Origin of the sequence: Paraburkholderia sp. MM6662-R1, assembly GCF_050436245.1 — a bacterium.
In the GTDB taxonomy this organism is placed as follows: domain Bacteria; phylum Pseudomonadota; class Gammaproteobacteria; order Burkholderiales; family Burkholderiaceae; genus Paraburkholderia; species Paraburkholderia tuberum.
Map to the genome: position 1 here is coordinate 1,371,904 of NZ_JBNDLV010000001.1, position 57,671 is coordinate 1,429,574.

49 protein-coding genes and 1 pseudogene (2 of these 50 only partly in view) are annotated in these 57,671 nt (G+C 65.2%); 24 read left to right on the plus strand and 26 right to left on the minus strand.

The genetic code is table 11. The features are described from left to right. The 7 genes from kdpB to OKW39_RS06560 all read right to left on the minus strand — a co-directional run. A protein-coding gene (gene kdpB / locus OKW39_RS06530) for a potassium-transporting ATPase subunit KdpB (RefSeq protein ID WP_429562293.1) crosses the window boundary here: on the minus strand, window positions 1-264 show its 5' end (the start). Its footprint begins 1,848 nt before the window's first position; 264 of the gene's 2,112 nt are visible here — the first part of the coding sequence; the start codon lies at window positions 262-264; its stop codon lies off the left edge, out of view. Between the two features lie 91 nt (window positions 265-355). Then, the gene (kdpA, locus tag OKW39_RS06535; protein WP_429562294.1) at window positions 356-2,161 is read right to left on the minus strand and encodes a potassium-transporting ATPase subunit KdpA; all 1,806 of its coding nucleotides are present in this window, start codon (window positions 2,159-2,161) and stop codon (window positions 356-358) included. Next, window positions 2,158-2,250, minus strand: coding sequence for a K(+)-transporting ATPase subunit F (gene kdpF / locus OKW39_RS06540; RefSeq protein ID WP_013088901.1), 93 nt, complete (start codon window positions 2,248-2,250; stop codon window positions 2,158-2,160). Before kdpF ends, kdpA begins: the two co-directional genes overlap by 4 nt. Then, a complete protein-coding gene (locus tag OKW39_RS06545) occupies window positions 2,250-2,360 on the minus strand; it encodes a hypothetical protein (protein WP_018419977.1) in 111 nt (36 codons plus the stop codon). The genes kdpF and OKW39_RS06545 overlap by 1 nt, the downstream gene beginning before the upstream one ends. Before the next feature lie 181 nt (window positions 2,361-2,541). Then, on the minus strand, window positions 2,542-3,516 hold the full coding sequence (locus OKW39_RS06550) for a quinone oxidoreductase family protein (RefSeq protein WP_429336021.1): 975 nt from the start codon (window positions 3,514-3,516) through the stop codon (window positions 2,542-2,544). A gap of 53 nt (window positions 3,517-3,569) precedes the next feature. After that, window positions 3,570-3,959 (minus strand): methylglyoxal synthase, encoded by a 390-nt coding sequence (locus OKW39_RS06555; RefSeq protein ID WP_013088898.1) that lies wholly within the window; start codon window positions 3,957-3,959, stop codon window positions 3,570-3,572. A 101-nt stretch (window positions 3,960-4,060) separates the two neighbouring features. Then, entirely contained in the window at window positions 4,061-4,840 is a 780-nt protein-coding gene (locus tag OKW39_RS06560; RefSeq protein ID WP_090803723.1) for an SDR family oxidoreductase, read from the minus strand. A 216-nt stretch (window positions 4,841-5,056) separates the two neighbouring features. On the opposite strand from OKW39_RS06560, the gene upp reads away from it, so the two are divergent. The 9 genes from upp to rng all read left to right on the plus strand — a co-directional run bounded on the left by upp (window position 5,057) and on the right by rng (window position 13,726). Continuing rightward, on the plus strand, window positions 5,057-5,707 hold the full coding sequence (gene upp / locus OKW39_RS06565) for a uracil phosphoribosyltransferase (RefSeq protein WP_062126416.1): 651 nt from the start codon (window positions 5,057-5,059) through the stop codon (window positions 5,705-5,707). Between the two features lie 596 nt (window positions 5,708-6,303). Beyond that, the gene (locus tag OKW39_RS06570; RefSeq protein ID WP_018419973.1) at window positions 6,304-7,032 is read left to right on the plus strand and encodes a YebC/PmpR family DNA-binding transcriptional regulator; all 729 of its coding nucleotides are present in this window, start codon (window positions 6,304-6,306) and stop codon (window positions 7,030-7,032) included. 104 nt (window positions 7,033-7,136) lie between these two features. Beyond that, complete coding sequence (gene purD, locus OKW39_RS06575) at window positions 7,137-8,420, plus strand: phosphoribosylamine--glycine ligase (RefSeq protein WP_090803721.1); 1,284 nt, start codon at window positions 7,137-7,139, stop codon at window positions 8,418-8,420. Between the two features lie 292 nt (window positions 8,421-8,712). Continuing rightward, window positions 8,713-9,636, plus strand: a complete 924-nt coding sequence (hemF, locus tag OKW39_RS06580; protein WP_429562295.1) for an oxygen-dependent coproporphyrinogen oxidase — start codon at window positions 8,713-8,715, stop codon at window positions 9,634-9,636. A 43-nt stretch (window positions 9,637-9,679) separates the two neighbouring features. Beyond that, complete coding sequence (locus OKW39_RS06585; protein ID WP_221307877.1) at window positions 9,680-10,402, plus strand: nicotinate-nucleotide adenylyltransferase; 723 nt, start codon at window positions 9,680-9,682, stop codon at window positions 10,400-10,402. 4 nt (window positions 10,403-10,406) lie between these two features. Further along, complete coding sequence (gene rsfS, locus OKW39_RS06590; RefSeq protein ID WP_187610991.1) at window positions 10,407-10,856, plus strand: ribosome silencing factor; 450 nt, start codon at window positions 10,407-10,409, stop codon at window positions 10,854-10,856. A gap of 36 nt (window positions 10,857-10,892) precedes the next feature. Beyond that, window positions 10,893-11,363 carry a 23S rRNA (pseudouridine(1915)-N(3))-methyltransferase RlmH gene (gene rlmH / locus OKW39_RS06595; RefSeq protein WP_008919684.1) on the plus strand — a complete coding sequence of 157 codons (471 nt, stop codon included), beginning with the start codon at window positions 10,893-10,895 and terminating at the stop codon, window positions 11,361-11,363. Window positions 11,364-11,617: 254 nt separating this feature from the next. Continuing rightward, window positions 11,618-12,247, plus strand: coding sequence for a Maf family protein (locus OKW39_RS06600; RefSeq protein ID WP_429336019.1), 630 nt, complete (start codon window positions 11,618-11,620; stop codon window positions 12,245-12,247). A gap of 9 nt (window positions 12,248-12,256) precedes the next feature. Then, on the plus strand, window positions 12,257-13,726 hold the full coding sequence (gene rng, locus OKW39_RS06605) for a ribonuclease G (protein WP_090803712.1): 1,470 nt from the start codon (window positions 12,257-12,259) through the stop codon (window positions 13,724-13,726). Between the two features lie 865 nt (window positions 13,727-14,591). Here the strand turns inward: rng and OKW39_RS06610 are convergent. From OKW39_RS06610 to oxlT, 4 genes are all read right to left on the minus strand, one after another. Then, the gene (locus tag OKW39_RS06610; RefSeq protein WP_429361976.1) at window positions 14,592-15,023 is read right to left on the minus strand and encodes a PAS domain-containing protein; all 432 of its coding nucleotides are present in this window, start codon (window positions 15,021-15,023) and stop codon (window positions 14,592-14,594) included. Between the two features lie 102 nt (window positions 15,024-15,125). Beyond that, complete coding sequence (gene frc, locus OKW39_RS06615) at window positions 15,126-16,376, minus strand: formyl-CoA transferase (RefSeq protein WP_429361977.1); 1,251 nt, start codon at window positions 16,374-16,376, stop codon at window positions 15,126-15,128. A 25-nt stretch (window positions 16,377-16,401) separates the two neighbouring features. Then, window positions 16,402-18,144: an oxalyl-CoA decarboxylase gene (gene oxc, locus OKW39_RS06620; protein WP_429562296.1), complete on the minus strand. Its 1,743-nt coding sequence runs from the start codon at window positions 18,142-18,144 to the stop codon at window positions 16,402-16,404. Window positions 18,145-18,207: 63 nt separating this feature from the next. Continuing rightward, window positions 18,208-19,539: an oxalate/formate MFS antiporter gene (gene oxlT, locus OKW39_RS06625; RefSeq protein ID WP_429562297.1), complete on the minus strand. Its 1,332-nt coding sequence runs from the start codon at window positions 19,537-19,539 to the stop codon at window positions 18,208-18,210. A gap of 625 nt (window positions 19,540-20,164) precedes the next feature. On the opposite strand from oxlT, the gene OKW39_RS06630 reads away from it, so the two are divergent. Continuing rightward, window positions 20,165-20,554: a hypothetical protein gene (locus tag OKW39_RS06630; protein ID WP_429361979.1), complete on the plus strand. Its 390-nt coding sequence runs from the start codon at window positions 20,165-20,167 to the stop codon at window positions 20,552-20,554. Window positions 20,555-21,007: 453 nt separating this feature from the next. Here OKW39_RS06630 and OKW39_RS06635 read toward each other — a convergent pair whose 3' ends face one another. Then, on the minus strand, window positions 21,008-21,508 hold the full coding sequence (locus OKW39_RS06635; protein WP_018419924.1) for a GAF domain-containing protein: 501 nt from the start codon (window positions 21,506-21,508) through the stop codon (window positions 21,008-21,010). A 174-nt stretch (window positions 21,509-21,682) separates the two neighbouring features. On the opposite strand from OKW39_RS06635, the gene OKW39_RS06640 reads away from it, so the two are divergent. Next, window positions 21,683-22,123, plus strand: coding sequence for a hypothetical protein (locus OKW39_RS06640; protein WP_429562298.1), 441 nt, complete (start codon window positions 21,683-21,685; stop codon window positions 22,121-22,123). Between the two features lie 37 nt (window positions 22,124-22,160). Here the strand turns inward: OKW39_RS06640 and OKW39_RS06645 are convergent, their stop codons facing one another. Then, window positions 22,161-22,586, minus strand: coding sequence for a TOBE domain-containing protein (locus OKW39_RS06645; RefSeq protein ID WP_429336012.1), 426 nt, complete (start codon window positions 22,584-22,586; stop codon window positions 22,161-22,163). Window positions 22,587-22,744: 158 nt separating this feature from the next. Between OKW39_RS06645 and OKW39_RS06650 the strand changes: the two genes are divergently transcribed. From OKW39_RS06650 to OKW39_RS06670, 5 genes are all read left to right on the plus strand, one after another. Further along, window positions 22,745-24,307, plus strand: a complete 1,563-nt coding sequence (locus tag OKW39_RS06650; RefSeq protein ID WP_429562299.1) for an SH3 domain-containing protein — start codon at window positions 22,745-22,747, stop codon at window positions 24,305-24,307. 143 nt (window positions 24,308-24,450) lie between these two features. Next, complete coding sequence (locus OKW39_RS06655) at window positions 24,451-24,936, plus strand: VOC family protein (protein ID WP_187617948.1); 486 nt, start codon at window positions 24,451-24,453, stop codon at window positions 24,934-24,936. 67 nt (window positions 24,937-25,003) lie between these two features. Next, a complete protein-coding gene (locus OKW39_RS06660; RefSeq protein ID WP_187611002.1) occupies window positions 25,004-25,480 on the plus strand; it encodes a VOC family protein in 477 nt (158 codons plus the stop codon). Between the two features lie 83 nt (window positions 25,481-25,563). After that, window positions 25,564-26,784: an MFS transporter gene (locus OKW39_RS06665; RefSeq protein ID WP_429562300.1), complete on the plus strand. Its 1,221-nt coding sequence runs from the start codon at window positions 25,564-25,566 to the stop codon at window positions 26,782-26,784. A gap of 565 nt (window positions 26,785-27,349) precedes the next feature. Continuing rightward, entirely contained in the window at window positions 27,350-28,207 is an 858-nt protein-coding gene (locus OKW39_RS06670; RefSeq protein WP_262419840.1) for a FecR family protein, read from the plus strand. 3 nt (window positions 28,208-28,210) lie between these two features. On the opposite strand, the gene OKW39_RS06675 is transcribed toward OKW39_RS06670, so the two are convergent. Further along, window positions 28,211-29,143 carry a recombination-associated protein RdgC gene (locus OKW39_RS06675; protein WP_090803682.1) on the minus strand — a complete coding sequence of 311 codons (933 nt, stop codon included), beginning with the start codon at window positions 29,141-29,143 and terminating at the stop codon, window positions 28,211-28,213. Between the two features lie 297 nt (window positions 29,144-29,440). Between OKW39_RS06675 and OKW39_RS06680 the strand changes: the two genes are divergently transcribed. Then, complete coding sequence (locus OKW39_RS06680; RefSeq protein ID WP_090803681.1) at window positions 29,441-29,767, plus strand: hypothetical protein; 327 nt, start codon at window positions 29,441-29,443, stop codon at window positions 29,765-29,767. Window positions 29,768-29,809: 42 nt separating this feature from the next. Here OKW39_RS06680 and OKW39_RS06685 read toward each other — a convergent pair whose 3' ends face one another. Beyond that, the gene (locus OKW39_RS06685; RefSeq protein ID WP_429562301.1) at window positions 29,810-30,655 is read right to left on the minus strand and encodes a glycosyltransferase family 2 protein; all 846 of its coding nucleotides are present in this window, start codon (window positions 30,653-30,655) and stop codon (window positions 29,810-29,812) included. Between the two features lie 293 nt (window positions 30,656-30,948). Between OKW39_RS06685 and OKW39_RS06690 the strand changes: the two genes are divergently transcribed. Beyond that, on the plus strand, window positions 30,949-32,250 hold the full coding sequence (locus OKW39_RS06690) for an O-antigen ligase family protein (RefSeq protein WP_090803677.1): 1,302 nt from the start codon (window positions 30,949-30,951) through the stop codon (window positions 32,248-32,250). Between the two features lie 45 nt (window positions 32,251-32,295). Here the strand turns inward: OKW39_RS06690 and OKW39_RS06695 are convergent, their stop codons facing one another. Then, on the minus strand, window positions 32,296-33,402 hold the full coding sequence (locus OKW39_RS06695; protein WP_429562302.1) for a glycosyltransferase family 4 protein: 1,107 nt from the start codon (window positions 33,400-33,402) through the stop codon (window positions 32,296-32,298). Window positions 33,403-33,583: 181 nt separating this feature from the next. On the opposite strand from OKW39_RS06695, the gene OKW39_RS06700 reads away from it, so the two are divergent. Beyond that, window positions 33,584-34,600 carry a glycosyltransferase family 2 protein gene (locus OKW39_RS06700; RefSeq protein WP_429562303.1) on the plus strand — a complete coding sequence of 339 codons (1,017 nt, stop codon included), beginning with the start codon at window positions 33,584-33,586 and terminating at the stop codon, window positions 34,598-34,600. Between the two features lie 43 nt (window positions 34,601-34,643). Here the strand turns inward: OKW39_RS06700 and OKW39_RS06705 are convergent, their stop codons facing one another. Together OKW39_RS06705 and msbA are read right to left on the minus strand one after the other, a co-directional pair. Beyond that, window positions 34,644-35,696, minus strand: a complete 1,053-nt coding sequence (locus OKW39_RS06705; protein WP_429562304.1) for a glycosyltransferase family 2 protein — start codon at window positions 35,694-35,696, stop codon at window positions 34,644-34,646. 124 nt (window positions 35,697-35,820) lie between these two features. Beyond that, window positions 35,821-37,614 carry a lipid A export permease/ATP-binding protein MsbA gene (gene msbA / locus OKW39_RS06710; protein ID WP_429361995.1) on the minus strand — a complete coding sequence of 598 codons (1,794 nt, stop codon included), beginning with the start codon at window positions 37,612-37,614 and terminating at the stop codon, window positions 35,821-35,823. A 241-nt stretch (window positions 37,615-37,855) separates the two neighbouring features. Between msbA and OKW39_RS06715 the strand changes: the two genes are divergently transcribed. Further along, window positions 37,856-38,617, plus strand: a complete 762-nt coding sequence (locus OKW39_RS06715) for a glycosyltransferase family 2 protein (RefSeq protein WP_090803668.1) — start codon at window positions 37,856-37,858, stop codon at window positions 38,615-38,617. A gap of 48 nt (window positions 38,618-38,665) precedes the next feature. On the opposite strand, the gene dnaE is transcribed toward OKW39_RS06715, so the two are convergent. Then, on the minus strand, window positions 38,666-42,232 hold the full coding sequence (gene dnaE, locus OKW39_RS06720) for a DNA polymerase III subunit alpha (RefSeq protein ID WP_429562305.1): 3,567 nt from the start codon (window positions 42,230-42,232) through the stop codon (window positions 38,666-38,668). Window positions 42,233-42,546: 314 nt separating this feature from the next. Here dnaE and OKW39_RS06725 point away from each other — a divergent pair, with 314 nt between their 5' ends. Together OKW39_RS06725 and gluQRS are read left to right on the plus strand one after the other, a co-directional pair. Further along, window positions 42,547-43,410, plus strand: a complete 864-nt coding sequence (locus tag OKW39_RS06725) for a sulfurtransferase (RefSeq protein ID WP_429361996.1) — start codon at window positions 42,547-42,549, stop codon at window positions 43,408-43,410. A 52-nt stretch (window positions 43,411-43,462) separates the two neighbouring features. Then, window positions 43,463-44,353 (plus strand): tRNA glutamyl-Q(34) synthetase GluQRS, encoded by an 891-nt coding sequence (gene gluQRS / locus OKW39_RS06730; RefSeq protein WP_429361998.1) that lies wholly within the window; start codon window positions 43,463-43,465, stop codon window positions 44,351-44,353. A 107-nt stretch (window positions 44,354-44,460) separates the two neighbouring features. Here the strand turns inward: gluQRS and OKW39_RS06735 are convergent, their stop codons facing one another. The 6 genes and pseudogenes from OKW39_RS06735 to purT all read right to left on the minus strand — a co-directional run bounded on the left by OKW39_RS06735 (window position 44,461) and on the right by purT (window position 51,723). After that, on the minus strand, window positions 44,461-45,927 hold the full coding sequence (locus OKW39_RS06735; protein ID WP_429562306.1) for a DEAD/DEAH box helicase: 1,467 nt from the start codon (window positions 45,925-45,927) through the stop codon (window positions 44,461-44,463). Between the two features lie 374 nt (window positions 45,928-46,301). Continuing rightward, window positions 46,302-47,738 carry an aldehyde dehydrogenase family protein gene (locus OKW39_RS06740; protein ID WP_429562307.1) on the minus strand — a complete coding sequence of 479 codons (1,437 nt, stop codon included), beginning with the start codon at window positions 47,736-47,738 and terminating at the stop codon, window positions 46,302-46,304. Window positions 47,739-47,770: 32 nt separating this feature from the next. After that, window positions 47,771-49,424 (minus strand): annotated as a pseudogene (locus OKW39_RS06745) (acetolactate synthase large subunit). 257 nt (window positions 49,425-49,681) lie between these two features. After that, window positions 49,682-50,065, minus strand: coding sequence for an MliC family protein (locus OKW39_RS06750; RefSeq protein ID WP_429335996.1), 384 nt, complete (start codon window positions 50,063-50,065; stop codon window positions 49,682-49,684). Between the two features lie 125 nt (window positions 50,066-50,190). Then, the gene (locus tag OKW39_RS06755) at window positions 50,191-50,403 is read right to left on the minus strand and encodes a DUF6726 family protein (protein WP_429562308.1); all 213 of its coding nucleotides are present in this window, start codon (window positions 50,401-50,403) and stop codon (window positions 50,191-50,193) included. Window positions 50,404-50,508: 105 nt separating this feature from the next. Then, window positions 50,509-51,723 carry a formate-dependent phosphoribosylglycinamide formyltransferase gene (gene purT / locus OKW39_RS06760; protein ID WP_429562309.1) on the minus strand — a complete coding sequence of 405 codons (1,215 nt, stop codon included), beginning with the start codon at window positions 51,721-51,723 and terminating at the stop codon, window positions 50,509-50,511. A 532-nt stretch (window positions 51,724-52,255) separates the two neighbouring features. Between purT and OKW39_RS06765 the strand changes: the two genes are divergently transcribed. After that, a complete protein-coding gene (locus OKW39_RS06765) occupies window positions 52,256-52,792 on the plus strand; it encodes an META domain-containing protein (RefSeq protein WP_429562310.1) in 537 nt (178 codons plus the stop codon). Between the two features lie 113 nt (window positions 52,793-52,905). After that, window positions 52,906-56,985, plus strand: coding sequence for a DNA translocase FtsK (locus OKW39_RS06770; RefSeq protein ID WP_429562311.1), 4,080 nt, complete (start codon window positions 52,906-52,908; stop codon window positions 56,983-56,985). Window positions 56,986-57,089: 104 nt separating this feature from the next. Here OKW39_RS06770 and OKW39_RS06775 read toward each other — a convergent pair whose 3' ends face one another. Then, window positions 57,090-57,671, minus strand: the 3' portion of a protein-coding gene (locus tag OKW39_RS06775) for a lactonase family protein (RefSeq protein WP_262419841.1). It continues 810 nt past the right edge of the window; only the last 582 of its 1,392 coding nucleotides appear in the window; the start codon falls outside the window, past its right edge — the gene reads right to left on this strand; the stop codon is at window positions 57,090-57,092.

Sequence of the window (57,671 nt, forward strand, 5' to 3'; positions counted from 1 at the left end):
GGCGAGCGCCTCCGCGAAGTTCGCGAACAGCACCGTGAACCACAGCCATAGCGTGACCGCGAGGATGAAGCCCGCGGGCGCCTCGGCCTGACCGCCGAGCGCGGCGATCCACAGAATGGTCGTCAGAATGCTGCCGACGTACACGCAGAACATCACCGGGTTGCGAAACTGCGTGCGCGGCGTGAGCTTTTTAAAGGAGTCCACGATCGCCGGGCGCAGCAGCGCCGGGTCGAACATGGACCGGGTAGCGTTATGTTCAGTCATTGAATCCTCGAATGTCCGTGGGCGCTTGCAGGCTTGCGGCGTGCAAGCGCCTGTTCGGTCGTTGGCTCGCGGCCTGGGTCACTGCCGTGGGTCACTGCACGCCGATCATCATCAGATGCTCGACGCCGGGACCGAGCGCGAGCGCCGGGACGTAGGTCAGCGCGCCGACCAGCAGCACCGTGCCGAGCAGCAGCACGACGAACAGCGGTCCGTGCGTCGGCAGCGTGCCGCCGGTGACGGCGATGCGCTTCTTCGCGGCGAGCGAACCGGCGATCGCGAGCACCGGCACGATCGTGCCGAAGCGGCCGAACCACATCGCGATCGCGGTGAGCCAGTTGTAGAACGGCGTATTCACCGTGAGACCCGCGAACGCGCTACCGTTGTTGTTCGCCGCCGAGCTGAACGCATAGAGGATCTCGGAGAAGCCGTGTGCGCCGGGGTTTGCGATGCCGGCCTTGCCCGCCTCGCTGAGCACCGCGATCGAGGTGCCCACCAGCACGAGCAGCGGCGTGAGCAGCACGACGATCGACACCATCTTCATCTCGTAGGCCTCGATCTTCTTGCCGACATATTCAGGAGTACGCCCGATCATCAGTCCCGCGACGAACACCGCGAGCAGCGCGAACACAAGCATCCCGTACATGCCGGAGCCGACACCGCCGAAGATCACTTCGCCGAGTTGGATCAGCAGCATCGGATACAGGCCGCCGAGCGGCGTCAACGAATCGTGCATGTTGTCGACCGCGCCGCACGAAGCCGCCGTCGTCGCGACCGTGAAGATGCCCGACTGCGCGATGCCGAAGCGCGTTTCCTTGCCCTCCGCATTGCCGCCCGCCTGCAGCGCGTTCGCCGACTGGTCGACGTTGAGCGCCGTGAACGCGGGATTGCCGCTCTGCTCGGCGCTGATCTCGCCGAACACGCAAACGCCGAACGCGATCGTCATCGCCGCGAGCACCGCGACGCCCTGCCGCCGGTCGCCGATCACGCGGCCGAACACGAGCGCGAGCGCCGCCGGGATGATCAGGATCGAAATGATCTGCACGAAGTTCGAGAACGGCGTCGGGTTTTCGTACGGATGCGCGGAGTTGCCGTTGAAGAAGCCGCCGCCGTTGGTGCCGAGCATCTTGATCGCTTCCTGCGACGCGACCGGGCCCATCGCGATGGTCTGCGTCTTCACGGGCGTGTCGAGCATCACCGGATCGCCCTTCGCGTCCTTCACCGGATTGCCTTGCGCGTCGAGCTTCGGCGCGGCGTAGGTGGTGGTCTGCAGCGTCGGCACCTCCTGATATGCCTTGAAGTTCTGGATCACGCCCTGACTCATCAGCAGTGCGGCGATGATCGCCGCCATCGGCAGCAGGACGTACATCGTCACGCGCGTGATGTCGACCCAGAAGTTGCCGATCGTCTGCGCGGTATGACGCGCGAAGCCGCGCATCAACGCGAACACGACGACGATGCCGGTCGCCGCCGACAGGAAGTTCTGCACGGTCAGGCCGAGCATTTGCGTCAGATAGCCGACGGTCTGCTCGGGCGTGTAGTCCTGCCAGTTGGTGTTGGTCACGAAGCTGACCGCGGTGTTGAAGGCGCTGTCGACCGACATCGCGCCGAACTGCTGCGGATTGCCGGGCAGCCACCCTTGCACGCGCAGCAGCACGTACAGGAACGCCGCGCCGAGCACGTTGAACGCGAGCGTGGCGACCGCGTAGTGCCTCCAGCCCATTTCCGCCGCTGGATCGACGCCCGCGATACGGTAAAGCAGCCGTTCGAGCGGCGCGCCGAAGCGCACCACGCGCGAACTGCCGTCCATCACGGCGCCGAGATAGCTCGCCATCGGCACCGCCGCGGCCAGTAGCACGACAATAAAAAGACTCGCCTGCAGGACATCGTTCGTGTTCATTCAATGTCCTCCGCGCGCAGCAGCGCATACACGAGATAGACGAACAGCAGCGCGGTGGACGCGCCGGCCAGCCACAGCATCCAGGTCATCAGCGCGCTCCTTGTCCGCGGCGCAACTGCATCAGCTTCTCGCAGCCGCCAATCAGCCCAAAGGTCAGCAAGGCAAACAGCGCCAGGCCCCCGACATACAGCACATCCATTCTCGTTCTCCATTCACGGACTTTGGATGGATAGAACGGTATGCCGATCGGCCTAAAGGGCTGGTCAAAGATCGCGGGGTACGCGTAAAAATCGCGTAAACGGACAAGGCCGTTTCATCTCGCGATGAAACGGCCCTGATGGATGACGTGTAGCGCAGCCCGAGGCCGCGCTGCCACTTCTTTACGGCAGCAGGATCGTCGACCCCGTCGTGCGGCGCCCTTCGAGGTCCGCATGTGCCTGCCCGACGTCCGGCAGCGCATAGCGCTGATTGATGCTGGTCTTGACCTTGCCCGAGCTCAGCACGTCGAACAGCTCGGCCGACATCGCCTCGTAGTCGCTGCGTTTCGCCATATAGGTGAAGAGCGTCGGTCGTGTAAAGAACAGCGAGCCGCGTCCCGCGAATTCCGACGAATCGATCGGCGGCAGCGGCCCCGACGCGTTGCCGAAGCTCACGAACAGGCCGAGCGGCGCGAGACAGTCGAGCGATTTTTCGAAGGTGTCCTTGCCGATCGAATCGTAGACGACCGGCACGCCCGCGCCGTTGGTGATCTCGCGGACGCGCTTCGTGAAGTTCTCGCGCGTATAGACGATCGCGTGATCGCAGCCGTGCGCTTTCGCGATCTCGGCTTTCTCGTCGGAACCGACCGTGCCGATCACCGTCGCGCCGAGCGCCTTCGCCCACTGGCACACGAGCAGGCCGACGCCGCCCGCTGCGGCCTGAATGAGGATCGTGTCACCGGCCTTCACGCGATACGTGCGGCGCAGCAGATATTGCGCAGTCAAGCCTTGCAGCATCGCCGACGCGGCCTGCTCGTCGCTGATCGCATCGGGCAGCTTGACGACCTGCGCGGCCTGCAGCACGCGCTCCTGCGCATACGCGCCGGGCGGCCGCGCGACATACCCGACGCGATCGCCGACCTTCAGACCGGTCACGCCCGGGCCCACCGCGCTGACCTCGCCGGCCGCTTCCATGCCGAGCCCGCCCGGCAGCGGCAGCGGATACAGACCGGTGCGGAAATACACGTCGATGTAATTGAGGCCGACCGCCGTCTGGCGAATGCGGATCTCGCCCGCGCCGGGCTCGCCCACCTCGACGTCGACCCATTTCATGACTTCGGGGCCGCCGGTTTTGTCGAAACGGATTGCCTTGACCATCACGTCTCCTTCATCTGTCATCTGTATGGATGTGGGTGCGGCGACGCGCGCGCTCACGCCTCGCCGGACAGGCGCAGCGTCAGCACGTCGAGCACCATGCGGGCGGTCGAAATGTTCGTCGCGCACGGAATGTTGTGCACGTCGCACGCGCGCACTAGCGCGTTGATGTCCGGCTCGTGCGGCTGCGGCGTCATCGGGTCGCGCAGGAAAATCACCATGTCGACGCGCCCTTCGGCGAGCTGCGCGCCGATCTGCAGGTCGCCGCCGTGCGGGCCCGACAGCATGCGCTCGACCGTCAGGCCGTGCGCGTCGCTGATGCGTCCGCCGGTCGTGCCGGTTGCGACGATCTCGCAGCGCGCGAGCGTGTCGACGTATTCGCCGGCCAGTTTGACGATGTCGTCCTTCTTGTGATCGTGCGCGATCAGCGCAATGCGGGTGCTCATGACGTAAGACTCCTCAAACCCTTGTGACTATCGTTGTTGTGATGTGACGGGTGTCGTTCGCGCGCGGCGGCTCGGTACGTGCCTGCTCGGTACGTACCAGCTCAGTACGTACCGGGATAGGCGCCGCCGTCGATCAACCAGTTCTGCCCGGTGATGTAACCCGCGTGCGTGCTGCACAGGAACGCGCAGGCGCGGCCGAATTCTTCGCGATTACCGAAGCGGCCGGCGGGGATCGTCTTCATGCGCTGCTTGCGCGCTTCGTCGATCGAAATGTTGTGCGTCTTCGCCTGCGCCTCGAACGTGACCGCGATACGGTCGGTGTCGAACAGGCCCGGCAGCAAGTTGTTGATCGTCACGCCGGTCGGCGCGACCTTGCGCGCGAGTCCCGCGACGAAACCGGTCAGGCCGGAGCGCGCGCCGTTCGACAGGCCGAGCACGTCGATCGGCGCCTTCACCGCCGAGCTCGTGATGTTGACGATGCGCCCGAAGCCGCGCGCGCTCATCGTGTCGATGGTCTGACGGATCAGCTCGATCGGCGTCAGCATGTTGGCTTCGAGCGCGCGGATCCAGTCCTCGTGCGTGAAGTTGCGGAAATCGCCCGGCGGCGGACCGCCCGCGTTGTTGACGAGAATGTCCGGCTGCGGGCAGGCCGCGAGCGCGGCCGCACGCCCTTCAGGCGTGGTGATGTCGCATGCGACGGTCTTCACCTCGACGCCGCTCTGCTTGCGGATCGCCTCGGCGGTCGCTTCGAGCGTTTCGGCGGTGCGCGCGACGATCGTCAGGTCGACGCCCTCGGCGGCGAGCGCTTCCGCGCAGCCGCGTCCCAGACCTTTGCTCGCCGCGCAAACCAGCGCGCGGCGTCCTGCGATTCCCATGTCCATGTGTATGCCCTCCTGGCGAAGTTTCCCCAGATTCTAGAAGAATCGGTGCCGGACTGTGCCGCGTCGCTACAATCTCAGGTATCGCCGGGCGGTACTCTTTCGGTAAACTCGCGCGGTGGCGCGCTTTTCCACCGTTCGTCCGACCTTCGAGCGCGGACTGAGCCAACGGATGAGCGCGCCGAACCGATCCACCTTGCCGCCGCGCGCGAGCCCGCCATGACCCAGGACAGCCGTTTCCCCAATCTCTTCATCCTCGATCACCCGCTGATCCAGCACAAGCTGTCGCACATGCGCGACCGGGACACGTCGACGCGCACGTTCCGCGAACTGCTGCGCGAAATCACGCTGCTGATGGGCTACGAAATCACCCGCAACCTGCCAATGACCACGCGCCGCATCACCACGCCGCTCGTCGAGATCGACGCGCCGGTGATCGCCGGCAAGAAGCTCGCGATCGTGCCGGTGCTGCGCGCGGGCGTCGGCATGTCGGACGGCCTGCTCGAGCTGGTGCCGTCGGCGCGCGTCGGCCATATCGGCGTGTATCGCGCGGAGGATCATCGGCCGGTCGAATACCTGGTGCGGCTGCCGGACCTCGAAGACCGCGTGTTCATCCTCTGCGATCCGATGGTCGCGACCGGCTACTCGGCCGTGCACGCGGTCGATGTGCTCAAGCGCCGCAACGTGGCGGCCGAGAACATCATGTTCCTCGCGCTCGTCGCCGCGCCTGAGGGCGTGCAGGTGTTCCAGGACGCGCACCCGGACGTCAAGCTGTTCGTCGCGTCGCTCGATTCGCATCTGAACGAGCATGCGTACATCGTGCCGGGCCTGGGCGACGCGGGCGACCGGTTGTTCGGTACGAAGAACTGACGCGCCGGGGGCCAGCGGGGGTGGTTTGGCGATGCCGCCGCCCCGGAACCGGCCCCGCTTTCGCCCGCATCCGGCCCTCCCGGCGACACATCCGCACCGCCTCCATTCATTTTCGCGTCGATTTCATTGCATTTGCGGCCGGTTTCGCGGCGCGGCCCCCTCTGCCGCACCCTCGCGGCATGATAAAATTCGAATCCGCTCGACGGAGCGGCTCGACCCGCACGATCACTCGCACCACCGCCTGCAATTTCGACTGGCGCCCCGCGCTTTCGCATCAGGTCATGCGGCGCCTGGCCGCACAAGCTGCCCCGCTCCACCGCGCTGCGGCCCTGCGGCTCCGCCTGGCCGGCCGATCATGCACGAACCGGCACGAACGCCCACCGGCGGGCAAGCGCGGAACGACGCGCGGGAACGGCCAGGCTGAGATCGGCGGCACAGGTGGCCGCCTCGACGGGCCAACACGAGCGACAAGCACGAGCGGCCGGCAGCCTTTCACCTGACGGATTGACATCGAGGCGCAACACGCGAGGCGCCCGACATCGCAACGACAATTGCACTATGCGTGCGCCCCGCTGGCGCGCGCGACGGAGAAAAGTATGGCGGGTCATTCGAAATGGGCCAACATCAAGCATAAGAAAGCAGCGGCCGATGCCAAGCGCGGCAAGGTCTGGACGCGGCTCATCAAGGAAATCCAGGTTGCGGCCCGTCTGGGCGGCGGCGAAATCGACTCGAACCCGCGTCTGCGGCTCGCGGTCGACAAGGCGTACGACGCCAACATGCCGAAAGACAACATCAACCGCGCGATCCAGCGCGGTGTCGGCGGCGCGGACGGCGCGAACTACGAGGAAATCCGCTACGAAGGCTATGGCATCGGCGGCGCGGCGGTGATCGTCGACACGATGACCGACAACCGCACCCGCACGGTCGCGGAAGTGCGCCACGCGTTCTCGAAGAACGGCGGCAACATGGGCACCGACGGCTCGGTGTCGTTCATGTTCGATCACGTCGGCCAGTTCCTGTTCGCTCCCGGCACCGCCGAAGACGCGCTGATGGAAGCCGCGCTCGAAGCGGGCGCCGACGACGTCGTGACGAACGAGGACGGCAGTATCGAAGTGCTGTGCCCGCCGAACGATTTTTCGAAAGTGAAGGCTGCACTCGAAACGGCGGGCTTCAAGGCCGAACTGGCCGAAGTCACGATGAAGCCGCAGACCGAAGTCGAATTCACCGGCGACGATGCCGTGAAAATGCAGAAGCTGCTCGACGCGCTGGAAAATCTGGACGACGTGCAGGAAGTCTATACAAACGCGTCGATCGCCGGCGAGTGATGGCGCGCCGGGCTCTGGCATCGTTTGCCCTTGCTGTTGATGGTTTATTGCACGGCTGAGCACACCGCTCGGCCGTTTATGGTTTTCAAGTCTCGGGGATTCACATGAAGTTACTCGTCGTCGGTTCCGGCGGTCGCGAACATGCGCTGGCATGGAAGCTCGCGCAATCGCCGCGGGTCCAGCTCGTCTACGTCGCGCCGGGCAATGGCGGCACCGCTCAGGATGAGCGTCTGCTCAACCTCGACATCACCGAGCCGGCCGCGCTCGCTGATTTCGTCGAAAAAGAACAGATCGCGTTCACGCTGGTCGGGCCGGAAGCGCCGCTCGCGGCAGGCATCGTCAACCTGTTCCGCTCGCGCGGTCTGAAGATCTTCGGGCCGACCAAAGAGGCCGCCCAGCTCGAAAGCTCGAAAGATTTCGCCAAAGCGTTCATGAAGCGCCACGGCATCCCGACGGCCGAGTACGAAACCTTCGCCGACGTCGCCGCCGCGCACGCGTATCTGGACGCCAAGGGCGCGCCGATCGTGATCAAGGCCGACGGCCTCGCCGCCGGCAAGGGCGTGGTGGTCGCGCAAACGCTGCAAGAAGCGCACGCCGCGGTCGACATGATGCTGTCGGACAACAAGCTCGGCGACGCCGGCGCGCGCGTCGTGATCGAGGAGTTCCTCGCCGGCGAGGAAGCGAGCTTCATCGTGATGGTGGACGGCAAGCACGTGCTCGCGCTCGCGTCGAGCCAGGATCACAAGCGTCTGCTCGACGGCGACCAGGGCCCGAATACGGGCGGCATGGGCGCCTACTCGCCCGCGCCGATCGTCACGCCGCAGCTGCATGCGCGCGTGATGCGCGAAATCATCCTGCCGACCGTGCGCGGCATGGAGAAGGAAGGTATCCGCTACACCGGCTTCCTGTACGCGGGCCTGATGATCGACGCGCAAGGCAACCCGAAGACGCTCGAATTCAACTGCCGGATGGGCGACCCCGAAACGCAGCCGATCATGGCGCGTCTGAAAGGCGACTATTCGAAGGTGGTGGAACACGCGATCGCCGGCACGCTCGACACCGTCGAGCTCGAATGGGACCGCCGCACCGCGCTCGGTGTCGTGCTCGCCGCGCACAACTACCCGGACACGCCGAGGAAGGGCGACCGCATCAACGGCATTCCCGCCGAAGCCGCGGATTCAGTCACGTTCCACGCCGGCACCACGCTGACGGACGGCAAGCTGACCACCTCGGGCGGGCGCGTGCTGTGCGTCGTCGGTCTCGCGGATTCGGTGCGCACCGCGCAGGCGGCCGCGTACCACACGATCAACCAGATCGCGTTCGACGGCATGCAGTACCGCCGCGACATCGGCTATCGCGCGCTCAACCGCAAGCACGACGGCAAGTAAGCTTCGCTAGCGCTGGACGCCGTGCGGGCGGCGCACTGCCGGCGCCACAGGCGCCGCCGTGCGGGCACGTTACACGACGCGCGCTACACTGAATCTGTCCCGCTCGTCGCGGCAGACGGGCCCGGAGCCCGCGAATCGACTGAAGCGGCAAGCCGCCTCTGATGTTCGCCTCCGGCAACCAGGTAATCCGAACCAGCGGTCCAGGTTCGCAGACACCCGGCGCCAACGCGGCCATCGCTTTCTTTCGAAGAACCCGCGGCACGACGAGCGTGCCGCCCCAGCACCTGCATTCATGAGCAATTCGAGCTACGACGCACAAGCCGTGCGCAGCTGGCTGCAAGGCCTGCAATCGCATATCGCGGACACGCTCGGCGCCTTCGACGGCTCCGCGTTCGCTACCGACGCGTGGCAGCGCGCGCCCGGCGAGAAGCTGCGCGGCGGCGGCGTCACGCGGATTCTCGAAGGCGGCCAGTTCTTCGAGCGCGCCGGCATCGGCTTCTCGGACGTCGCGGGCGACGCGCTGCCGGGCTCGGCAAGCGCCGCGCGGCCGCAACTGGCCGGGCGCGGCTTCGAGGCGATGGGCGTGTCGCTCGTGCTGCATCCGCACAATCCGCACTGCCCGACCGTGCACATGAACGTGCGCCTGCTCATCGCGACGAGGGAAGGCGAAGAACCGGTGTTCTGGTTCGGCGGCGGCATGGACCTGACGCCCTACTACGGCTACGAAGAGGACGCCCGGCAGTTCCATCAGGTGTGTCGCGACGCGCTCGCGCCGTACGGCGCGGACCTGTACCCGCGCTTCAAGCGCTGGTGCGACGAGTACTTCTTCCTGAAGCACCGCAACGAGCCGCGCGGCATTGGCGGAATTTTCTTCGACGATTTCTCGGCGCCGGGCTTCGAGCAATCGTTCGCGATGCTCAAAAGCGTCGGCGAAGGCTTTCTCGAGGCGTACCTGCCGATCATCGAGCGGCGCCGCGACACGCCGTACGGCGAAGCCGAGCGCGCGTTCCAGGCTTACCGGCGCGGCCGCTACGTCGAGTTCAATCTGGTCTTCGACCGTGGCACACTGTTTGGGCTGCAGAGCGGCGGACGCACCGAATCGATCTTGATGTCGATGCCGCCTGTGGCGAACTGGCGCTACGACTGGCAGCCCGAGCGGGGCACGCCGGAAGCGCGTTTGTACAGCGATTTCCTCGTGCCGCGCGAGTGGGTGTGACGCGCCACCTGTCTCGCTTACGGTCACGACAAAGGACCCTCACCTGAAGCCAAACGCTCACCCTGTCGCCCTGCCTCGCCGGATCGGTCTGCTGGGCGGCACTTTCGACCCGATCCACGACGGCCACCTCGCGCTCGCGCGGCGGTTCGCCGACGTGCTGCGGCTGACCGAACTGGTGCTGCTGCCGGCCGGCCAGCCGTGGCAGAAAGCCGACGTGTCGCCCGCCGAACATCGGCTCGCGATGACGCGCGCGGCGGCCGCGTCGCTCGCGATCCCCGGCGTGACGGTACGCGTCGCGACCGACGAAATCGAGCACGATGGCGCGACCTACACGGTCGAGACGCTGCAATGCTGGCGCGAGCGCGAAGGCGACGACGCATCGATCACCCTGCTGATCGGCGCGGATCAACTGGTGCATCTCGACACATGGCGCGACTGGCGGCGCCTGTTCGAGCTCGCGCATATCGGCGCGGCCACGCGGCCCGGCTTCGACCTCGCGTCGGTCGCCCCCGCGGTCGCCAAGGAAATCGCCGCGCGCCGTGCGCGCGCCGACGTGCTGCAGGCCACACCCTGCGGCCATCTGCTGATCGACACGACGCTCGCGTTCAACGTATCGGCCACCGACATTCGCGCGCATCTGCGCGAGCAGGTCAACCAGCGGCTCGCCCACGCGGGTGCGGGCGGCACAAGCCAGGATCGGGCCGCGAGTCACGTCCCCGCCGCGGTGTGGGACTATATTCTTCAACATCATCTGTACCACCGGTAACTCCATGGATATTCGCAAACTGCAACGCGTAATCGTCGACTCTCTCGAAGACGTCAAGGCGCAAGACATCAAAGTGTTCAACACCAGCCACCTGACCTCGCTGTTCGATCGCGTGATCGTCGCGAGCGGCACGTCGAACCGGCAAACCAAGGCGCTCGCGTCGAGCGTGCGCGAAGGCGTGAAGGAAGCCGGCGGCGAGATCATCAGCACCGAGGGCGAGGATATCGGCGAATGGGTGCTGGTCGATTGCGGCGACGCGATCGTGCACATCCTGCAGCCGGCGCTGCGCCAGTACTACAACCTCGAGGAAATCTGGGGCGACAAGCCGGTGCGCATCAAGCTGTCGACGCCGAATCCGTTCGGCGGCGCGCGCGCAAGCGAGCCCGACGACGAGGAAGACGAGGAAGCGCCGGCCGCGAAGCCCGCGCGCAAGACCACGGCGCGCCGCAAGTAAGCGGGCCGTCTCGGCCAGAGCGCTACTGTCCTCGCGATGAAACTGCATATCCTCGCCGTCGGCCACAAGATGCCGGACTGGATCGCGACCGGCTTCGACGAATACGCGAAACGCATGCCGCCGGAGTTGCGCATCGAACTGCGCGAGATCAAACCGGAGCAGCGCTCGTCGGGCCGTTCGGCCGAAAGCGTGATGGCCGCCGAACGGCAGAAGATCGAAGCCGCGTTGCCGAAGAACGCACGCATCGTCGCGCTCGACGAACGCGGCAAGGACTGGACTACGATGCAGCTCGCGGGCGCGTTGCCGGGCTGGCAGCAAGACGGCCGCGACGTGGCCTTTCTGATCGGCGGCGCGGACGGGCTCGATCCCGAGCTGAAGGCGCGCGCCGATATGATGCTGCGCGTGTCGAGCCTCACGCTGCCGCACGCGATGGTGCGCGTGCTGCTGGCCGAACAGCTTTATCGGGCGTGGACCATCACGCAAAATCATCCGTATCATCGCGCGTAGGTACTGGAGCCTCGCGCGGCGACGCCTGGCAACGATTCGTTGCTGCTGACGCGTCGCGGGCGCTCAGCTCCATACGCTTGAGCGCATTGTCGCCGCTTCATGCGATGATGCGCCCGACGCGCTGTCCATCGATGCCGCTAGTGGATGCTGCGCATCGATCGGATCACCGGGTCAACCTCGCCCGCTCACTCTTCCACGCCCACCCGCGCTCACCACCCCGCGCCATCCGTTTCCCGCTCCATCGAGACCCGTTCATGCCCACGCCCTCCGCTTCGCTGCATCCGTTCGTCTACCTCGCCTCGCAAAGTCCGCGCCGCCAGGAGCTGCTGCAACAGCTCGGCGTGCGTTTCGAATTGCTGCTGCCGCGCCCCGATGAAGACGCCGAAGCGCTCGAAGCCGAACGGCCCGGCGAACACGCGCGCGACTACGTGCAGCGCGTGTGCATCGCGAAGGCGCAGGCGGCCCGCGCGCGGCTCCTCGACGGCGGTCACGAGGTGCGGCCGATACTCGTCGCCGACACCACCGTCACGATCGACGACGCGATTCTCGGCAAGCCCATCGATGCCGGCGATGCGGTCGCCATGCTCACACGTCTCGCGGGCCGCTCGCACGAAGTGCTGACCGCGCTCGCCGTGATCGATGCCAACGGCGCGCTGCTGCCCGCGGCGTTGTCGGTCTCGAAGGTGCGTTTTGCTGCAGTGCACGCAGACGCGTTGCGTCGCTACGCGGCGAGCGGTGAGCCGCTCGGCAAGGCGGGGGCGTATGGCGTGCAGGGACGCGCGGCGGAGTTTATCGAGCATATAGACGGGTCCTATTCGGGTATTATGGGTTTGCCGCTTTTTGAAACCGCTGCCCTCCTGCGTGCAGCGCGCATCGACTTCTAGAACAACACCATGAATGAAGAAATCCTGATCAATGTCACGCCGCAGGAAACGCGCGTCGCGCTCGTTCAACAGGGCGCCGTCCAGGAACTTCATGTCGAACGAACGCTGTCGCGCGGCCGCGTCGGCAATGTCTATCTCGGCAAGGTCGTGCGCGTGCTGCCCGGCATGCAATCGGCGTTCATCGACATCGGCCTCGAACGCGCCGCGTTTCTTCATGTCGCCGACATCTGGCATCCGCGCATCGCCGGCGAAGCGCAACATCAAACACCGCATCAGCCGATCGAAAAGATCGTCTTCGAAGGTCAGACGCTGATGGTGCAGGTCGTCAAGGATCCGATCGGCACCAAGGGCGCGCGGCTGTCCACGCAAGTGAGCATCGCCGGGCGCACGCTCGTGTATCTGCCGCAGGAGCCGCACATCGGCATCTCGCAGAAAATCGAAAGCGAAGCCGAGCGCGAGGCCGTGCGTGCGCGTCTGACCGCCGTGCTGCCCGCCGACGAGAAAGGCGGCTACATCGTGCGCACGATCGCCGAGGATGCGACGAGCGAAGAGCTTGCAGCCGACGTCGCGTATCTGCGCAAGACGTGGGCGACGATTCTGTCGCAGGCCCAGCGCATGCCGCCCACCAGCCTGCTCTACCAGGATCTGAATCTCGCGCAGCGCGTGCTGCGCGATTTCGTCAACGATGACACATCGCGCATCCAGGTCGATTCGCGCGAGACGCATCAGATGCTCGCCGATTTCGCGGCCGAGTTCACACCGGCGGTATCGTCGAAGCTGCACCACTACACCGGCGAGCGGCCGCTGTTCGATCTGTACAACATCGAGGCCGAGATTCAGCGCGCACTATCGCGTCGCGTGGATCTGAAGTCGGGCGGCTACCTCGTGATCGACCAGACCGAGGCGATGACGACGATCGATGTGAACACCGGCGGCTACGTCGGCGCGCGCAACTTCGACGACACGATCTTCAAGACCAACCTCGAAGCCGCGCATACCATCGCGCGGCAACTGCGGCTAAGGAATCTTGGCGGCGTGATCATCATCGATTTCATCGATATGGAAAACGTCGAGCATCGCGACCAGGTGCTAGGCGAATTGAAGAAGGCGTTGTCGCGCGATCGCACGCGGGTGACCGTCAATGGCTTCTCGCAACTCGGGCTCGTCGAGATGACGCGCAAGCGTACGCGTGAGTCGCTCGCGCATGTGCTGTGCGAGCCTTGCCCGATTTGCCAGGGCAAGGGGCAAGTGAAGACTGCGCGCACGGTGTGCTATGACGTGTTGCGGGAGATTTTGCGCGAGTCGCGGCAGTTCAATCCGCGCGAGTTTCGCGTGGTCGCTTCGCAGCAGGTGATCGATCTGTTTCTCGAGGAAGAGTCGCAGCATCTGGCAATGCTGATCGATTTCATCGGCAAGCCGGTGTCGTTGCAGGTGGAGTCGAATTTGAGTCAGGAGCAGTACGACATTGTGTTGATGTAAACCTTTCTAGCCTTATCCAGAAAGGCTTTCCGTCCATAAATCGCGTCAAAGAAGGAAGCTGGTACCCATCTAGGTACCCATTTGGGCCTTGGTAGCGCGCTAAGTGACGCCTAATTACGTATCGGCCCGCCATGCTGCCGCCGCATCAACCCCGCGCTGAGGATGATCTCCGCCTCGCTTGTGGATATTCGGGCAGCGCTGCGGCACCTATGGTGAGCGCCATGCGCATTCACAACACGAACCGCATAGTCGCTGCGGTTTCGATGGCTGGTCATTCCCACTGCATTGTATTGTCTTTCTTGTGGAAATCGCCCATATCTGCATCTGCGTTTGATAAGCACACCTACTACAGGTGGCCGACCGATGGTGGCATCACGCCCGAGCAGGCGATGGCAATGCTATCGGTCATGCGAAGTGCGTTCGCGTCGTAGAAGTCATGCGCCGCTAGCAACGCGGCCGCCTCGACGGTCTCAGTTCGTCGGCCACTACCGGTCACTCGACGACATCCCCAAGATCGTCGACGATCCCCACGGACCCGGGACATCATCTCGGCTCATTCCTTTAGGGTGGAACGATTCTGACGCGCTGCGCCTGATCAGATCTACCTTGGCTCCGTTGCGTGCCGCACCTACGACGGCGTTCGTGCTGGCCGCGCGTACTGCGTCAGTGCATGCACGGGACGACCTCGATCTGGTCAGGCAATTATCCAATCCGATTGCGGCCCAGACTTTCTCTATGTCGCAAGGCTCGCCGGGACATCCTCGGACCGTGCTTACGCGCTTGCGCCGCTGGCTGCGGCAACGCCCGTCATCCCGGCTGCGATAGCGGTAGACGCGGAACGGGAGTGGCTCATTCACACGGCGTCTCACGCGCCTTGGGACGCCTCCAGCTCCGCAAGACGTTTGCGTAGCACGCGATCCTGCTGGAAGCGGGTGGTTTCGTCGCGGATCACTGCGACGATGCCGGTGAGTCCATTTTGCTGCGAATGCAGCAACGCGACTGTAAAGGCGATCGACATTGACCGTCCGTCTTTGTGCACAGCGGGGACGCGCAGCACATCATTGCCGTAACGCGTTTCGCCCGTTGCCATGGTCTTGTGATAGCCATCCCAATGGCGGCCGCGCATGCGTTCCGGAATGATCAGGTCCAGCGACTTTCCCAGCGCCTCGCTCTGCGTAAATCCGAACATGCGTTCGGCCGCGGGGTTCCAGAAAGTGATGCTGCCACCGGAATTGGAGATGATGATGGCGTCGCCGATTGCGTTGGCAAGTTGCTGGAAGTCGATGGCAGTTTGCACGGCGTTCCTCCAAAGCGAATGGGTATACTTAAATCGGATGCGGCGCCGTCAGGGGTACCGCATTTGCACGTCAGAAGCTGAAACTGCGCCTGCGTGACACCGTTAAACTGCTTTGATCTCGCGTAGATTGAAGATTTCCTGCTGGCTGTAGCCAAGGCCCGCCAGGACTTCGTCCGTATGTTCTCCGAGCAGCGGCGACGCGGTGACGTGCGGCTTCATGTCCGAGAACTTGATCGGGCTGCCGACGGTCAGATACGAGCCGCGTTTCTTGTGCGGCACCTCGACAATCGTGCCGCTCGCGCGCAACGACGGATCGTTGGCCAGTTCTTTCATCGTCAGCACCGGCGCGCACGGAATGTCGAACTTGCGCAAGATGTCGACCGCTTCGAATTTCGTCTTGTCGGCAAGCCACGCTTCGATCGTCTTGAAGATTTCGAAGATATGGGGCTGACGCGCTTCAGCGGTCTTGTAGGCTGGGTCATCGATCCACTCTGGCTTGCCGAGTGCTTTGCAGATCGGCTCCCATGCATGCCCCTGGATCGTGAAGTAGATGTAGGCGTTCGGGTCCGTCTCCCAGCCTTTGCACTTCAGCACCCAGCCCGGTTGACCGCCGCCACCCGCATTGCCGCCGCGTGGCACCACGTCGCTGAATTCGCCGTGCGGATATTGCGGATATTCCTCAAGATAGCCAACTCGCTCAAGCCGCTGCTGGTCACGCAATTTCACCCGGCACAGGTTCAGCACGCTGTCCTGCATCGACACCGCGACCTTCTGGCCCTTGCCGGTTTTGTCGCGGCCAAGCAGCGCGGTGAGAATGCCGATCGCCAGATGCATGCCGGTGTTGCTGTCGCCGAGCGCAGCGGCGCTAATGGTCGGCGGACCGTCCCAGAAGCCGGTGGTGGACGCCGCGCCGCCTGCGCATTGGGCGACGTTTTCGTAGACTTTCAGGTCATCGTAGTGATGGCCGTCGCTGAAGCCCTTCACCGAGGCGACGATCATCTTCGGATTGAGTTCATTCAGGCGCTCCCACGAAAAGCCCATCCGGTCCAACGCGCCCGGCCCAAAATTTTCGACCAGAACGTCGGACTCGCGGATCAGCTTTTCGAGCACCTCCTTGCCTTCGGCTTTTTTGGTGTCCAGCGTTAGCGACTTCTTATTGCTGTTGAGCATCGTGAAGTACAGCGCGTCGGCATCGGGAATGTCGCGCAGCTGGTTACGCGTCACATCGCCCGAACCCGGTCTTTCGACCTTGATCACATTGGCGCCGAACCAGGCGAGCAACTGCGTGCACGCGGGACCGGCTTGAACGTGGGTGAAGTCGATGATTTTGATCCCTTCGAGAGGTTTGGTCATTTGGGTATCTCCTGAGTTAGCCTGATTACTTCTTCATTGCCGCGCTTTGCGGATTCAGATTGGTCAGTCGGCCGCTTTCGGTTCCGGCCGCTTCGTCGATGACGGCATTGATCAAGGTCGGCTTTCCTGATGCGATAGCCTCGAGCAACGCCTTCGCCAGTTCTTCCGGAGTGGTCGCGTTGTAGCCAACACCGCCGAATGCCTCGATCATCCTGTCGTAACGCGCACCCTTCACGAATACGGTCGGCGCGACGTCCTTGCCGCCCGTCGGGTTCACGTCGGTGCCGCGATACACGCCGTTGTTGTTGAATACGACCGTGCAAACCGGCAAGTCGTAACGGCAGATCGTTTCGAGTTCCATACCGCTGAATCCGAACGCGCTATCGCCTTCGATCGCGACAACCGGTTTGCCTGTCGTTACCGCTGCGCCGATAGCGAAGCCCATACCGATACCCATGATTCCCCACGTGCCCGAATCAAAGCGTTTGCGCGGCTCGTACATGTCGATAATGCTGCGCGCGTAGTCGAGCGTATTCGCGCCTTCGTTGACGACGTTGATTTCCGGGCGCGTCTTCAGCACATCGCGAATCGCGCGCAATGCGCTGTGGAAGTTCATCGGCAACGGGTTCTTGTCGAGCGTCGCGGCCATCTTGGCGAGATTCTTGTTCTTGCGCTCGGCGATCGCTCCGATCCACTCGGCGTCCGGTTTGCCGAAGCTCGCGTCGATGCCGGTGCGAAGCGCCGCCACGCATGAGCCGATATCGCCGATCACCGGCGCGGCAATCGCGACGTTGCTGTCGATTTCCGTCGGCGAGATATCGACCTGGATGAATCTCTTCGGCTGCGCTCCCCACGTCTTGCCTTTGCCGTGCGAGAGCAGCCAGTTCAGACGCGCACCGATCAACACGACCACGTCGGCTTCCTGGAGCACGAACGAGCGCGCCGCTGACGCCGATTGCTCGTGTGTATCGGGCAGCAGGCCTTTGGCCATCGACATCGGCAGATACGGAATGCCGCTTTGCTCGACGAAGCCGCGGATCTCGGCGTCAGCCTGCGCGTACGCCGCGCCCTTGCCCAGCAGAATCAACGGACGTTTGGCGTTCTTCAGCACCTCGATCGCACGTTCGACAGATTCCGGCGCCGGCAGCTGACGCGGTGCGGCGTCGACGACTTTCACCAACGACTGCTGCGCCTTCACGGCGTCCAGCGTTTGCGAAAGCAGTTTGGCCGGTAAATCCAGATACACGCCACCTGGTCGGCCCGACACCGCCGCGCGGATCGCACGCGCTACGCCGACGCCAATATCCTCCGCATGCAGAACGCGATATGCAGCCTTCGCGTAAGGCTTGGCCGCGTTCAACTGATCCATTTCTTCGTAATCGCCTTGCTGCAGATCGACGATTTCGCGTTCGCTCGAGCCGCTGATCAGGATCATCGGGAAACAGTTAGTGGTCGCATTGGCGAGGGCGGTCAGGCCGTTGAGAAAGCCCGGCGCCGACACGGTCAGGCAGATGCCCGGCTTCTGCGTGATGTAGCCGGATATGGCTGCCGCGTTGCCGGCGTGCTGCTCATGACGAAAGCCGATGAAACGCATTCCTTCGGCTTGTGCCAGTCGCGCCAGGTCGGTAATGGGGATGCCGACCAGTCCAAATATGGTATTGATGTCGTTCAGTTTCAGTGCATCGATGACGAGATGGAATCCGTCGGTCGTTTCGGTCGTCCGTTGTTTCAACGTGCCGTCTGTTGTGAGCTGGTCGGCTTCTGCCATGACATGTCTCCTAGTGGTGGAGCGTTGTGTGGTTGGTCGTGAGCGGTGCACTCACGCTGTCGTTTATTCAGACGAGCCGCCTGGCCACTGCTGCAGTCGTGCTTCGGCAATGGCTACGCCTGCTGGCACGCCCGAGTTTTCGATCCAGCGCTTTCTCATGGGTGCAAGGATGAACTTCGCGGATATGGCGGCCGCGATCGATATCACTGCCGCCGAGATGAACACCGTGCTCCAGCCGCCATTCGCCGACAGAAGCGATGCGACCGGCACCAGCATCGAGGCCGTACCCTTCGCCGTGTAAAGCGTCCCCGCATTCGCAGCGGCGTATTTGCTGCCGAACGTGTCCGCGCAGGTCGCGGGGAAGATCGAGAAAATCTCGCCCCAGCAGAGGAATACAGCGGCCGCGAAGAACATGAATGCATACGGGTTGTGGCCAAACTGCATCAGTCCCAGCAACGCGACGCCTTCGCCGAGGAAGATCATGAACATCGTGTTTTCGCGGCCAATGCGGTCAGACAGAAATCCGCATAGGGGACGGGTGAGTCCATTGCACAGATTGTCGATCGACAGCGTCATCGTGAGGAGCGGCAGCGTGATGCCGATCAAACTCACAGGCAGCCTGGCAAAGCCGTATTCCTTCGCGATCGGCCCAAGCTGCGCGGTCGCAATGATGCCGCCGGCCGCAACGAACACGAACATCAGATACAGCACCCAGAAGAGCGGCGAGCGGATCATCTCGCCGGACGTGTAGTCGATCTTGCTTGCAACGATACGTTTCGTCGGGATCGCACTGGCGGGCGGCTTCGGCCGTACCAGCATGGTGGCGAGCAGCAGGATGCAGATACCCTGGAAAATGCCGAAGAACATGAACGCGTGCTCGTAGCCCGAACGCTGGATCATGTTGGCAATCGGTATCACTGTGACGGCCGCGCCGGCGCCGAAACCCGCCGCTGTCAAACCGGCTGCGAGACCGCGTTTGTCCGGAAACCATTTGAGCGCCATGCCGACGCAGGTGCCATACACACAGCCCGCGCCGATGCCGGCGATGACTGCTGCGACGTATAGCTCCGCGAGACTGCGCGCATGCGCGTTGATGATCCAGCCGAGCGCTGCGCACAGCGCACCGCCGGTTACAACCGGGCGTGGCCCGAACTTGTCGACGAGCCAGCCTTCGACGGGTACGAGCCAGGTTTCAGTGACGATGAAAATCGTGAATGCGGTCTGGATCGCTGCCTGCCCCCAATGGTGGGCGTTGTCCATTGGTACGACGAACAGCGTCCACGCATACTGCAGATTCGCGACGAGCCCCATGCACACGATGCCGATAGCGAGTTGCACCCACCGGTGATGCCAGAATCGTGCGCGGCCGCCATCCGATACGTTCGAATGTCCCATGTCTTCGTCTCCTGCATATTCCGTCGCGCTCAAGCGGCGCGTTGGACTTACGTGATCGAATCGCTCCGTCGCCAGTTCGCCTGCGGCAATGAAGCGCCAATGGTCGGCCAGAGGGTATTGCACTAACTTGCACTACCGAAACCCCCTTGCTCGTTGAACGTACAACAGTGGAGTGCAAGCTATTGCGCGAGCAGCATGGGTGAGGGGATGCTGCGCGAGAACGGTGATAAACGGAAGTTAAAATATTTTATGATTTGCATTAGGTATCCATAATATATGGATCGGCCGCGGTGATGCGGAACGCGGCCCCCGCCAACGGCAAGTCTTCCAGACGTTGACCGGCATGTAATATTTTCGCCCGCAGACCTCTGAAATTGGGTTTCGCCCAGCGGGCGTTCGATTTGGAAATTGAACGGATCGGAGCGCACGCGCGACTGGGTTCTCTCACTGCCCTGGATGTCGTCGGATGTCGTGTGATGCTCTGTACTATTGCAGCACTCCGAGAAAATGAGTGCCTTCCACGTGCATAAACAAATTAGTATGGTTAGTAGAAAAAACTTTAACTGTTGTTTATTTATGCCGTCTCCTATTCTCTGCTCAGGCCATTTGCCGGAAGGAGTCGACCATGAATCCCTCTCAATTCCATGTTTGCGACAGCGCGCATGACGCGGAAGTCCAGGCACAAGTTTCTGCCTATAACATCGCTTTCGACGAACTCGGCCTGCGTTTCCGTTGGGATGAGCACACGCTGATGTCCCTGGCCATGATTGACGGCGAACAGGAGCAGATTGCCTCGTATATCGAAACGCATCATGCACACTTGCTGAAAGCCTATAGCGCCGAATTTCTGAGCCGAGCCATTCTCGAAAAGAAAAACGCCCGCAATCCATCGCGCTTACAGAAGCGCGTCGATAGCGCGCCGCATCCGAGCCAAGTGATGCATCAACCACCGATGAGCCGCTGGTCCGAACGCAGTTCGTATGGCGTGGAGTTGCCAGCGCTGGCTGGCGTGTAAACCGCGGTGGTTAGCCGCGTATGTTGAACGGCCGTTATTGGTAGAACTGAAAGGCTGTTCAGGGTCGGCTGCGGCCGGTCGCGACAAGCTGCGGTTACGCGAAAACTGCAGCAGATTGAAACGGCCCGATAGAATGTACTTTTTCGGTCCCGGCGTGTCAGATTGCGCAGATTGCAGCGACTAGCAACAAGCCCTAACCTCTCAGCCGCCACGTCACACCCCGTCTGCTCCAACACAGCCTGCGCCCTCTGGTGCAGATTGCGGCCAGCCAACGACGCATCCGGCGACCTCGCCCACGTGCCCAACGCGGCCAACATCGGCGCGAGGGTCGGGTCCGCGTGCGTGCGGGTGTGCGCCTTCGCGAACATCGCGCCGACGCGTGATGCGTTCCTGCCCCTCCGTTACGCCTCGCGGTGCGCGACTTGCTGGCCGAAGCGGAGCGGACCGGCGACGCTACACGCCGCGCGGCAGCGCTGCCTCGATGAACACCGCGCACAACGCTTCCATGCCCTTCGCGTCCTCCTCGTCGAAGCGCGCGACGACCGGGCTATCGACATCCCACACGCCGATCAGCGTGCCGTCGGGCGCGACGAGCGGCACGACGATTTCCGATTGCGACGCCGAATCGCATGCGATATGGCCGGGAAACTCGTGCACGTCGCGCACAACCTGGGTCTGACGGGTTTGCGCGGCCGTACCGCAGACGCCCTTGCCCAGCGCAATGCGCACGCACGCGGGCTTGCCCTGGAACGGGCCGACCACCAGTTCGCGGCCGTCGTGAAAGTAAAAGCCGGCCCAGTTCAGATCGCTCAACGAATGAAAGACGAACGACGAGAAATTCGCGGCGTTGGCGATCCAGTCCGTTTCGCCGGCCAGCAGCGCGCGCGCCTGCGCGACCAGTTCTTCATATTGCGCGGCTTTGGGCAGATGCGAGGTGGAGGAAACTTCGAACATGACGGCGTCCGTGATCAGAGCGGGATGGCAAGCGGTAAGGGGTGAAGTGTAAAGCAAGCGCAATCCCCGCGCGCGGGTGTCGAACGCTGTGACACGCGCCGCGCGTCTACGCTCGCCGTCCCCGTCGGTTCTCGACTCTCCGTCCTTGGTTTCTCCCTTCCGGCAGTCGGCACAATGACAGGCCACAAGCTTTTTTCGTATGTGGCTCTCACGCTGACCACCTTGGCAAGCGTGTGCGCGGCACAAACACCACCACACGCTACGATTAATGATTTCATCGGCAATTGGGTTGTGACCGATGTAGTTGACTATGCCGATATTTCCGGTGGCATCCCCGAAGCAAAACGGATTCTCGGCATGACGATGACAATTACGCCGCAATCCATGAGCTTCGACAGTGAAACCTGCAAGCCCAACACAGGTTTTACCGTCAAGCGAATTGACACGCTTTCGGCGTTGAAGAAACAGTTCGACCTTCGCGTGAATGAAACCGGGTTGCCCGCTACAACCGTTGTCGTAGATAGCGACAATTGTTTTGCGATCTTCCGGATGGACGCTCACAGGATTGTTTTTGGATGGGACGGGATCATCGTTCGCGCCATCCGCGATCAGTGAGAGCTCGTTGAGTACCCGTCCCAGAGGCCCGGGCCTTTTACTGATCGACCCCAATGATCACGCTCGACGCCTTGAAAACCGCCGTCGCCGCCTTGCCGCTCGCGAGGCCGAGGCGCTCGACGCTGTCGTTCGTGATGATCGCCGCGATCTGCGCGCTGCCGGCACTGATCGTCACTTCCGAATTGACGGCGCCCTTCGTCACCGCCGCGACGGTCCCTTCGATGCAGTTGCGCGCCGACACCTGCTGCCTCTCGACATCGACCATTACGATTACCGACGATGCCTTCACGAGCGCAAACGCCTGCTTGCCGGTCGCCAGCCCGAGCGACTTCGCGCTGCCGTGCGTGATGATCGCGACGACCTCGAGACCGTCCGGCGTGCGCAGCGTGACTTCGTCGTTGACGGCACCGTGCTTGACGTCGGTGACTTCGCCGCTGAACTGATTGCGTGCGCTGGTTTTCATGGCGGACTCCCTGGCGATTGTCGCGCGCGGCGACGCGCGGGTGGGCGGATAAAGCGAGTGTAATCGAAGCCGCGCGCGTCCCCGCCCAACATCCGATGCGCCGTGCGCATCGCCGACACCGTATCATCTTGGCCGTGCACCTCATACGCCGAATCTTTATGCCCGTCGCCGTTCTCTCCCGCCGTGCCTGCCGCGCCGTCGTGCTGTGCGTCGCCGTCACGACGCTCGCCGCGTGCAGCACGCCAACGCCGCCGCGCGGCACGCACGCGTTCGTCGACAACGTCACGCTGTTTTCGCTCGCCCATTACGACCAGAACGTCGATCACTGGCTCGATCCGAACAGCCCCGACTACGATCGGCCGTTTCTCAGCGCCGCCGAGCAGCGCGCACATTTCGACGCGCTGTTCGCGCGCTACTTCGGCACGGGCGAGAACGCGCCGTCGCCGTGGAATCCCGCCTGGGTGACGACACGCGTGTTTCGCGAGCAGGGCGAGGACATTGCGGCACTGCAACAGCGCCGCATCGACAGGTTCGACAACACCGGCAAGCGTGGCAGCATCATCGGTTACGGCGAAAACTTCCGGCCGCACGACAAGGCGTGGATCGACGCGATCGCGCGCAACATCAACGTCGCGCAGTTCACGCAAACGCCGGTCTATCAGCCCGAGCGGCGCGCGATCGCGACCGGCAACCTGATGGTGCGCGAGTTGCCTACCACCGATCCGTCGTTCTACGACCATCGCCTGGCCGGCGAGGGTTATCCGTTCGACAACCTGCAGATCTCGGCGGTGCGACCCGGCACGCCGCTCTATGTGCTCGGTAGCAGCGTCGACGGCGCGTGGCATTACGTGCAGACGCCCGACGTGCAGGGCTGGGTGCGCAGCGACGGCGTCGCGTTCGCCGACGATGGTTTCATCGATCAATGGCGCGCGGCGGCCGGGAAGTCGCTAGGGGCGGTGATCGTCGCGTCGGCGGCGGTCAACGACAGCCACGGCGTGTTCCGCTTCGCTGCCCCGGCCGGGACGATGCTGCCGCTGGTGGCGGGTGCCTCGGCATCGCCAGCCGCGACCAGCACCAATGCAGGCACACTCCAGCTCCTCGTTCCCGCGCGCGACGTCGACGGCCACGCGCTGATCCGCTCCGCGTCGCTCGACGCCACGCAGATCGCGCCGATGCCGCTCGCCGCGACGCCGCGCCATCTCGCCACGCTGTTGAAGGCGCTGATCGGTCGGCCGTACGGCTGGGGCAATAGCGGGCTCTACAACGACTGTTCGTCGGAACTGCAAAGCATCTTCGCCGCGTTCGGCGTGTGGCTGCCGCGCCATTCGTCGACGCAGATGAGCGCCGGCCGCATGGTCGATCTGTCGGAGTCGACACCCGCCGAACGGCTCGACTATCTGGCGCGGCATGGCGTGCCGCTGCGCACGCTGATCTACATCGGCGGCCACGTGATGCTGTACCTCGGCAACACGACGCGCAACGGCGCCACGGTCCCCGTCGTCTATCAGGACGTGTGGGGCCTGCGCCCGGCCGACAACAGCCGGCGCGCGGTCATCGGCGGCTCGGTGATCCTGCCGCTCGACGAGCGCATCCCCGAGGACGCGACGCTGCAGTCGCTCGCCGCGACGCCCACGTTCCAGATCAGCATCCTCGGCGCGCCGGTGGGCAGCACGGCGCCGTCGTCCGCGCCGCCGGCGGACGAGGACAATCCGGCGGGATAAATGGCGGGCCGCCCTCCCCCGCGCCTGAAAATATTTTTTTCGGAGTGTCGATCCGACGGTGACCAACTCGTCGTAACGTTGAAGACCCAGCTCATGCAGCCGGTCTTTCCCCTGAGGAACCGTTACTTCAAGGAGTCACCGTCATGTCCAGCGCCGCAGCCAAACCGATCCCGGACGGGATGCACTCGCTCACGCCGTACCTGATCTGCAAGAACGCCGCCGAAGCGATCGCGTTCTACACGAAAGCCTTCAACGCCGTCGAACAGATCCGTCTGCCGGGCCCCGACGGCAAGGTGATGCACGCGACCCTGAAAATCGGGGACTCCATGCTGATGCTGACCGACGAATGGCCCGAGCACCAAACCTTCGGCCCGAACACGCTGAAGGGCACGCCGGTCACGATTCACCACTACGTACCGGACGTCGACGCGAGTTTCAAACAGGCGGTCGACGCGGGCGCGACCGTCACGATGCCCGTCACCGACATGTTCTGGGGCGACCGCTACGGCCAGGTCAAGGACCCGTTCGGCCACAACTGGTCGCTCGCGACGCACAAGCGCGACCTGAGCGCCGAGGAAATCCAGCAGGCGATGGCCGCGATGGACTGTTCGTCCCAAGAGAAGAAGTGAGCGGCCGATGGGCGTCGGGCAATCGCACGCCCACGCCCACCGACACCAATCCCGAAGGAGCAACGTCATGCAGAAAATCGCGCCGTGCCTGTGGTTCGACGGCAACGCGGAAGAAGCCGTGGAGTTCTACACGTCGGTGTTTTCGGCGTCGCGCATCGCCACCACGCTGCACGCCACGGACGCCGGCCCAGGACCGGCGGGCAAGGTCGTCGCCGTCACCTTCGAAATCGAAGGCCAGGAGTTCATGGCGCTGAACGGTGGCCCGCAATACAAATTCACGCCGGCCATCTCGCTGTTCGTGCACTGCGACTCGCAGGAGGAAATCGATCGCTACTGGTCGAAGCTGCTCGACGGCGGCGGCGAGCCGTGGGCATGCGGCTGGCTGCGGGACCGCTTCGGCGTGTCGTGGCAGATCGCGCCCAACGTGCTGCTGCAGATGCTGCGCGACCCGGATCGCGCCAAGGCAAGCCGCGTGATGGCGCAGATGATGAAGATGGTCAAGCTCGATATCGCGCCGCTCGAACAGGCGTATCGCGGCGAATAGGACGGCGGCCAGCGGGCGCCCCCCTCGCCCGCGCGATCTTTTGATAGGATCGGTCTCGACCCCAACACGGCGAGACAACCACGGTGCGCGTCAACCATCAGGCCTTCTTCTGCTCGCTGTTCATCGCGCGTCTCGCCGATCAGATCCTGCTCTTTCTGGTGCCGCTCGTGGTGTTTCAAACGACGCGCCAGGTCTCGTGGTCGGGGCTCGCGTTTTTCATCGAAACGCTGCCGCGCTACCTCGTGTTCCCGTTCTTCGGCGCGCTCTGCGATCGCTTTCCACCGCTGCGCCTGATGCGGCTGAGCCAGGCGGTGCGTGCGCTCGCATGCTTCGGCGGTATCGCCGCGTATGCGCTGTTCGGCGGCATCGGCTGGCTGATCGCGCTGTCGGCCGCGTGCGGCGTGCTGACGAGCCAAGGGCTCGTCGCGCGCGAGGTGATGCTGCCGCAGATCTTCAGCACGCAGCAGATCCACAAGGTGCTCGCGTATTCGCAACTGGCCGATCAGCTCGGCTTCGTGCTTGGGCCGATGCTCGCCGCGTTGCTGCTCGGTGTGTGGCATTGGGAATCGGTGGTCGCCGCGACCGGCGTGCTGTTTCTGTGCGCCGACGCCGCACTGTTCGTCTGGCAGCGACTGAGCGGCTTTCGCGCTCCTTCGCCTGTGTCCGCCCGATCGCTCACGCCCGCCGCCCACTGGACCACGCCGCTACGCATCGCGCTCGATCACGTGTGGACGCTGCCGGGCCTGAAGAAGGTCATCATGTTCGCGGCCGCGGAGAACCTCGTCATCGGTGTCACGCTTGCGACGTCGGCGGCGATGGTGACGGGTTTGCATGCGCAATCGAGCCGCTACTACGCCGGTCTGCAAACGGCCGGCGCGCTCGCCACGGTGCTGGTGCTGCTGACGGTTGCGCGCGCCGGATGGCCGGCGCGCGTGCTCGGTCTCGTCGCATTCGTGACGATCTGCGCGGGCGGCGTGATCGCAGGCGCGAGCGCGTCGCCGTGGGGCTATGCGCTCGGCTTCCTGCTGATCGTCGGCTTCGACAAGATGTTCAACGTCTACATCCGCAGCGCGCGTTTGCAGATCATCCCGCCCGAGGACTACGGCAAGACCATCGGCGTCGCGATTCTGCTGAACAACCTGACGCAGCCGCTCGCCGGCCTGCTCGTCGGCGTGTTCTCGGCAAGCACCCAAACCGGCCCACTGATCGTCGCGCTGTCGCTCACGATGGGCGGCATCGGCGCGGCGGTATCGATCGGCTCTGCGCTGCAGCGCCGCAAGCGCGCGTGGGCGCTCGAAGACTAACGGCGCTTCGACGCGCGACGACACGCTCGAAGTTACCCACAGTTTTTGTTGGCAAATCTGTGCATAACTTCCCGGAAAAATCCGCAAGCCTTTGATACGCCTGTCGTTTTTTCGTCTGCATCGAAGGTGCGGCAGCGCACGGAGTTTTACCGGGGTTCATGAGTGGCCGGCTGTGCGCAGACCGTCGTCAGCGCCGTGCGCATGCGAAGAGTTTCATCAGATTTACACGCTCGTCAGCTAAACCCGGCACGCTGTAATTCGTGACAAAAATGCCACGTTCTATTGCAGCGCAATTAGCCGCATTTCTGCTTAAGAATTCACGAAAAGTAACGATCCATACATAGCCTAAATTTTTTGTATCGATGACAATGGACCTGCATGTCCTGACGCAATCTGGGCCTACGCTTCCGCTTAGGATAAGGTATTGAGTCAATTCGCTGTGAACTCGATCCGAATATCCGCCGCAAATCATTATTAACAGATATAAATCGTTAAATCCCGATCTGCTAAATTCAATTTAAATCACATTTGTCAAATGCGTCCGGAGTACCGCATCTTTAACCAAATGCTTCGGCGAGCGCAGCAATTACGGCGCGAAACCGGCGCCGTGCCCGCGGACGTCGGCCCCGCGCTACGCGAAGACGCGGATGCTGCCGGCGTGTCGCAGGGACGGCGGCGCGCGCTGAAAACGCTCTGGGGGCTTGCGATCGCCGCGCCCGCGGGCTGGCTCGCGAGCCGCTTGCCGTGGCAGATGTGGACCGCCGAATTCCACACCGCGACTGGCGAACTGGACGACGTGCTGCTGGCGGACGGCACTCATATCACGCTGGGCAGCGCGAGCGCGATCAACGCCGCGTTCGAGGCGAAGGTTCGGCGCGTCGATCTGCTCGGAGGGGAAATCATGGTGCGGCCCGTGAGCGATGTTGGCGGCGCACCGGGCGCCCGAACGACTCATGCGCCTTTGCTCGTGCAGACGGCCGAAGGCGTCGTCGAAGCGCGCGGCACGCAGTTCAGCGTGAGGCAAGGGGATGGTTTCACACGCGTGGCCGCGTTTCGCGGCGACGCGCTGGTGAGGCCGGCATCAGGCGCGGCGCTGGTGCTGACGCAAGGCCAACGGTGCACGCTGACACGCTTCGGCGTCGCGGCGCCGCAAGCGCTCGACCCGCGCGAGGCGATGTGGACGCGTGGCCTGCTCTACGCGAACAACATGCGTATCGCGGATCTCGTCGACGAACTCGCGCGCTATCACGCCGGCGTATTGCGCTATGCCGCCGACGTCGCCGATCTGCGCGTGTCGGGCATCTATCAGCTCACCGATACCGACGCGACGCTCGCGCTGCTGCAGCGGACCTACCCGATCCGCTTGCGCTCGATCACGCCTTACTGGACCGTCGTCGAAGCGCTCGACAGCGCGAGAATCTGACGCTCAGGCCGCGACGGCCTGCGGCAACGCGAACCCTTGCTCGCCCTGCTCGCCGCCCAGCGCATCGAGCAGATCGCGCAGCATGCGGTCGAGCTCGGCCGTCATCAGCGCGACGTCGGAATCGAAGCGCTCGTCGTCGTTCTGCGCGGTCGGGTCGCTCGCTTCCTTGAGCACGTCGAGCGGCGCGACGCGCTTGATCGTCAGCGACGGCGTCAGCACGAACGACACGCGATCGTTCCACGTCATCGCAAGCCGCATGCATTGCTTGCCCGCCTCGATGTGGCGGCGCATGTCTTCGGCGTCCAGCGCATGCCCGACATAGCGCACCGTCGCGTTGCCCTCGGCGGGCGAACGCAGCTCGGTGTCCTGATCGAGCGTGAAACCCGCCGGCGCGTCGCCGTCGAGCAGCCAGCCGGTCATCGCCGCGACCGGCGACTGCGCGACGCGCACCGTCATCAGCGGCAACTGGTCGATCGACTTCACGAGCAGGCCGCGCACATCGTCGGCGACCGCCTGCGACGCCGCGTCGATCACGAGCCAGCCATTCGTGCAATCGATCCACACGCGCGTATCGCGGCGGATGCTGAACGCGCGCGGCCGCAGTTCGTCGGTGACCTGCTCCTTCAGATCGCGCATCTGCTTGCGGCCCGGCTTGAAGCCCTGCTGCTCCTCGAGCTCGGCCGCGCGCTCGCGCGTGACCTGGGTGACGACCGACGCGGGCAGCAGCTTCTTCTCGGCACGGAACGTCAGCAGCATCTGACCGTTCATTGCGTAGACCAGCGAGTCGCCGTCGCGCGGGGGCGCCCAGCCTTGGGCCTGCATCTCGATGCTCTGGCCGGGCGCGAACGCGTACGGCGCGAGCCACTTCTGCATCTGTTCAGGGTTAACGGACCACGGCGCGGGCAGACGGTGCAGCTGAAGGTTTTTGAACCACATGAGCGAAGTCGGATTTAGGCAAAGCGCAACATTTTATCCGAGGAGAACCAGCCGGGGCGTTCTGGCGGACGCGATCCTGCACACCGCCTAATTTCAAAAATTAAACGAAAATCTCTCCAACTGCGGCCCAATTATCAAAACGTCGCCGATCTCAGCAGAATGCGCTTCATCAACCCACTTCCCAGGAGCGCCTCCATAGTCGAAGCCGTCATGGTTTGGGCCGTAGCCGGCGGCCCGCGCGTTTTGGCGGCAAATCACCTAGACTTTTGGACAGGACAGACCCGGACGGAGGCGGTCATGGCCGACCAAACCGCAAGCTGGCAGACGGTGCAATACGAAGGCTTCGAGATACACGTGTCACCTGTCGCGAAGGATCCGCCCGACCCGGCGCATGCCGCCGATGCGGCCGCGAAAAACAGCCGCTACACGTATCTAGGCTACGTCTGCCATCCGGGCGCCAACCCCCAGCTTCCCGGCCATGCGGTGCCGTTTCACGCGGACGGCGAGGAGAGCTTCGCGAGCCTGGCCGACGCGCTCTCCGAAGCGGTGCACGTGGGACGCAGCATCGTCGACGGCACGCATCCGGATCTGACGGTGCTGCCGCTCGTAACGCGCGGCGTTTGACACACGCAGCGCGTCAAGCAGCCGTTTCCGGCTCGACGCCCGTCAGCCCAACGCGCGCTTGATGCGCGACTTCAGCAGCGCACGGCGCAGCCGGCCGGTGCGCTCGGGCTCGCTGACCGCGAGCGCGCCGTCGATGGCGGTGCCGCGGCGCAGGTAATAGCGGTCGAAGGTCGCCTGTGTCATCCCCCACTTGTTGAGGAACTGGCGACGCCCGTCGTTCTTCACGATCTTGCCGGTGCTCTTCTGCTGGAAGTGATAGACGAGACTGTCGCCGACGCCGACGAACACGCGGCAGCCCGCGTCCCACAGCTTCATCGAGAAATCGTTGTCGCTGCTCATGCCGGGGCTCAGTTCGCTGCTGTAGCCGCCCACCTTGAACCACCAGTCCCGATGCACGAGCGTCGGCGGCCACGTCGCGCCGCGCCAGTCGGCGCGCACGAGACCGGCCGCGGCGGCGACCAGCTCGTCGGCGCGAAACGCCTGCGCGTCGCGGCCGAAGTTGCGCACGACCACGCATGGATTGCCCGAATCGACCGGCTCGATCATCGTGCCCGACAACATGAACAGGTTGTCGGCCGGCATCTGCGCGAGACGCTTGACGAGCGCGTCGTCCCAGCCGGGGCAGCAGTACATGTCGTCGTTCATGTAGACGATGTAGTCCTGCGTCGCGCACGCCGCCGCGATATTGACCGCGTGGCAGATGCCGATATTGCCGGGCGACGCCGTGTGCTCGATGCCCTCGTCGCGCACCCACGCGAGCGTGCCGTCCGAACCGTCGTTCACGTGCACGATGAGCTGGTGCGGATGCGTCGAATGACGGCGCAGGCTTTTGATCACGAGGCGCAGATAAGGCAGGTTGTTCCAGGTCGGGATGATGATTGAGAACATCGAGTCGGTCCGTTGAGCTGGGCGCGGGGCGCGGCATGCGCCGCGCCCCGGCCATGAATGTCGCGCGATTGTACCGCCCCCGCCTGCTCGCACGACAGACGCCGCCCGCGCCCGCCCCACCCGCATGCCGCGGACCAGCGGAACCTCCGCGCGTTCGGCAGCAAGCATTTCGCAAGGAAGCGCATGGTTATAATCCGAATCGCTCTACCGTCTTGAGAAACTCAAATGGTCCGGCGTCCCCCTGCAATTTTCCCCACCGGAACGGTAGTGTTTCATCGATAACACGTAGATCTATGATTTTTGCTTCCAGTCTGGTCTGGCTCACGTCGGCTCTGCTGTTTCTCGCGCCCGCAGTCAATCTGGTGTGGCGCGGCGGCACCGGCTACTGCTTTTTCGCGCTCGTCGCGCTCGCGCTCGGCGCGGCCATCGTCAACCGGCGCATGCCGGGCTATTTCTCCGCGTTGCGGACCTACCGCTGGTTCACGATCGGCATGCTCGCGTTCGTCGTCGGGATCGGCGCGCAGCAGTTGGTGCTCGGCTACTGGCTGCCACGCGAGTTCGACAATGCGTCGCGTTTCGTGCTCGCGCTTCTGGTGTTCCTGCTGCTGCGGCAATTGCCGTCGCGCAATCTGCGCTTGATCGGCTGGGGCTGCGCGGCCGGCGCGCTCGCGGTCGGCGCATGGGCGTTCATCGATCAGCCGCCCGGCGGCTGGACCGACGCGAACCGGCTGAACAACTCGTACACGAACGCGATTCCGTTCGGCGATACCGCGCTGCTGCTCGGGTTCCTGTCGGTGTTCACGCTTGGCTGGGACAATCCGCGCGACTGGCGCGTGCTGGTGCCGCGCGTGCTCGCGCTGGTGTCGGGCGGCTATGCATCGTTTCTGTCGGGCTCGCGCGGCGGCTGGGTCGCCGTGCCGGTGTTCGTCGTGCTGCTCGGCATGCAGTACCACTGGTTCACGCACAAGAAGCGCCTGCTGATCGCGACGCTCGTCATCGTGATCGGGGCGGGCGGTCTGTTGTCGACCGAACGGGTTCAGAAGCGCTTTGCCGAGGTGCCGAACGACGTGTCGATGATGCGCAAGGGCGAGGACGACACGGCCACCGGCCTGCGCCTGCAACTGTGGAACGCGTCGCGGATGATGTTCGAGCGGCATCCGGTGTGGGGCGTCGGCAAAGGCCATCTGGTCGACGAGCTCGGCGTGATGGCGAAGCGCGGCGAAGTGAAGGCCGAGATCGTCAACGAGCGCGCGCATAGCGACTTTTTCTCGACGCTCGCCGAGATGGGCGCGGTCGGCGTGATCTGCCTGTTGCTGTTCTACTACGGGATCACGGTGTATTTCTGGCGACACCGGCATGCGACCGATCCGGCGATTCGCGCCGCGTCGTACGCGGGTCTCGCGGTCGCGGCGAGCACGGTGATCTTCGGGCTCACTATCGACGTGCTGGTGCCGATGATGGTGGCGGTGCTGCTCGCCTCGCTGGTGGCGACGCTGCTGGCGGTGATCGATGCACGCAAGCGCGAGTTGCGAAGCGATGCGCGGACCACGCCGGCGCCAGCCGCGCTCGTGCCCGAGACGCAGCCGCGCGATTGATTTTGATTTGACGAGAAGCGGCAACCCGAGCGCGGAGCGCCGCCCTCATCCCCGCGTGAAAACCTCGTAAAGCGCCGCGACGTGCGCGTCGACGCTCGGGTCGTACACGAGGCTGTCGCGCGGCGTCGCGATGCGCGCGGCGCCGCTCTTCACGCGCTCGACCGCCTGCTCGATCGCGCGCTCGAAACTGCCCGCGGTCTGCCGCGAGAACTCGATCTTGGCGGCACCGGTCACCGTCTCCGCCGAGCCGACGTTGTCGGCGATCACGAGCGGCGTGCCGCACATCACCGACTCCACGCCGACGAGCCCGAACGGCTCGTACGCCGACGCGACGACCGTAAAATCGGCGGCCGCGAACAGTTTTTCGATCTCCTTGCTGTAACCCGCGTAACGAATTGTGTCGCCGGTTTTCGGCACCGGGCGTCCCGCGACGACGAGGCAGACCGGCAGCGTCGTGCGCGAGAAAAACGCTTCGAGCAGCGGATAGCCCTTGCGCTCGTGACTCGTCGACGAGAACACGAACATCACGCGATCGTCGGGCACGCCGAGCTGGCAGCGCACGGCCGCGCGCGCGGCGGCGTCGAGCGGCCTGAAGCGTGCGGTATCGACGGGCGGATAAAGCACGTCGATCCGCGCGGCCGGCACGTCATAAAAACGCTGCAACTCGCGGCTCATCAATTGCGAATGCGCGACGATCGAGCGCGCCCGCGTGTAGACGCGCCGCTCGAGCTCGATCTGCCATTCGTCGCTGCGGCGCGGCGCGCGGCCCGCGGCTTCGAGCGAACCCGGATGCGTGCCGCCGCACAACGCGACGTCGGCATGCGTCGAGTGATTGATCGAGAACACGCACGCCGGACGATGCCGCTTCAACCGCTGCTTCAGACGCCAGTCGAACGCGAGGTTGCGCAGCTTGCGCGGCGCCCAGCGTACGTCGAGCGGCTGCGCATCGATCCACGCGGCCTCGGGCAGCGCGCGGTCGATCTCGCGCGCGAACAGCGTCGGGCGCAAACCCATGCGATGCAGGCCGGCGATCACGTCGCGCGTGTAACGCTCGGCGCCGCCGCTGTTCTTCAGCGCCTGGGCGGTCAGCGCGATGTCGGTGAGGGGGCGGCGGTTCGGGTCGAGGGCTGCGTCGCGGGTTGGCTCTGACAAGGATCGGTCTCGTTGAGGCGCACGCGCGGGCGAGGCCGTGGGTGCGCAGTTTCGGGGCAGCGGCAATTGTAAAGGATGGGTTTCGCCGGGCTCAGCTCGGGGTGCCCGGGTTTGCCGCGTGCGTCGCGCGGCGCGGCCGTCAGCGGCTAGAATCTAGGCCAATCGCCTTCGTCCCGACTCCATGACCGATAGCCCGCCGTCCGCCGCAACCGCCGACACCACCCGCCCGCTCGTCTCGATGCTGCTGATCGCCTACAACCAGGCAGAGCAGATCGGCGACGCCGTGCGCAGCGCGCTCGCGCAAACCTACGAGCCGCTCGAAATCATCGTCTCCGACGACGCGTCCAGCGACGCCACCTACGCCGCGATCGAAGCGGCGCTCGCCGGCTACGCGGGCCCGCATCGCGTGATCGCACGGCGCAATACCGTGAACCAGGGCATCAGCGCGCACCTGTCGCAACTCGCGCAGCTCGCGCACGGCGAACTGCTGTTCGTCGCCGCTGGCGACGACATGTCGACGCCCGAGCGCTGCGAGCGCGTCGTCGACTGCTGGCTCGCGCATGGGCGCCGCCCCGACCTGATCGCCACCGATCTCGCCGACATGGACGAAGCGGGTCACGTGCACGAGCGCGTGAGCCCGACCGAGCTCGATCGCTATCGCAGCTTCGACGACTGGCTCGTCGAGCGTCCATGGCTGATCGGCGCGGCACATACGTGGTCGCGACGCCTGATCGAGCGCTTCGGGCCGATGCTGCCGGGCGCCGCGGCCGAGGATCAGATCATGGTGCTGCGCGCGATCCTGTCGGGCGGCGCGATCAGTCTGCGCGAGCCGCTGGTGCGCTATCGGCGCGGCGGACTTTCGCGCAAGCGCCGCTACCGGTCGGTCGACGAGCTGATCGCGCGGATGCGGCAAAGCAATCGCTACGGACTCGCGGAGCTCGCGCAACTGCAGCGCGACGCTCAGATCGCCGGTGTGGGCGAACGCATGCGCGCGGCGATGGCGCCGAAGCTCGCGCGCGAGCAGTTCATCCATGCGATGTTCGAAGCGGGCAGCCTCGGCGAACGCCTCGGGCTGGTGACGCGCAGCGCCGGCGTGAAGCTCGGGCTGCGGATTCGGATGTTCCTGTATGCGAGTTGCCCGATGGTCTACGCGCCGGGCATCTGGATCAAGCGGGTCGTGCGGGGCAGAAAGGCCTGAAGACGACGATACGGTCTCGCGGTGCCTGGCGACGCCACATCGGTCACGAAAGTCCGCGCGACGCACCCCGCCGCTGCCGCAAGCGTCGCGCGAGACTCGGCCTTCGCACCTCGACGCCGAAGCTCAGCACGCTCGCGCGCAAGCGCCGCAGGATCTTCACCGAGCGCACGAAGGTCTCGCCGGTGTGGCTGATCATCACGAACTCGAATGCGCCGCGCCAGCTCGCGACACCGCGCGAAAACGCATACATGTCGTGACGCGCATCGACGGGCAGCTCGGCGCCGAAGCGTCGCGCGAACACCCGCACCTGATCCGCGATGGCTTCGATCTGCCGCTGCCGGCTCGCGCCGCGCCGTCGTGCCGCCTCGGCGCCGCATTCGTCGCGCGCCGCGCCGCGCTCGTTGGTCGCGCTCGCGCCGACCGCGTTGCCGTCATGCTGCCGGTACTTCAGATGCGGCGCCGCGACGTGGCGAATCTCGCCGAACGACGCGACCACCATCGCGAGCCACCAGTCGTGCATCACGATGCCGGGCGGGAACGGCAGCGCGCGTTCGAGCGTCGCGCGATTGACGAGCATCGCGCAGCCGGGCACATGGTTGCTCAGCAGAAAATCGCGCAGTCGCGTCGCGCAGCGCGACTTCGCGGTGATATCGAACAGCGAGCGTGACATACAGCACAGCGTCGAGTCGACGAGCTCGATGTCGCAGAACGCGAGCGCCGGCGTCGCGGCGGCGTCGCCCGCGCTTTCCACGCGCCGCAGCTCGCGCATCAGATCGGTGACCTTCTCGGGCGCCCAGACGTCGTCCTGGTCGGCGAGCGCGATGTAGTCGCCGCGGCAGCCGGCGAGCGCGCGCTCGAAATTGCCGACGATGCCGGCCCGCGTGCCATCGCCGACGAGCCGCACCGGCACGCGTCCCGTATGGGACGCGAGCAGTTCGCGGGTGCCGTCGCAGGAGGCGTCGTCGGATACCACGACTTCGAGATGGGGCCAGCTCTGCCCTTCGAGCGAAGCCAGCAGCTCGGGCAGATAAGTGCGGCCGTTGTACGTCGCGAGCGCGATGGAGACGAGCGGCTTGCTCGGATCGTCGTGAGACATGGGCAGTCGATTTCCGCGAGGCGGACCGTGATTGCCCGCCAGCATGCGATTAGCGCCGAAAAAGCGCAATAAATTGAGACTTAAACGCAACACCGGCCCGCGCTCCCGTTCGCAATGTGCCGGATCAAACCGGGCTTTGCTGGAACTGGATGCGATGCAGATGGGCGTACAAGCCGTCGTGCTCGAGCAGCTCGCGATGGCTGCCGCGCTCGACGATCCGCCCCGCCTCCATCACGAGGATGCGGTCGGCGCGCTCGATCGTCGACAGGCGGTGCGCGATCACGAGCGTGGTGCGGCCTTTCATCAGCGTTTCGAGCGCCGCCTGCACGTGGCGCTCGGACTCGGAATCGAGCGCCGACGTCGCTTCGTCGAGAATCAGGATCGGCGCGTTCTTGTAGATCGCGCGCGCGATCGCGAGACGCTGGCGTTGGCCGCCCGACAGCATCATGCCGTTGTCACCGACGAGCGTCTCGATGCCCTGCGGCATCGCCTGCACGGTGTCCCACAGGTTAGCCGCGCGCAACGCCGCCTTGACCTTCTCCGCATCGACCTCCTGACCGTACGCAACGTTGTGCGCGATGGTGTCGTTGAACAGCACGACGTCCTGGCTCACCATCGCGATCTGGCTGCGCAGCGCGTGCAGGTCGTACTCGGGCAGCGCGACGCCGTCGACCAGAATCGCGCCGCCGGTCGGATCGAAGAAGCGCGGCAACAGATTCACCAGCGTGGTCTTGCCGCTGCCCGACGGACCCGCGAGCGCGACCATCTCGCCCGGCGCGATCTTGAACGACACCTGGTCGAGCGTATGGCGGTTGTGCGTGGAGTTCGTGCCGTAGATGAACGACACGTCGCGGAACTCGACCTCGCCGCGCGCGTGAGCGAGCGGCTTGCCGCCGCCTTCCGGCTCGGCCGGCTCGTCGATCAGGCCGAAGATCAGCTCGGCCGCGGTCATGCCGCGCTGCAACGGCTGGTTCACGTCCATCAGATGCTTGAGCGGCGAGATGATCAGGAGCATCGACGTGACGAACGCGACGAAGCCGCCGACCGTCGTCTGATCCGACGACGACTGCACCACCGCGATCGTGATCACGACCGCGAGCGCGATCGACGCCAGGAACTGCGTCAACGGCTGCGCGAGGCCACCGGAGACCGTCATGCGCATCGCGTAGCCGCGCAGGCGCCGGCTCATCGCGGTGAAGCGGTCCGTCTCGTATTGCTCGCCGTTATGCACCTTGACGACCTTGTAGCCGCCCACCGTTTCTTCGACGATATACGACAGCTCGTTGGTGAGCAGCTGATGCTCGCGGTTCAGTCGCCGCAGCCGGCGATTGATCTTGCCGACCAGCCAGCCGATGCCCGGCAGGAGCACCGCGACGATCAACGTCAGGCGCCAGTTCAGATAGAACAGATAGCCGAGCAGGAAGATCACCGTCAGCGAGTCGCGCACGAGCGTGACCATCACGCTCAGCAGCACGTTCAGGATCTGATTGACCTCGAAGACGATCGCGTTGATCACCGTGCTCGCGGTTTCGCGCTGGAAGAACGCGACGCTCGTGTGGATCATGCGGTCGAACATCTTCAGACGCAGCTCGAGCAGGATCTTGTTCGACACGTACGCGAGCAGATAGCCGGACGCGTACTGCGACACGCCGCGAATCAGCGCGAGGCCGATCACCGCGATCGGCACGAGCCACTTGGTCGTGTCGACTGCGTGCGAGCCGAAGCCCTTGTCGAGCAGCGGCTTGAGCAGCGCGGGAATGGCGGCGTCGGTGCCGGCGCTCACCGCCATCGCGATGATCGCGCCGACCCCGACCCCCAGCAGCGGCTTGATGAAAGGCCACAGGCGCCGCAGGACGACGGCCGGCGACGACGCATCGCCTGCACCCATGGGTTTGCTTAACGTTGGCTTCGCGCTCAAGGAATCCTCTGGAAATGCGGAACGGCGAGCACGCGGCGCATGATCGGACGGCCGCGTGAAACATCAAAAAAGAGCATTGTAATCGGTTGCAGATGACGGCCGGCGCTCGGCGCGCGACGACATGCGCGCAGCGCCCGGCGGATCGGTGCCGTGGTGTGGGGACGGATGAGATGTGTATACTCGCTGCTCGATTGCCGGGTCGCGACCCGCTCCGTCACTTCGTCCTCCACGCAACTCAGGTATGCAAGAAACCACTCTTGGCGTTGCCATCATCACCCGGAACGCGGCGGCGCGGCTCGCCGAATGCCTGCAGGCCGTGGCCTTTGCCGACCAGATCGTCGTGATCGACGGCGGCAGCACCGACGGCACCGCCGACATCGCTCGCGCGCACGGCGCGCGTGTCATCGAACAGACGGACTGGCCGGGCTTCGGCCCGCAAAAGAACCGCGCGGTCGATGCACTGACCACCAGCTGGATCCTCTCGCTCGACGCCGACGAAATCGTCACGCCGGAACTTGCCGCATCGATTCGCGCGACGCTCGCCGCGCCCGCCGCCGACGTCTACGCGGTGGACCGTCTGTCGAGCTTCTGCGGCCACTGGGTTCATCACAGCGGCTGGTATCCCGACTGGATTCCGCGCCTCTTCAAACGCGGCACCGCGCGCTTCTCCGACGACCTCGTGCACGAGCGCCTCGTGTTCGACACGCCCGCGCAACGCCTGACCGGCAAGCTGATGCACTACTCGTACGAGGACTACGAGGGTGTGCTGCGCAAGCTCGACGCGTATTCGACGGCCGGCGCGCGGCAGCGTTACGAGGCCGGGCAGAAAGGCAGCATTCGACTCGCGCTCGGGCGCGGCCTGTGGGCGTTCGTGCGGACTTATCTGCTGCGGCGCGGTTTTCTGGATGGCCGCACCGGGCTGATGATCGCGCTGTTCAATGCGGAGACGGTGTACTACCGGTTTCTGAAGCTGGCGCGCCTGGAAAAAACGGGCGGGCGGTAAGGCTAGCCGGTACACGCGGCACTGGCCCATCCATACCGCGGACCGCGCTCAATACACGATTTCGATCGAGCTTCCCGCAAACTCGCCGCGCAGCGCGGCGAGCAGTTCATCGGTCGGCTTCACGCGCCACGCGTCGCCCAGACGCATTTCGCCTTGCGCATGCTCGCTGCGATAAACGACCTGCACCGCGAGCCCGTTCGGAATCTGCACCGCTTGACGCTGACGGCCGCCGTCGCCGCCGAAGCCGCCACGCCCACCGCCATTGCCGCGCGGCGCGGCCGCCGGTGCGGCTGTGGCGGACGGCTCGTCCTTGCCGGCGGTGTGCGCTTCGAGCACCCGGCGCAATGCCTGCGCGTCCGCGTTGCCGTTCATCTGCACCTTCAGCGAGTCCGCGTAACGGCAGCGCGCGCGGCCGAGATCCATCACCGTTTCGACCGTGAAGCGGATGCCGCCCGTGAACGCGTCGTTGCGCGCCTGGCCCTGCACGACCAGCAGCTCGTCTTCCTTGAACAACTGCTTGTGCTCTTCGAAGACCTCGTTGAACACCGTCACTTCGCACTGGCCGGTGCCGTCGTCGAGCAGCGCGATCAGCATCTTGCCGCGCTGGGTCATCTGCGTGCGCAGCGACACGATCACGCCCGCGACCAGCTTGTCGCGCCCTTCCTTCAGCTCGCCGATCTTCTGGCGCACGAAGCGACGCACTTCGTCCTTGTATGCATCGAACAGATGGCCCGACAGGTAGAAACCGAGCGCGGCCTTCTCTTCCTGCAGCTTGCGCTTTTCCGGCCACTCCGGTTCGTCAACGAGTTCGTGGCCTTGCGACGGCGCGTCGCCCATGTCGAACAGGCCGGCCTGCAGCGCATTGGCCGCCGCCTGCTCGGCCGCTTCCATCGCGAGCGACACCGACGCGATCAGCTGCGCGCGGTTCAGATGCAGCGTGTCGAACGCGCCGGCGCGAATCAGCGCCTCGATCGTGCGACGATTGACGATGCGCCGATCGACGCGGTTGCAGAAATCGAAGATGTCGATGAAGCGGCCTTCCTCGCGCGCGCGCAGGATTTCTTCGATCGCGTTCTGGCCGCTGCCCTTGATCGCGCCGAGACCGTAGCGGATCGTGCGCGAGCGCTTGCCGTCGGCTTCGGCGACCGGCTCGAAGCGATACGCGGACAGGTTCACGTCCGGCGGCAGCACGGCCATCTTGTTCGCGAGGCAGTCTTCGAACAGGATCTTGACCTTGTCCGTGTCGTCCATCGCGAGCGACATGTTGGCCGCCATGAATTCGTCCGGATGGTGCGCCTTCAACCACGCGGTGTAGTACGCAAGCAGCGCGTAGGCGGCCGCGTGCGACTTGTTGAAGCCGTAGCCCGCAAACTTCTCCATCAGGTCGAAGATTTCGTCGGACTTCTCGCGCGTGAGGCCGTTGGTGGCCGCGCCTTCCGCGAAAATTTCGCGGTGCTTGGCCATTTCCTCGGGCTTTTTCTTACCCATCGCGCGACGCAGCAGGTCGGCACCGCCCAGCGAGTAGCCGCCGATGATCTGCGCCATCTGCATCACCTGCTCCTGGTAGACCATGATGCCGTAGGTCTCTTTCAGAACAGGTTCGACGCGCGGGTCCGGATATTCCACCACCTCGCGGCCGTGCTTACGCGCACAGAAGCTCGGGATCAGGTCCATCGGACCCGGGCGGTACAACGCAACGAGCGCGATGATGTCTTCGAAGCGGTCGGGCTGCGCGTCCTTCAGCATGCCCTGCATGCCGCGGCTTTCCAGCTGGAACACGGCGACCGTATTCGCTTTCTTCAGGATCGAGAACGACGCCGGATCGTCGAGCCGCACCTGGGCGAGCGACCAGTCCTGCTTCGACGGATCGAGGCGGCGAATGTAGCGCTCGGCCCAATCCAGAATGGTCAGCGTGGTCAGGCCCAGAAAGTCGAACTTCACGAGGCCGACCGCTTCGACGTCGTCCTTGTCGTACTGGCTGACGACGCCGCTTTCGTCGCCCTGCGTGTACAAGGGGCAGAAATCGGTCAGCTTGCCCGGCGCGATCAGCACGCCGCCCGCGTGCATGCCGACGTTACGCGTCAAGCCTTCGACGCGCTGCGCGAGTTCGAGCAGCTGGTGCACTTCGTCTTCGTTGTCGAAGCGCTCCTGCAACAGCGGCTCTTCCTTCATCGCGTCGGCGATCGTCACGTGCTTGCCCGGCTTGAACGGGATCAACTTCGCGATGCCGTCCGTGAACATGTAGCCGAGATCGAGCACGCGGCCGATGTCGCGCACCGCCGCCTTCGCCGCCATCGTGCCGAACGTCGCGATCTGCGACACCGCGTTCGCGCCGTATTTCTCCTTCACGTACTGGATCACGCGATCGCGGCCGTGCTGGCAGAAGTCGATATCGAAGTCGGGCATCGACACCCGCTCCGGATTCAGGAAACGCTCGAACAGCAGGTTGTAGCGCAGCGGATCGAGATCGGTCACGCCGAGCGCATAGGCGACCAGCGAACCCGCGCCCGAACCCCGGCCCGGCCCGACCGGCACGCCGTTGTTCTTGGCCCAGTTGATGAAGTCCGCGACGATCAGGAAGTAGCCCGGAAAGCCCATCTTGATGATCGTGCCGCACTCGAATTCGAGGCGCTGGTAGTACGTCGGGCGTTGCGAGTCGCGCTCGGCCTCGTCCGGATACAACTGTTCGAGCCGCTTTTCGAGGCCCTCTTTCGATAGCTGCACCAGGTAGTCGTCGAGCGACATGCCGTCGGGCGTCGGAAAGAGCGGCAGCTTCGGCTTGCCGAGTTCGAGCGTCAGATTGCAGCGCTTGGCGATCTGCACCGTGTTCGCCAGCGCCGAAGGAATGTCCGCGAACAGCGTGGCCATTTCCTGTTGCGTGCGGAAATACTGCTCGGCCGTGAAGCGCTTCTGGCGACGCGGATTCGCGAGAATGTCGCCTTCGGAAATACACACGCGCGCTTCGTGCGCGGTGAAGTCGTCCGGCGTCATGAACTGCATCGGGTGCGTCGCGACGACCGGCAGTTTCAGCGATGCCGCGAGCGCGACCGCCTGCTGCACGTACTGCTCGCCGCCAGGCTGGCCGTAGCGCTGCAGCTCGATATAGAAGCCGCCTGGGAACACCTTCGCCCAATGCTGCGCGTGGCGCTTCGCCGCCTCTTCGTTGCCGGCCGCCAGCGCGAGACCGATGTCGCCCTGCTGCGCGCCCGACAGCGCGAGCAGCCCTTCGCCCAGACCGGATTCGAGCCAGCCGGCTTCGATTTCCGCGCGGCCGCGATACTGGTTCGTCAGCGAGGCCTTGCTGAGCAATTCGCAGAGGTTCAGGTAACCGCGGCGGTCCTTGACCAGCAGCAGCAGGCGGGAAGGCTTGTCGCGGTCGTCAGGATTGGTGATCCAGACGTCGCAGCCGGCAATGGGTTTGATCCCTTTGCCACGCGCTTCCTGGTAGAAACGGACGAGGCCGAACGCGTTGCCGAGGTCGGTAAGCGCGAGCGCGCCCTGACCGTCTTTGGCCGCCGCCGCGACGATGTCGTCGAGACGCACGATGCCGTCGGCAATCGAGAATTCGGAGTGAACGCGGAGATGAACGAAGCGGGGATCTGACATGGGCGACATTGTAACTCCACCCTTCCGCGGATTTCAGGTCAAAACGGCGCGTTGGCCATGCGGCCAGGACGAGGTCGGCGCGAGCGCTGTTTGCGCTAGCGCAACTCGTTAGCCATTCGGCCAGGTCGGGGAAAATGCCGGGTTGAGGGATAATAGAGGTTTCGCCTCTCTCGACGTGGCCATTTAACCGGCAAACGCGCGGCAAACGCGAGGCAAACGCGCGCGAACCCGCGCGTCAAACCCCGGGTCTCATACGGGGCGCAACAGCGGCGGCACATCCCGCCGCCCCTCGCCACGCCGGCCATCTTTACCGCAGAACACACATGAGTATCGTCAATCTCGCCGCGTATCAATTCGCGACCATCGAAGACACCGCCGCCTGGCGCCCGCTCGTCACCGAACGCTGCAATGCGCTCGGCCTGCGTGGCACCATCCTGCTCGCGCCGGAAGGCATCAACCTGTTCATCGCCGGCACGCGCGAGAACACCGACGCATTCATCGACTACATTCGCCACGACGCGCTGTTCGAAGGCAAGTTCGCGAATCTGCAGTTCAAGGAAAGCCTGTCGGACAAGCAGCCCTTCACGCGCATGCTGGTCAAGCTCAAGCGCGAAATCATCACGATGAAAAAGCCGGCGATCCGCCCCGAGCTCGGCCGCGCACCGTTCGTCGACGCGCCGACGCTGAAGACCTGGCTCGACCGCGGTCACGACGACGAAGGCCGTCCGGTCGTGATGCTCGACACGCGCAACGCGTTCGAAGTCGACGTCGGCACGTTCGACAACGCGCTCGACTATCGGATCACGAAGTTCAGCGAATTCCCCGAGGTAATCGAGAACAACCGTGCCGATCTCCAGGACAAGACGGTGGTGTCGTTCTGCACGGGCGGCATCCGCTGCGAGAAGGCCGCGATCCATATGAAGGAGGTCGGCATCGAGAACGTGTACCAGCTCGAAGGCGGCATCCTCAAATACTTCGAGGAAGTGGGCGGCGCGCATTATCACGGCGACTGCTTCGTGTTCGACTACCGCACCGCGCTGAATCCGCAACTCGAACCGACCGCGACCGCGCAATGCTTCGGCTGCCGCGCGGTGGTCACGCCCGAGCAACAGCAATCGCCGATGTACGTCGCGGGCAAGACCTGTCCGGCGTGCCATCCGGACAGCAAGGCCGCGTGCGCCGCGTAATGACAGCCGGGGGGCTCCGTGACGCGGGCGCCGCACCTGTCGTCCCCAAACCATGACCTATCGCGGACGCTTCGCGCCGTCGCCGACCGGCCCGCTGCATTTCGGCTCGCTGGTCAGCGCGCTCACGAGCTGGCTCGACGCGCGCGCGCAGCGCGGCGCGTGGCTCGTGCGCGTCGAAGATATCGACGGACCGCGCACGGTGCCGGGTGCCGCCGAGGACATCCTCGCGACCCTCGAACGCTTCGGCATGCGCGCGGACGAAACGCCGGTCTGGCAAAGCCAGCGCATGGCGCGCTATCAGCACGCGCTGGAGCAGTTGAAATCGACCGGTCTCGTCTATCCGTGCGGCTGCACGCGCAAGGAAATCGCCGATTCGCTGCTGCACGCGCACGCGCGCAACACCACACTCGCCTACCCCGGCACCTGCCGCACGGGTCTGCATGGCAAGCCGGCGCGCGCGTGGCGCCTGCGCGTGCCCGACGGCGAGCCCGCCGTGATCACGTTCGACGACCGCTGGCAGGGTCCGCAGACGCAAAATCTCGCGACCGAGGTCGGCGATTTCGTGCTGCGCCGCGCGGACGATCAGTGGGCATATCAGCTGGCGGTGGTGGTGGACGATGCGGACGCGGGCATCACGCACATCGTGCGCGGCGCGGATCTGATGGATTCGACGGCGCGGCAGATTTATCTGCAGCGTTGTCTGGGTGTGGCAACGCCCGAGTATCTGCATGTGCCGGTCGTCACCAACGAGCACGGCGAGAAACTGAGCAAGCAGAACGGCGCGACCGCGCTCGATAGCGACAAGCCGCTCGAAGCACTAGGCGCGGCGGCACGGCATCTGGGACTGAAGTTGGGAAGCGAGCCGCCCACGACGCTGGAGCAGTTCTACAGCGCCGCGACCGCGGCCTGGGCAAAACGGATGAACATTCGCGCATCCCGATGATGCGCACGCGTGAAGCCTGCTGCGTTTTCCGAGACATCGAACCGCGCGGCCCCACCGTTTTTACGCTCGAGGCGTTGCACCCCGAGCTCTGAACCCGACAGCCCGTCTTACGACGACGAAGGCGTCTTCCTCGGCATTCCGAAGCCACCGAGCAACGCGGCCAGTGGCCGCTTCGGCGCCGTCTTTTGCGGCGCGGAGTTCGACGCGGCCGTCTCCTCGATCTTGCGCACCGATGCCGGCGACGGCTCGTACGGCTTCAGGAAGAAATCGTCGACCGGTTGCGCGCGATGATGATGCGCACGGTCATACGAACCCGACGCCCCGCCCGTGCGACGGCGGCTGCGCTCGTCGCGCGATTCGCTGCGCTCGCGGCGCGGCGGACGGTCGTCGTGATGATGGCGCACCGGCGCCTCGACGGTCAGGCGCTGCAAGTCGAGCGGACGCTTGATCAGCTTCTCGATGTCGGCCAGTTGCTTGCGCTCGTTCGGGCTGCACAGCGACAGCGCGTCGCCCGATGCGCCCGCGCGGCCCGTGCGCCCGATCCGGTGCACGTAGTCTTCGGCGTTGAACGGCAGGTCAAAGTTGATCACGGTCGGCAGTTCGACGATGTCGAGACCGCGCGCGGCGACATCCGTCGCGACGAGCGCCTCGACTTCGCCGCGCTTGAACGCATCGAGCGCCTGCATGCGCTCGCTCTGCGTGCGGTCGCCGTGAATCGCGGTCGCGACCACGCCGTCGCGTTCGAGACTGCGCGCGAGCCGGCTCGCGCCGATCTTGCTGTTGCAGAACACAAGCACCTGCTTCAGGCCACGCTCGCGGATCAGCTGCACGACCGCGCCGGTCTTGTCGCCCTCGGCGACTTCGTAGACGATCTGGGTGACATTGGTCGCGGTCGAGTTGCTGCGCGCCACTTCGATGGTCTGCGGGTTGCGCAGATACGTCGCGGCGAGCTTCTTGATTTCGCCCGAGAACGTCGCGGAAAAGAGCAGCGTCTGGCGCTCTTTCGGCAGCAGGTTCAGGATGCGCTGCAGGTCGGGCAGGAAGCCCATGTCGAGCATGCGGTCGGCTTCGTCGAGCACGAGCATCTGCACCTGGCCCAGGTTCGCGGTTTTCTGCTGCACGTGATCGAGCAGACGGCCCGGCGTCGCGATCAGGATTTCGACGCCGCGGCGCAACTGGTCCGACTGCGGATTCATGTCGACGCCACCGAACACGACCGCGCTGCGCAGCGCCGTGTGCTTCGCGTAGGCCTGCACGTTCGCGGCGACCTGGTCGGCCAGTTCGCGGGTCGGCGTGAGGATCAGCGCACGGACCGGATGGCGCGCCGGCGACGCGCTCGTACTGGCCTGCGGCAGCAGACGCTGGATGATCGGCAGCGAGAAGCTCGCGGTCTTGCCGGTGCCGGTCTGCGCGGCGCCCATCACGTCACGGCCCGCCAGCACGACCGGGATCGCCTGCGCCTGGATCGGCGTGGGCGACGTGTAGCCCGATTCCTTGATGGCCTTCAGGATGTCGGGCGCGAGGCCGAATTGATCAAAAGTCTCGGTACTGGGCGTGACGGCTGTGTCGGACATGGTGGCTTTCGCTAAAAAGGCGCGTGGCGCGATGCGCGCGGCAGCGGTCGGGACCGCTGAGGGCATCAGGATGAAGGCGGAGCCACGTCGTTCCGCGCGAGACCCGTCTGAGTTCGGATAATGCGGCCGGCTCCGGCTGGCGGAAGCATCCGCCGAAAGCCGAGCATTGTAGCACTTCAGCAAAAACGCTCGTGACGGCTGGCCGGCCGGCGGCTCGCGGCCGTTGCTTCGGTCGCAGCGTAGTGCGCACAGACGACAGTGGCGTGACAGCCGGGCACTTCGGCGGGCGGCGCGCGGCGTTCGTCAGCCGTCCCCGCGCCCGCACCGGCCCCATTGCGAACGGTCGCCCGCCCCCGCTCACGTCAGATCGCCCCTCACCACGTCTCGCGCATCACCATGAGCCGCATCTCGGTCATGTCCTCGATCGCGTAGCGCACGCCCTCGCGCCCGAGCCCCGAATCCTTGACGCCGCCATACGGCATGTTGTCGACGCGGAACGACGGCACGTCGTTGATCACGACGCCGCCCACTTCGAGCGCATCCCACGCGCGATGCGCATGCGCGAGCGAATCGGTGAACACGCCGGCCTGCAGGCCGAAGTCGCTGTCGTTGACCTGCGCGAGCGCCGCCTCGAAATCGTCGAAGCGCTCGAGTATCGCAACCGGTCCGAACGCCTCCTTGCGATACAGATCGGTGTCGCGCTTCACGCCTTCCAGCAGCGTCGCCTCGAACATCGCGCCGTCGACCTTGCCGCCCGCGACGATCTGCGCGCCCGCGTGCACCGCCCCCTCCATCCAGCCAGCGAGCCGCTTCGCTTCCGATTCGGAGATCATCGGCCCGACGAAGGTCTTTTCGTTCTTCGGATCGCCCATCACGAGCGACTTCGTCTTCGCGATCAGCTTCTCGCGCAGCGCGTCGTAGACGCTCGTGTGCGCGAGAATCCGCTGCACGCCGATGCAGCTCTGCCCCGACTGATAGAACGCGCCGAACGCGAGCCGGTCGACCACGTAGTCGAGCTTGCCGCCCTGATCGCCATCGACGATCGCCGCCGCGTTGCCGCCCAGCTCCAGAATCACCTTCTTCTTGCCGGCTTTGCGCTTCAACTCCCAGCCAACCGCGGGCGACCCGGTGAACGACAGCAGCTTGAAGCGCTCGTCGGTCGTGAACAGGTCGGCGCCGTCGCGATGCGCGGGCAAAATCGAGAACGCGCCCTTCGGCAGATCGGTTTCCGCGAGAATTTCGCCCATGATCAGCGCACCGACCGGTGTGCGGCTCGCCGGTTTCAGCACGAACGGCACGCCGGCCGCGATCGCCGGCGCGACCTTGTGGGCGGTCAGGTTCAACGGAAAATTGAACGGCGAGATGAACGAGCACGGCCCGATCGGCACGCGCTTCACATAGCCGTGATACCCGTTCGCGCGCGGCGAAATCTGCAGATTGATGATCTCGCCGTCGATCCGCACGCTCTCCTCCGCGGCGACCTTGAACGTATCGATCAGGCGCGTGACTTCGCCCTTCGAATCGTTGATCGGCTTGCCCGCCTCGATGCACAGCGCGAGGGCGAGTTCGTCGTAGCGCTCGCGAAAGCGCTTCACGCAGTGCTCGAGCACCGCCTGGCGCTTGAACGGCGGGTAGGCGCGCATGGCGGGCATCGCATCGACCGCCAGGCCGATCGCCTTGTCGATCGCGGCCGCGTCGGCCATTGCGACGCGCGTGGCGACTTCGCCGCTGAATTTGTCGGTGACTTCGAGATCGGTGTTGGCGGCCACCGGCTCGTTGGCCAGGTAGTACGGATAGGTTTTCTGCAACATGTCGCACTCTCCTTGATTCGATGCACGGATGCTCAAAGCCGCGCGGACAGCCGCTTGATCTCGCGATTGAGCACGCGCTCGTTGTCCGAATAGTCGATCGGCACGTCGATCACGTGCACGCCGGGCGTCGCGAAGCACTCGCGCAACAGCGGCGCGAACTGCTCGGCCGCCTCGATCCTATGCCCCTGCGCGCCATAACTCTGCGCATAGGCGACGAAATCCGGGTTCGCAAGCGTCATGCCGTAGTCCGGGAAGTTCATGTTCTCCTGCTTCCAGCGGATCATGCCGAACGCGTCGTCGCGCAGAATCAGGATCACCAGATCGAGCTTCAGCCGCACCGCCGTTTCGAGCTCCTGCGAGTTCATCATGAAGCCCGCCGTCGCCGCACACGGCGATTACCTTGCGCTCCGGATGCACGATCTTGCTCGCGATCGCCGACGGCAGCCCCGCGCCCATCGACGCCAACGCGTTGTCGAGCAGCAGCGAATTCGGCTCGTGCGCGCGGTAGTAGCGCGCGAACCAGATCTTGTACATGCCGTTATCCAGACACACGATGCCGTCGACCGGCGTGGTCTCGTACACGTCGTTGACGATCCGCACCGGGTACATCGGGAAGCGATCGTCGTGCTGGCCCTTCACCAGATGCGCCTCGAAGTGCTCCTTGATCTCCTTGAAGCGCGTGAAGTCCCAATGCTCCTGACGCGTCTTCAGGCTCTCCTTGAGCTGCCACACCGCGTTGGCGATATCGCCGACCACTTCGATCTGCGGGAAATACACCGGATCGACTTCGGCGCCGAGGAAGTTCACGTGGATTACGGTCTTCTCGCCTGCCTCGCCGCTGCGCATGAAGAACGGCGGCTTTTCGATCACGTCGTGACCGACGTTGATGATGCAGTCGGCGTGCTCGATCGCGCGGTGCACGAAATCGCCGTCGGAGAGCGTCGCGTTGCCGAGCCACATCGGATGCGATTCGTCGATCACGCCCTTGCCCATCTGCGTGGTGAAAAACGGAATGCCGATCTGGTCGACGAACTCGCGCAGCATCTTCGTGGTGGTTTTGCGGTTGCCGCCCGCGCCGATCATCAGCAGCGGATGCTTCGCGGCGGTGATCGCCTCGACCGCGCGCGCGACCGCCCTTTCCTCGGCGACCGGACGGCGGCTGTAGCTCTTCGGAATCGGCTTGCCGTCGCCCTCTTCGTGCGCGACGTCCTCGGGCAATTCGAGGTGCGTGGCGCCCGGGCGTTCCTCCTCGGCGCGGCGCACCGCCTCGCGCACCGTCGCCGGAATGTTGCCGATCGACACGATCTGCCGTGTGTACTTGGTGAGCGGCTCCATCATCCGCACCACGTCGACGATCTGGAAGTGCCCCTGCTTGCTCGATTTGATCGGCTTCTGGCCCGTGACCATCAGCATCGGCATCCCGCCCAGCTGCGCGTAGGCGGCCGCGGTCACGAAGTTGGTCGCGCCGGGGCCGAGCGTCGCCAGACATACTCCCGTGCGGCCGGTGAGCCGCCCGTAGGTGGCGGCCATGAAGCCGGCCGCCTGCTCGTGGCGCGTGAGGATCAGACGGATTTTCGAGCGGCGCAGCGACTCCAGCAGATCGAGATTTTCTTCACCGGGGATGCCAAACACATACTCGACACCTTCGGCTTCCAGCGATTTGACGAACAGGTCCGATGCTTTCATTGAGGGTCTCGCTTGATGACTCGGGGAACGGACAATCGAAGACGACAACGACGGCTGCGCGCGAAACACCGCTTCGCGCGCGCGGCATGGCAAACGGCATGGCGAACGCCATGCCGGACAGCTTACTACTCGAACGGAAACGATGCGCGCGAGCGCACGAGGCGGCGCGGGGGACAGGAAGCCAGGCGCGAGAAGAAGCAGGCGGCGGTCGGGGGTGAAGCCGCCGCATGCGGTGCACGTGTCCGCCGATCAGCAAATCAGCGAATCACGGTCACGCAGTCGGAGAGAATCGGCGGCGCATTTTCGCCGCTCGTCAGGTCGTACAGGTTGGCGCGCGGACCCTTGGTCCACCACGTATAGCTGCCGGCCTGGTACTTCGCACCGGACGCCGAGATCGTGTTGACGAACAGCATCGACGCGCCTTTCACCGGCAGCACGGCGAAGCTCTGGCCGTTCCGCGCGTTCCAGTAGGTGACTTGCAGGATCTTGCCGGTCGCGCAGGTGTATTTGCGCGTCTGATGGTTCTTGCCCTCGATGTGCTTGAATTGCAATGGCGCGGCCGATGCGCCGCCGGAAGATGCCGCCAGCCAGGCCACCGTCGATGCTGCTGTCGTGAGGATTGCAACACGCCATGTCTTCATCGAATACCTCGATTGTTGCGGGGGTCAGGCAGGGAGGGCAGCACCGGCCGCGACGCCGGTCACAGCCGAGCCACGGCCGAGTCACAGGCAGCTCATGGGCGATTCACGGACAGCTCAACGACGCTTCAAGGATCGATCACGCCGGCACACGCATCGGTCGGCGCAGCGGCGACGTGGCCGACCACCGGCACGATCTTCAGTCCCGCCGAAGCGATCCGGCACGGCGCGGCCGCGAGCCCGCAGCCGCTGATGCCGGCGCACAGCGCGAACGCCACGCCGAGTGCGCCGACCCGGCGAAGCGCGCCGCGCCATGGATTGCTGCGAGTTTCAAGCGCCATACGATCCTCTACTCCGATCTCTTTGCTTCGATAAACCAGAAACGAATGCGGAGCTCTTTCGTGTGCGTCCCGCACACTTTTGCGCCGCGCCTCGCCGCCTGCCCGTTAGTTCGCCGACACCGGCCGCACCGCGGCCGCCGCCTGCCTGGCACGCGAGCGCGCTTCCCCGATGTTCTCGCCGGTCGCGAGCGCGACGCCCATGCGACGTTTGACGAAGCTTTCCGGCTTTCCGAACAGGCGCAGATCCGCATTGGGCACCGCAAGTGCGGCCGCGACGCCTTCGAACGCGATGCCGGCCTCGTCGCGACCACCGTAGATCACCGCCGACGCGCCCGCCGCACGCAGCGACGTATCGACCGGCAGGCCGAGGATCGCGCGCGCATGCAGCTCGAACTCCGAGAAGCGCTGCGAGCACAGCGTGACGAGCCCCGTGTCGTGCGGACGCGGGCTGACTTCCGAAAACCATACGTCGTCGCCGCGCACGAAAAGTTCCACGCCAAACAGGCCGCGGCCGCCGAGCGCCGCCGTCACCTTGTGCGCGATCTCGCGCGAACGCTCGAGCGCGAGCGGGCGCATCGGCTGCGGCTGCCACGATTCGACATAGTCGCCCGCGACCTGCACGTGGCCGATCGGATCGCAGAAGTACGTGCCGACCGCGCCGCTCGCCGGGTCGATCGCGCGAACGGTGAGCTGCGTGATTTCGTATTCGAAGTCGATGAAACCCTCGACGATCACGCGCCCGAAATTCACGCGGCCGCCCGCCATCGCGTACTGCCAGGCGGGTTCGACGTCGGCGTCGCTGCGCAGCACCGACTGCCCCTTGCCCGACGACGACATCACCGGTTTCACTACGCACGGATAGCCGACCTTCGCGATGCCCGCGCGCAGCTCGTCGAGCGAATCGGCGAATGCGTACGGCGAGGTCGGTAGGCCAAGCTCCTCCGCAGCGAGGCGGCGGATGCCTTCGCGGTTCATCGTCAGTTGGGTGGCACGCGCGGTCGGGATCACCTCGGCGAGCGCCTCGGTTTCGATCGCGGCGAGTTCGTCGGTGGCGATCGCCTCGATTTCGGGGACGATCAGATGCGGGCGCTCCTGCTCGACCAGTGCGCGCAGCGCGGCGCGGTCGGTCATGTCGATCACATGCGCGCGATGCGCGACCTGATGGCCCGGCGCGTTCGGGTAACGGTCGACGGCGATCACTTCGACGCCCAGCCGTTGCAGCGCGATGATCACTTCCTTGCCGAGTTCGCCGGCGCCGAGCAGCATCACGCGCGTCGCGGATTCAGAAAGGGGCGTGCCGATCCGTTGGCCGATCTGCATGGGAACTCCAGATAAAAGTCGGGATGAGGGTGGGATTGGATAGACCGCGATGTTAACATGCGGGCCCCTTGCCGCGCGGCGCTCAGGGTGCGCTTTGGGTGCGCTCGCGAGGCCGTGGCGGTCGAGCGGAACCGTGCCGCCGCGTCGACGTTCGCAGCCGCGATCACGTCACCGCGAGCATCGCTCGCGCACGACAAGCTTAGGGTCTGTTTACATATGGAACGCACGTGCGAATGCCCGCTATCGGCCGCAGGGCAAGGAGTAAGGAGCGCTGCGTGGCCGCGCCACGTGAGCGACGCACGACGCCGCCATGCGGCCGATAGCGGGCATTCCCCTGGAATGGAATTCAGAACTGGGGTTGCCGCGAGAAGGGCCGCTCGCTGCGTCATGCTCCTTGCGAATACGTCGAGTATTCGCGGCGTCGCAATCCTTGCGAGCGGCCCTTCTCGCGGCAACGCACGTGCGTTCCATATGTAAACAGACCCTAGTACGTTACCCTTACGCCTTCGCCAGTTTGAACAGGAACGACGCCATGCTCATCCGCTCCCGCCCGCGACCTCTTGCGCGCATCATTCCGTGCCTGCGCACGGCCGTCGCCGCGTTGAGCATCGCCGCGCTGCTCGGTGCCTGCGCGATCCCGAAGCATCCGGACTCGTCGGCGCCGCCGCCTGATCCGTTCAATCCCGCCGCCGTGCAACTGCTCGACGACACCAGCTGGGTGTTGAGCTCGTGGAAGAACGCCGACGGCACGGCGCGCGCGGTGCCGTCGAAGGATCAGAAGCCGATCACGCTGACGTTGTCGACCGAAGGCGGCCGGCGTCACGCGAGCGGCTTTTCCGGTTGCAACCGCTTCATGGGTTCGTACATGCTGAAGGACGGCAAGCTGAGCTTCGGTTCCCTCGCCGGCACACGCATGGCGTGCGTCTCGCCGGGCGGCGACATCGAGAAGCCGTTCCTCGATGCGCTCGAGCGCATCGATCGCACCGGCGTGCAGATGCGAGCGCCGCAGCAGATGCAGCTAATCCTCGACAACGGCGACACCCTGATTTTCGATCGCAGCGACAAGTGATGCGAGTTTGCGCCGCGTTCGGGATTTGCGCCGGCCTTCGAAGCCGCGCGCTGCGCCGTTTAAACTCGACGGATTGCGCTTCTCGCGCGCTCCGTCATTCGTAGATGTCTGGTATGCATACGGTAGTTTTCGGCTGGTTCGGCGGGTCGGCCGTCTGGTTCATTCCTCTTTTGTGGCGCCTCGTGAAGTCGATGCTGCCGGGCGGCGCGGGTCTGCGCGGCCCCGGCACGATCCGGCTGTGGCTCGGCTTCGTCTGCGTGCTGATCGCGAGTTGCACGCTCGAGGGCTCGCTGATCGGCATTGCCGGCATCAATGGTTTCGGTCATGCGCTCGCCGCGGGGCTTGGACATCTGCTCGGCCATGTCGGCACGCCGCTCGCGGCGCTCGCGCTGCTCGTGATCAGCCTGCCGTGGCTCGTCGAGTTCCGCTGGAGCGACGTCGCCGTTTGGGCCGACGGCGCGTTCGGCCTCGGTCTGTCGCGGGGACTCGCGAAGCGCGACGAGGATGCGCGCCGCCACCGCAGCGTCGACGACGGCGCGCCGTCGCATGTGTCGCCTGCTACCAACACGATGGCGCCACGCAATAACAAGGGTCGCTACGCGCGGCCGACGGTGTGGCGTCCGCCCGCGAGCGGGCGCGGCGCGGGCTCCGCCGCTGCTGCCGGCACCGCGGCGGCTGGCATCGCGGTTAGCAAGGACGCTTCCGCCCGTGGCGCCGGCGCAAGCGGGCGAGCCGATGCGGCCGCTGACGCGGCGCGCGGGCCGGTCAAGCAGACCGAGCCGGTGCTACGGACGGGGTCGAGCGCGTCGCCGCGCCCGGCAACGTCGACGGCAACGCAGGCGCTGCATGCGGACAAGGCTGCGGACAGATCCGCCGCACCATTCGTGCCGGCCGAGCCGGTCGCGCCGGCCGGCTGGTTGCGCACCACGGAGCCGCGCGCGGCGACGGCGGCGGCATCGCTGGGTGCGGCGGGTGCATCGGGCATGTCGGCTCGTGATGGCGCTGCGCAGGTCGGGCGGCGTTCGGTCGGAGATCAGCGTGCGGCCGCGTCGTTCGGCTCCAGTGCCGCGTTGGCGGCGACGGCCGCCAACGCGGCCGGCGTGTCGGCGCGAGCGGCACAGGCAATGGCGGGCCGCGCCGCCGCCTCGGGCGCCGGTATCGGCATCACAGCGGGATCGATGAATGCCGCGGGCCGCGCAAGCCGCCCGTCGTCGCTGCCACGTCCGGCCGACGGCAGCGCGCCGCTCAATCGCGGCGCGACCCCGCGTCAACCGTTCCCGGCCGCTTCGCGCGCCAATAGCGTCACCTCGCCGTCGACCGTGCGCCGGCCTACACCGAACTTCACTGGAACGATGACGAACGCGTCGACGGTCGCGCCCCCCGCGAGCGTCGAGGAAACGCTGCGCAGCATCGCGGAAAACGCCGCGCGCTGGACCGACATGGCCGGCGTGAGCCTGGCGCGCAGCCGTGGCGCCGATAGCACGAAGATTGGCGATGCAGAGCGTGCGTCGACGACGTTCGATGTGCCACCGGCGCAGCGGGACGTGCTACCTGTCGAAAACGGCGAGACGGTTGCGGCGCCGCAGGCGCAGAGCGTGGAGAGTTCGGCGCGGATGGTGTCGCCGGCGCAGTCGCAGCAAGAAACCGCATCGGTCGAGTTGCCGGCTGAGCGTGCGGTGGCCGAGTCCGAGAGGTCGGTCGAGGGCGGCAACGAAGCGGTTGCGCAATGGCCGACCGAACCGCCCGTCATTCATGCGCCGCTTACGGCTGCGCCGCAGACGACGACTGCAACCGAGTCGGTGGCCGACGTGGCTGCTGCGGCTGTCGAATCCGCGGTTGTCGAGCCATCGGCATCCGCTGTGGCTGAGCCTGCCGCCACCGAACCCGCCGCAAGCGCGCCGCAACATGAGTCGCCGACGGCGACGCCATTCGAGCGCTTCGCAGCCAGCCTACGGGACGATGCTTCGCAAGAAGACGCACCGGCGGTTCAAAACGATTCGACGCAGACAGCAACCAACACCAGCGTCCCGGAATCGCAGGGGGAGGAATCCGCGCGAACCGTCGAACCGGCCACCGCCGACACCGCGACGCCTCCGCAAGCGCGGGCTCCGGCAGCCGAAATCGTCATCGACAAGACGCTCGTGCCTTGGGAGAGCAAGCTCGGCCCCGCCGCGGCTCAACGCGCGGCCGCGTCAGCGGACTCGCCGCAGACGGAGGCCGCCGCGCCGTCGAGCGCAAGCGTGCCGCCGTGGTCCGGCGCGACGGTCTCGGAACTCGCCAGCGAAAGTGCGCAGTCAGGTGAGCCCGCGACGTCGCACGCCCCTGCCCTGCCCGCTGTGAACGAGCCCGCGAACACCACCGCAAACGACTCGCCGTCGTCGACTTCGACGAGTGCGGCGAATCTCGCTATGCCGGCAACCGCACCGGCCGTCGTCTCGAACGTAGTCCGTTTCCCGGGCTTCGCCGCGCCGGCGACCAGCATCGAGCCTTCGGTCGGCGCAAGCGCAACGCCTGCCGCGAACACGCCGGCCGCCGAACCGTCGCCGGCTCCGTCGCCGGCTCCGTCGCCGGCTCCGTCGTCTTCGCCCGCGCTAACACCGCAACCGCAGGTCCAATCCGCCGACCAACCCACTGCCGAGCCCGCCGCCCGCCCGCCGCTGCCCGGCCACGCGCCGGTCAACGGCTTCGAGTTCCATGCGCCGGCCGCATCGATGGTCGAACTGCCGACGCTCGATCTGCTCGCCCCCGCCGATGCCGACATCGAACCGATCCCGGATGAAAAGCTCCGCGAAACCGGCCTGCTGATCGAGCAGCGCCTGCAGGAATTCAAGGTGCCGGTGATGGTGGTCGGCGCATCGGCGGGTCCGGTCATCACACGCTTCGAAGTCGAACCGGCGCTCGGCGTGCGCGGCAGCCAGATCGTCGGTCTGATGAAGGACCTGTCGCGCGGTCTCGGTCTCACGTCGATCCGCGTGGTCGAAACGATTCCGGGCAAGACCTGCATGGGCCTCGAACTGCCGAACGCGAAGCGCCAAACGATCCGCCTCTCGGAAATTCTCGAGGCGAGCGTCTACCAGAACTCGCACTCGCGACTCACGCTTGCGATGGGCAAGGACATCACCGGCCATCCCGTCGTCGCCGATCTCGCGAAGGCGCCGCACATGCTGGTGGCCGGCACGACCGGCTCGGGCAAATCGGTCGCGATCAACGCGATGATCTGCTCGCTGCTGTTCAAGGCGACGCCAGAGGAAGTGCGCCTGATCATGATCGACCCGAAGATGCTCGAACTTTCGGTTTACGAAGGGATTCCGCATCTGCTCGCGCCGGTCGTCACCGACATGAAGCTCGCGGCCAATGCGCTGAACTGGTGCGTCGGCGAAATGGAAAAGCGCTACCGGCTGATGTCGGCCGTCGGCGTGCGCAATCTCGCCGGCTTCAACCAGAAGATCCGCGACACCGAGGCGAAGGGCAAGAAGCTCGGCAACCCGTTCTCGCTGACGCCCGATGCGCCCGAGCCGCTGGCGCCGCTGCCGCTGATCGTCGTCGTCATCGACGAACTCGCCGACCTGATGATGGTCGCCGGCAAGAAGATCGAGGAGCTGATCGCGCGGCTCGCGCAGAAGGCGCGCGCGGCCGGCATCCACCTGATCCTCGCGACGCAGCGGCCATCCGTCGACGTCATCACCGGTCTCATCAAGGCGAACATTCCGACGCGCGTCGCGTTCCAGGTGTCGTCGAAGATCGACTCGCGCACGATTCTCGACCAGATGGGCGCCGAGTCGCTGCTCGGCCAGGGCGACATGCTGTTTCTGCCGCCGGGCACCGGCTACCCGCAGCGCGTGCACGGCGCGTTCGTCGCCGACGAGGAAGTGCATGCGATCGTCGAATATCTGAAGCAGTTCGGCGAGCCACAATACGAGGAAGGCATTCTCGACGGCCCGGCCGCCGATGGCGGCGCGGCCCAGGACCTGTTCGGCGAAGCGCCGGATGCGGAAGCCGATCCGCTGTACGACGAAGCGGTCGCGTTCGTCGTACGCACGCGGCGCGCGTCGATCTCGTCGGTGCAGCGGCAGTTGCGCATCGGCTATAACCGCGCGGCGCGGCTCGTCGAGCAGATGGAGACGGCCGGCCTCGTGTCGGCGATGAGCATCAACGGCAGCCGCGAAGTGCTGGCGCCGGGGCCGGCGGAATGAGCGCCCGGTGAATCGCTAACCGGGTCGGCGATGATCCGGAAGAAAAAACGGACAGCCTCAGGATGTGAGCTGTCCGTTTTTCATTTACCCGCGCGTGCCGCGCATCACGACGGTGATACCAGCTTGAAGTCGACCGGCGAGCCGAGATCGAAATGCTGCTTCGGATTCGGATCGAGCAGCCCCGTCTGCGGATCGCGCTTGAACACATAGACCGTGTCGCTCAGCTGATTGCCGACGATCAGCCAGTTGCCGGTCGGATCGATGGTGAACTCGCGCGGCGATTTGCCGAGGCTCGACTGCCGGCCGATCTGCTTCAGGTGTCCAGTGGCGGGATCGACCGAGAAGATCACGATCTCGTTCGCGTCGCCGCGATTGGACGCATACACGAAGCGTCCGTCCGGCGACATATGGATCGCCGCGGCGCCCACCTTCCCCTTGAAGTCAGGCTCGCTCAATGGCAGCGTCTGCACGAGCTTCAGCCTGCCGTCGTGGTAGTCGAACGTGCTGACGGTCGCCGCGAGTTCGCTCGTCAGATACGCGTGCTTGCCGTCCGCGCCAAAGATCAGATGGCGCGGACCCGTGCCGGCCTTCTGCTGCGTGTAGCCCCAGTCCGTCGCGATGAATGGACCCGCGCCGGCGCTGCTCTGCGGCGCGTAGCGGTACGAGTACAGCTTGTCGGCGCCGAG

Coding starts and splice junctions, on each gene's coding strand:
- kdpA (WP_429562294.1), bottom strand. CDS start 2,161: ATGAACACGAACGATGTCCTGCAGGCGAGTCTTTTTATTGTCGTGCTA.
- kdpF (WP_013088901.1), bottom strand. CDS start 2,250: ATGACCTGGATGCTGTGGCTGGCCGGCGCGTCCACCGCGCTGCTGTTC.
- OKW39_RS06545 (WP_018419977.1), bottom strand. CDS start 2,360: ATGGATGTGCTGTATGTCGGGGGCCTGGCGCTGTTTGCCTTGCTGACC.
- OKW39_RS06550 (WP_429336021.1), bottom strand. CDS start 3,516: ATGGTCAAGGCAATCCGTTTCGACAAAACCGGCGGCCCCGAAGTCATG.
- OKW39_RS06555 (WP_013088898.1), bottom strand. CDS start 3,959: ATGAGCACCCGCATTGCGCTGATCGCGCACGATCACAAGAAGGACGAC.
- OKW39_RS06560 (WP_090803723.1), bottom strand. CDS start 4,840: ATGGACATGGGAATCGCAGGACGCCGCGCGCTGGTTTGCGCGGCGAGC.
- upp (WP_062126416.1), top strand. CDS start 5,057: ATGACCCAGGACAGCCGTTTCCCCAATCTCTTCATCCTCGATCACCCG.
- OKW39_RS06570 (WP_018419973.1), top strand. CDS start 6,304: ATGGCGGGTCATTCGAAATGGGCCAACATCAAGCATAAGAAAGCAGCG.
- purD (WP_090803721.1), top strand. CDS start 7,137: ATGAAGTTACTCGTCGTCGGTTCCGGCGGTCGCGAACATGCGCTGGCA.
- hemF (WP_429562295.1), top strand. CDS start 8,713: ATGAGCAATTCGAGCTACGACGCACAAGCCGTGCGCAGCTGGCTGCAA.
- rsfS (WP_187610991.1), top strand. CDS start 10,407: ATGGATATTCGCAAACTGCAACGCGTAATCGTCGACTCTCTCGAAGAC.
- rlmH (WP_008919684.1), top strand. CDS start 10,893: ATGAAACTGCATATCCTCGCCGTCGGCCACAAGATGCCGGACTGGATC.
- OKW39_RS06600 (WP_429336019.1), top strand. CDS start 11,618: ATGCCCACGCCCTCCGCTTCGCTGCATCCGTTCGTCTACCTCGCCTCG.
- rng (WP_090803712.1), top strand. CDS start 12,257: ATGAATGAAGAAATCCTGATCAATGTCACGCCGCAGGAAACGCGCGTC.
- frc (WP_429361977.1), bottom strand. CDS start 16,376: ATGACCAAACCTCTCGAAGGGATCAAAATCATCGACTTCACCCACGTT.
- oxc (WP_429562296.1), bottom strand. CDS start 18,144: ATGGCAGAAGCCGACCAGCTCACAACAGACGGCACGTTGAAACAACGG.
- oxlT (WP_429562297.1), bottom strand. CDS start 19,539: ATGGGACATTCGAACGTATCGGATGGCGGCCGCGCACGATTCTGGCAT.
- OKW39_RS06630 (WP_429361979.1), top strand. CDS start 20,165: ATGAATCCCTCTCAATTCCATGTTTGCGACAGCGCGCATGACGCGGAA.
- OKW39_RS06635 (WP_018419924.1), bottom strand. CDS start 21,508: ATGTTCGAAGTTTCCTCCACCTCGCATCTGCCCAAAGCCGCGCAATAT.
- OKW39_RS06640 (WP_429562298.1), top strand. CDS start 21,683: ATGACAGGCCACAAGCTTTTTTCGTATGTGGCTCTCACGCTGACCACC.
- OKW39_RS06645 (WP_429336012.1), bottom strand. CDS start 22,586: ATGAAAACCAGCGCACGCAATCAGTTCAGCGGCGAAGTCACCGACGTC.
- OKW39_RS06650 (WP_429562299.1), top strand. CDS start 22,745: ATGCCCGTCGCCGTTCTCTCCCGCCGTGCCTGCCGCGCCGTCGTGCTG.
- OKW39_RS06655 (WP_187617948.1), top strand. CDS start 24,451: ATGTCCAGCGCCGCAGCCAAACCGATCCCGGACGGGATGCACTCGCTC.
- OKW39_RS06660 (WP_187611002.1), top strand. CDS start 25,004: ATGCAGAAAATCGCGCCGTGCCTGTGGTTCGACGGCAACGCGGAAGAA.
- OKW39_RS06670 (WP_262419840.1), top strand. CDS start 27,350: ATGCTTCGGCGAGCGCAGCAATTACGGCGCGAAACCGGCGCCGTGCCC.
- OKW39_RS06675 (WP_090803682.1), bottom strand. CDS start 29,143: ATGTGGTTCAAAAACCTTCAGCTGCACCGTCTGCCCGCGCCGTGGTCC.
- OKW39_RS06680 (WP_090803681.1), top strand. CDS start 29,441: ATGGCCGACCAAACCGCAAGCTGGCAGACGGTGCAATACGAAGGCTTC.
- OKW39_RS06685 (WP_429562301.1), bottom strand. CDS start 30,655: ATGTTCTCAATCATCATCCCGACCTGGAACAACCTGCCTTATCTGCGC.
- OKW39_RS06690 (WP_090803677.1), top strand. CDS start 30,949: ATGATTTTTGCTTCCAGTCTGGTCTGGCTCACGTCGGCTCTGCTGTTT.
- OKW39_RS06700 (WP_429562303.1), top strand. CDS start 33,584: ATGACCGATAGCCCGCCGTCCGCCGCAACCGCCGACACCACCCGCCCG.
- OKW39_RS06705 (WP_429562304.1), bottom strand. CDS start 35,696: ATGTCTCACGACGATCCGAGCAAGCCGCTCGTCTCCATCGCGCTCGCG.
- OKW39_RS06715 (WP_090803668.1), top strand. CDS start 37,856: ATGCAAGAAACCACTCTTGGCGTTGCCATCATCACCCGGAACGCGGCG.
- dnaE (WP_429562305.1), bottom strand. CDS start 42,232: ATGTCGCCCATGTCAGATCCCCGCTTCGTTCATCTCCGCGTTCACTCC.
- OKW39_RS06725 (WP_429361996.1), top strand. CDS start 42,547: ATGAGTATCGTCAATCTCGCCGCGTATCAATTCGCGACCATCGAAGAC.
- gluQRS (WP_429361998.1), top strand. CDS start 43,463: ATGACCTATCGCGGACGCTTCGCGCCGTCGCCGACCGGCCCGCTGCAT.
- OKW39_RS06735 (WP_429562306.1), bottom strand. CDS start 45,927: ATGTCCGACACAGCCGTCACGCCCAGTACCGAGACTTTTGATCAATTC.
- OKW39_RS06740 (WP_429562307.1), bottom strand. CDS start 47,738: ATGTTGCAGAAAACCTATCCGTACTACCTGGCCAACGAGCCGGTGGCC.
- OKW39_RS06750 (WP_429335996.1), bottom strand. CDS start 50,065: ATGAAGACATGGCGTGTTGCAATCCTCACGACAGCAGCATCGACGGTG.
- OKW39_RS06755 (WP_429562308.1), bottom strand. CDS start 50,403: ATGGCGCTTGAAACTCGCAGCAATCCATGGCGCGGCGCGCTTCGCCGG.
- purT (WP_429562309.1), bottom strand. CDS start 51,723: ATGCAGATCGGCCAACGGATCGGCACGCCCCTTTCTGAATCCGCGACG.
- OKW39_RS06765 (WP_429562310.1), top strand. CDS start 52,256: ATGCTCATCCGCTCCCGCCCGCGACCTCTTGCGCGCATCATTCCGTGC.
- OKW39_RS06770 (WP_429562311.1), top strand. CDS start 52,906: ATGCATACGGTAGTTTTCGGCTGGTTCGGCGGGTCGGCCGTCTGGTTC.